We start from the raw sequence: 57671 nt of genomic DNA, 5'->3' as shown, positions 1-57671 counted from the left end.
TCCTTGCGACCTCGGCCGGGCTCTATGCCGGCTACGGGCTAAGACGCGTCTATTATTCGGCCTTCAGCCCCATCCCTGCCGCCAGCAGCATCCTTCCGGTCAAGCCGCCCCCCTTGATGCGCGAGCATCGGCTCTACCAGGCCGACTGGCTGATCCGCTTTTATGGCTTCGCACATGAGGAGGTGACCAAGGCTGCTCCCGGCGGCATGCTCGATCTGGAGATCGATCCCAAGCTTGCCTGGGCGCTGGCACATCGCGAGCAGTTTCCGGTCGACATCAACCGCGCGGCCAAGGAGATGCTTTTGCGCGTGCCGGGCCTGGGCACCCGCGCAGTCGCCGCCGTCCTGCGCTCGCGCCGCCATCGCCGCTTGCGGCTGGAGGATCTCGCAAGGCTGACCGTCTCGGTCAAGAAGCTCCTGCCTTTCGTCAGCCTGCCGGACCACCGACCGCTCCTTCTGGACCGCCAGGACCTGCGCCAGCATTTCGTCCCCCCTCCCCGCCAATTGCCGCTCTTTGGCTGAGCCATGGCGCGCTGGCACCTGGCCCTGGCGGATGACGGCGACCTCGCTTCGTTCCAGGACGCCGCGCGGCGGCTGACGGCGATCGACGCCTCGCCCGACGACGTCACTTTCGGCGGGCCGGAAGAGGGCGTCTTGTTCGGCCAGTCACCGCCACCGGCCGATGCGCCCCTTGGCGTACCGCGCGCCTTCGTGTCGTTGGCCAGCCTCGTTGTCGCGCATGCCGATCCCCTGCGTTTTGCCCTCCTCTATCGCTTGCTCTGGCGACTCCTGCACGGCGAGCGCCACCTTCTTCAGGTCAGCGCCGACCCCTTGGTGCATCGCCTGGAGATGATGGCCAGGGCGGTGCGACGCGACATGCACAAGATGACGGCTTTCGTTCGCTTCCGCCGCGTGATTGTCGATGGTGGGCCCGACGACGGGCGCGGTGATGGACCGGGCGGCGGGCACGAGCATTATGTCGCCTGGTTCGAGCCCGAGCATCTGATCTTAAGGCGCATGCAGGATTTCTTTTGCGACCGCTTTGCCAGCATGCGCTGGTCGATCCTCACCCCGCGCGGCTGCATGCATTGGGACAAGGCGACGATCCGCTTCACACCCGGCGTGACGCGCAGCGAGGCCCCGCCGGCAGATGGGCTCGAGGCCTGGTGGCAGGCTTATTACCGCGCCATGTTCAATCCAGCACGGATCAATCCCGAGGCTATGCGCGCCGAGATGCCGCGCAAATACTGGCATAATCTGCCCGAGGCCGCGCTTATCCCGGAATTGCTGCAACAGGCACCGGCCAGAACGGAAGCCATGCTGGAGGCCGCCCCCGTGACGGCACGAAAATCAATTCCCGCCCCGAGGCATACGCCGGCTCCGGAGGGCGACACGCTGGCCGCCCTCCGCCATGCCTCGACGAGTTGCGCGCGCTGCTCCCTGCATGCGCCTGCCACCCAGACCGTCTTTGGCGAAGGACCGCCGGACGCGCCCGTCATCTTCATAGGCGAGCAGCCTGGCGACCAGGAAGATCTGGCAGGGCGCCCCTTCGTCGGTCCTGCCGGCCAACTCTTCGATCGCGCGCTGGCCGAGGCTGGTCTCGACCGCCGGCTGATCTACGTCACCAATGCAGTCAAACATTTCAAGTTCGTCCTGCGCGGCAAGCGCCGCATTCATCAAAAGCCAGACGCTGGTGAGATCGAAGCCTGCCATTGGTGGCTGGCCGAGGAGCTTCGCCTCATCCGCCCGCGCCTGGCCGTGGCGATGGGGGCCACGGCCGCCCGTGCCTTGACCGGCAGAGCAGTGACCATCGGTCGCGAGCGTGGACGGATCACCAGCATGGCCCATTTCCACGGACTGATCACGGTGCATCCTTCTTTTTTGCTGCGCCTGCCCGACAAGGCGGCGCAAAAGGCTGAATATCGGCGCTTCGTCGAGGATCTGGCCATCGTCGGCAATGAAGTGAGCGACGTGCGCCTCGTGGCCTGAAGCATCACGTCGCGCCGGCTCTTCCTCGCGATCGCATCGACGTCGAACCGGACGGCCCATGATGCGCCGCTCGGTGCCCCGAATGCCGAAGAAGGGGCGATCAATCGGGTCGCATGAGCTCGGCATAGCGGCGCACGCAGCGCCGAATCGCGGTCTTTCGTACCCGCGGAAAAGCCGCGATCTTGTCTCGCGCAACGCTCTGCCAGAGCCGGAGGTCCAGTCGGGATCGCTCGCGCAGCAGCTGCCTTGCAGCCGGCGTCAATTCGCTGTGGAGCGGGCTGCGATAGGCTGGGGGGATCGCGCTGGTCTCATTGAGATTGGCACGCGTCAGGGGACGTTGCAGCCAGGTTTCGATGCGTCCCCAGAGGTCGGGATTCTCGACGCAATCGAGGAAGTCGAAGATCATCAGCCTTCGCGTAGCCTCGGCCAGCAGGACGCGATCATCGGCAGGGCGGATGAAATCGCCGCGAGGAATGAGCGGATGGGGCCAGAGCAACATGCGCAGGGTCAGATTATCTGTCTGACAAGCCAGGATCGGGTTCGAAATGAAGCTCTCCAGCGGCTGACGCGCCAGGCTGACACGCTCGGACCAGGGCCACCAGACGGCAAGGTCACCATCCGTGAGCTGCCGCCAGAACATCCAATGCGAGAGCAGCCGGCAGATCGGCTCCCGCAGGATCGTCATGAATCGTGCCTCGGGATATGTCTGGCGCAGCGTCGAGAGGGCCATATGCCCGGCAATGACGGCAGCACCTCGCGGGACGACGCCCGACGAGGCATAAATGAACGGTGCCACCTGCTCGGAGAGCTCGTCGAAATCCTCAAACGTACCAAACAGCGAATGATCGAAGCCGCCCACCATCGCCGTCGGTTCGTGGCCTGCGGCCAAGGCCGCCATGATGGACGTGCCGGAGGTCTTGGGCACGTGCATGAATGCAAGGGGCTGAGTGTTCGTCAAATTAGAAATCAACCGTTCCAGGCCTGTGCTGATTTATGCCGTGTCTTATAGCGAGAAGAAGGCCATGGTGCGCCGCCGGCAAATGACGCGTCTCCGGCGGCACGGCTCGAATGCCGCTTGGTCAGGCGAGGGTCTCCAGCACGCACGACCGCCGGCACGCAAAGCCGGCACCTCCATGCACGAAGCAGCGAAACTGGATGCCGAACTCAAGCTGGCTAAGCTCGAACTCGAGCTGGAAGGTCGATCGCCCCGGCTGGACCTGAATTTTGGTGCTTGCCAGCGTGACGGCCGGTTCCCGCATCACGACATCGAGCGTGACCGCCGCGGGCATTTCATCGCTCTCCTTGTTCAGCTCAAAGGTTACCCGATACCGGCCGGCCTTGAGCGGCATATAGGGCCCATAGATGAGGGCACCCTTGTCGCCGTCCTTGGCCACCGCCCAGGGCTCGCCATTCTCCAGGCGCAGCTCGCCGACGCCCATGATGGAGCGCGTCAGCCGCTCGGGCCAGGCGGCGGCGAAGATGCCGCTCATGCGTCGTTCAAGTGCCTCGGCCTCCACAGCCTTCTCATTGCGTCGCGCCTCGATCCACCAGATGAACGAATTCTCTGGATCGTTCACGGCCATGACGTTGCGCTCGACGATCGATATGGAATCGCCCTGGCCCGGCACGAAGGGCAGGGTCTGGCCGGTTGCCGGATCGCGGCAGAGCCAGATGCCCTTGACGGCGGTGATGTCGAACCCTGAGAGCTGGGTGAGCTCGATCGCCTCGTCCACCGTTAGCTCGACCGTATGTTCGGGATGGCTCCAATTCAGGTCCGTCGTGATGGCACGGTTCGGGCTGTCGATGACGAGCAGGCCGCCAGGCTTGAGAATGCGCGCGGCTTCCTTGTAGAAGCCACAGACCTCCTCGGGCCAGAGATGCTCCATATTCTCGCCGGAGAAGACGAGATCGGCTTCCTTGTCGCGCACGGCCGACATGTCGGAGCAGGTATTCTCGATCCAGACGACATTGTCCGGCAGCCCCTCGGGCTTGGGCGAGTAATATTCAACACCCAGATGGCGACCGATATCGCCATAGCATTCCTGGACCCATTCGAAATACCAAAGGCCGGCGCAGCCGGCGCTGACGAAGACCTCGCAATTCTTGGGCAGTTGCCGGAGATATGCACTGCGGGCCTGGTGCAGCTGCATGTTGATATCGACCGCAACCGGAGGGGTCCCCGTCCTCTCGCCGCCGGCGACAGGATTGGCCGGCAAGCCGTCCAGCCGTTCGTTGAGCTTGTGGATATCCTTGCGTAGGGGCTCGAGCATAAACGCCCTCAGCCTTTTGGCCGGCGACCTGGTCTTCGTGTCCATAGCCCGCATGGAACGCTTCCTCTCTTTATTCGCACATGCCGGATACGCGGCGGCGACGGATGATCAGGATGCTTGCCTACAAAGCACGTCGTCGAACAGCGTCTGGGCATCCTCATCAGGATGGCGGATCCTGATCCGTGGCGGACTTGCCCGACCGACCTCGGCCTTCTTCGACCATTGTTCGGCCACAAGCGCCTGGCGCTCGGAGGCCACGATCAGGAGCGAGGCCGCATGCGGGCTGAAACCCACACCCACCGCCTCTGCCCCGTCAGGGTCGGCAAGCTTCATAACGCTTTCAGGATCGTGCCAGAACAGGGCGATCGCGATTCCGCGATTGGCTGCCCGGGCCAGGAATTCGGGCGCGGCCTCAAGGGGATGACTTGGACTCGCCAGGACCAGGAGGTGGTCGCCCCGCCGCAAGCTCGCGACCTCGTCGAAAGGGGCCTCGCCCGGAATGCCCAGGAGCCCGCAGGCAAAGCCATGGGCGTGCCGATAGTCCAAGATCGCCGTATCGAAATAGACAGGCCGGACACGCCACCCTTCCCGCGCATCAAGGAGCATGGCTCGCAAGAGGGACCTCAGGCCATCCATGCCCCTTCCCTGCGCATCGGCCAGCAGCGCCGTGACGTCGACGAAGATGAGGGGGGCCCCCACGCGCGGGGGGAGGCCATGACTCAACGTCTCGGCCATCGATGCCAGCGCCTCGACACTGGGCGGCTGCTCCTCAGCCTGGTCACGGATTGCCATGGCGAGCCGGCGATGCCGCGCCCTGGGCGAGGTCGCGAACCGCTCTAGCGCCTCCCGATAGCGATGGCGGACGTTCGCCGCGCCATGATGGGCCAGAATATAGGCGCGACCGGCCTCGCCCAGACGGCGTCGCTCCCCGGGATCGCGATGAAGAGTCTCCAGCGCGCCCGCCAACTCCCCGGACGTAAACGTGTCGGGGATTCGCAACACAGTCGCGGGATCGAGCTCGGCCATTGTCCCGTGGGCGTTGACGATGGTCGGGATTGCATAGGTGAAGCAATCGAGCACGGATATCGAGGTCTCGCCGCGCGAAAGCGCGCGGAGCTGCACGGCCAGATCGCTCGCCGCCAGATAGGTCTCGTACTCCTCGGGCGAGACATAGCCGGTGACAGTGACGTTCCGGGCGCCGGACTCCGACTTGATCCGCTGGACCACTGCCTGGGCATAGGGACCATCAGCAGTGCCGACGAACAAAAGCCGGCAATCCGCGTCGCCTGCCAGAGTGGAGGCGAGCCAACCCTCCAAAAGGCCGTCGGCCCGCTTGGATTCGCCCATGACCCCGAACGAGCAGACGAGGAAGGTCTGATCATTCAGGCCAAGCCGAGCGCGCGCTTCCTCCCGCGTCGTGGCGCGGGTCGTGCGGCGGAACAACGGGATCACCTCCCATGGCGGCATCCCGTCGCCATAATAGGTGGCGAACAGTTCCTTGGGCGCTGCTGAATGCGTGATCACGCCGTCGGCCCAATCCAGCATCTCGAGATTACTCGGATAGAGCCAGGTCGCGTCATGCGGGTCGCGCGTCTTCGCCGCCAGGGCGGCGTAGCCATGCGCGTGCAAGAGCCGCTTCGTCCAGAATTGTGGCAGCTGGCCGACATACTCGCCATCGCACATCATGCCACTCATGAAGAAGTCGTGCATGACGACAACTCCGCCGAATTCCTCGAGCATGGGCAGCATGTGCTGGTGGAAGCGACTATTGCCAAAGTGAAAGACGAGGTGATCGTAATGTCGCCAGGGATCGCTCAGCGCTTTGTAGGACATGACCCGATGATTGGCGATCAGCCACTCATCGCTTATCTCGTCCTGGGCAACGACCAGATCGATATCGAAATCCTTGGCCAGCGCGTTGACGAGCGCTGCCGAATGATCGGCAATGCCTGAAGCCAGCGGCGGCAGCGGCGAGATGAAGGCCAGCCGCTTGCGGCGTCGGCCCGCCACCGGCGCCGCACGGCCCCGGTCGGCAAGAATACGCTCCATCCCATCAAGCGAGACCCTGGCGCAGTTCAACCAGGAGAAATCCTGTGCCCGGGCCAGGCTATAGGCCCGCAACTCCTCCAGCCTGCCCGGCGTATCGATGCAGTCCTTAATCGTCCGCGCGATCGCCGAAGGCGAGCTGGCATCGAACGAGGCGCCCTTCAGCTGATTGATCTCGACGAGGCTGCTATTGTCGCCCGATGCCGTCGGTGCGCCGCAGGACATGGCCTCCAGTACGGGTAGCCCGAAGCCTTCGTAGAGCGAGGGGAATATGAAGAGCGCGCAGAGATTATAGAACTCGACCAAGTCCTGATCGGGCACGAAGCCTGTGATCACGATCTCGCCCTGACCGATGCCATGGCGCGCGGCAAGGTCCTCCAGACGCTTTCTGGCATCCTTGTCGGCCTTGCAGACAATGGCCAAGGGATGCGCCTGGCGGAACGCCTGCGGCAGCTGGGAGAAACCCTCGATCAGGCCATCGGTATTCTTGCGAAAGTCGATCCCGCCCGTATACATGATGAAATCGGACTTAAGGCCGTAGCGGGACAGTAATCGCGCGGCATCCTCGGACGAAATGTCGATTCGGCGAAATATATCGTCGACAGCGCCGGAAATATTGACCACCCGCTCGGGATCGACACCCAGTCGGGCTATGGCATCGCTGCGACTGGCGGCCGATATCGCCAAGAGCAGATCCGCCTGCTGCATTTGCCCAAGGCGTCGATAGAAGAATTGCCGCGTCTCAACATGCGGAAGATAGATGTCCTTGTAGATCACGGGTATCAGATCATAAAGGATCACCGCCGACAAAGCTCGCCCCGCCCGCGGGGCGCCCGAGACGACGACCGGGTCGCCAAAGCCTTCGCATAGGCTGGTCGTCAAGATGAAGTCCGGGTCCAGTCGTTGCAGATAATGGTCGCGGAGCCGCTCGCCCGCGCGCGAGATCCATTTGGTGGTTTCGTTCTGATAGCCGGCCTTCACCGGCCCGTCCCAGACGACGAACTGCTCCTTCGAAACGAGCGGCAGGAACGCTGCCTTCAAAGGCTCGATCGCCAAGGGAAAAGCGTTGTTGCAGGCGACGAAGACCTCATGCCCCCGCTCGCGTGCCACCTGAATGAGGGCCTTACTGATCGCGATGCTGTAACGACCGATGCCGCGATTGCGGCTGCCCGTGCTTTGCGCGCCCTGCAGGTCGATGACGATTTTCATGGTGGCGCTCAGTCGTTTCTGGACGAACGTGGGGCGATGAGGCCGAAGGTTCGCCGGGCCTCGGGCGAGAGCGATGCTGGCGGCTCGATCGTCGCCAGCGGCGTCGTGGCGGGCGCGGTGACCACGCCTTGCATCAGGCCGGCTGCCTGCAGCTTGCCTTTCTTCTTGCCCTTCCAGCGCTTTTTCATTTTCTTGCGCATCTTGGTCACGCGTCTGGCCACGCCATCCACGATCCGCGCCATCCGCGGCTTCTTGCTACGCGGACGCCCTGGCAGGCGCATCGGGGCGAACAGTCCGAACGACCAGAGGAGACGAACGCCTGTGTGACGCTCGATGCGCTTCAGCTCCGCCAGGGCGGCATTCGCGAGCTCGGTCGTATGCGCGATCCGGTATTGATCCTGGACGACCTGCTGCTCGATCGCGCGCATAGCGGCCTCGACCCGCTCATGGTCCGAGCGCGCCGCGTGCAACCGTGCGTCGAGATCGCGGTGCAGAGCACTCGCGGCATCGAGCCGCTGGAGCAATCGCTTCTCGTTCTCGAGCAGAGCCGTTTCGTTCTCGAGAAGCGCCTTCTCGCGCGCGTCCAGCGCGTCGATGCGCTCGATCAGCTGGCGTGTCGCCCTGGTCTGAAAACGGTCGAAGACGTTGGGCTGGATCGCCAGCCGATCGATCAGCTCGGCGTGCTCCTCGGCGACGAAATAGCTGTTGATACCATCGAAATAGGCAAAGCCGTAGCGATGCTCCAGCGGATGGTTGGGATAGGTTTCCTTGATCCGGTCATTGGTGCCGGGCCTCGTTGCCTCCAGAACGATGATCCAGGGACGGATGAGCTCGAGATCGAGCCCTTCCAGCACCGCACGCTCGGCACCCTCCACGTCGATCTTGAGGAAATGGATCGGTTCGTCGCCGCGCCTCGCGCAAATATCCTGGAGGCGAAGCATGGGAATGGTCGTCTCGACGATAGCCCATCCCGCCTTGCGATGCTCGTCGGCCACCTCCTTGAGCGTCGTCGACAGACCCGTATCCGGAATTTCGTAGAACGTAATGGTGCCGCCGCTGGCCCCGCAGCCTACGAACAGATTGACGTCCTCGGGCCGCGCCGCGCAGAGCCTGTCATACCATTGGCGGACCGGCTCGACATTGATGCCGCGCCAACCCCGCTCGTAGAAGGCACGCGTGACCGAGTCTTCCTCCGGATCGTTGGCGCCAACATCGACGTAGAAGCCGTCCGCCACGTCCTTGAGTGCCCGCCACAAGATGACATCCTCACCGTTTTGCGCGTAAGAGACGAATGTCATTGCGGGAGGTATCTCCAGATGCGGCTTGCCGAGACGGTAGGGCCATCTAGAGATATCCTCGAGTATCGTCCACTATCAGTTAAAGCGCGAGGCGGGATAAACATGGCCAAACGAGCTCTGATCACCGGCGTGACGGGGCAGGACGGCGCCTATCTAACCCAGTTGCTCTGCGACAAGGGTTATGAGGTCTTCGGCATCCTCAGGCGGTCCGCCTCTTCCGACGTCATCGGCGAACGGCTCCGCTGGCTGGGCGTGCTCGATCGCATCAACCTGATCGACGCCGATCTTCTGGACCTGGGCTCGCTGATCCGGGCCTTCGAGCAGGTGCACCCGGACGAAGTCTACAATCTTGCGGCGCAAAGCTTCGTCAAGAGTTCCTGGAACCAGCCCATCCTGACCGGTCAGGCGACCGGCATGGGTGCTGTCAACGTTCTGGAATCGCTGCGCATCGTCCATCCCAAGGCGCGTTTTTATCAAGCCAGCAGTTCGGAGATGTTCGGCCTCATCCAGGAGCCTGTGCAGAACGAGAAGACACCCTTTTATCCGCGCAGCCCCTATGCCATCGCCAAGCTGTATGCGCACTGGATGACGGTCAATTACCGCGAGAGCTTTGGCATCCATGCCTCGAACGGCATTCTCTTCAACCATGAGAGCCCGCTGCGCGGCATTGAGTTCGTCACCCGCCGGGTTACCGACGCCGTGGCCCGCATCTCGCTTGGCCTCTCGCGCTCGCTGGCACTGGGCAACGTCGATGCCAGTCGCGACTGGGGCCATGCGCGCGACTATGTGAAGGCCATGTGGCTGATGCTGCAGCAGGACGAGCCCGACGATTATGTCGTGGCCACCGGCCGCACCGTGACCGTCCGCGAGATGTGCCGCATCGCCTTTGCCCATGTAGGGCTGAACTGGGAAGACCATGTCGAGATCAACCAGGATCTCATGCGGCCAGCCGAGGTCGACGTGCTCCTGGGCGATCCGAGCAAGGCCAAGGCCAAGCTCGGCTGGGAACCCGAAGCCTCGCTCGAAGACCTGATCGCCGAAATGGTCGATGCCGACATCGCACGGCACAAGGGCAGGCTTGCTTGAGCGCAGCCATGTCGGCCCTGCGCCCGATCCTCGTGACCGGCGCTGACGGGTTTGTCGGCCAGCGCCTGACGGCGGCCCTGCGCGCCGAATTTCCGGCGACCCCGGTCATCGGGACCAGCCATACGGACAGAGAAGGTCTCCATACGCTCGAGATCCGCGCGCCTGAGAAGGTGCGCGACCTCATCGCGGCCGTCCGACCCCGCGCCTGCATCCATCTGGCGGCGCTCTCCTCGGTCGACGAGGCGTTCGCCGACCCGATCGCTACCTACGAGACCAATCTCTTCGGCACGCTTCACCTGGCGCACGCATTGCGCGATCTTTGTCCCGAGGCGCTCTTGATCTATGCCTCAACGGGCGAGGTCTATGGCACGTCCTTCGTCACCCGCACGCCGCTTTCCGAGACCAGTCTCCTGGCGCCGGCCAATCCCTATGCGGCCGCCAAGGCCGCAGCCGATCTCGCGCTCGGCCAGATGGCGCTCTCGGGCCTGCGCGCCCTAACGCTGCGCCTCTTCAATCACACCGGTCCCGGCCAGTCCTCCCGCTTCGTCCTGCCGCGCATGGCCGAGCAGATGGCGGCGATCAAGGCCGGCCACAAGCCGCCGCGCCTCGAGACGGGCTCGCTCGATCGCTGGCGCGATTTCCTTGACGTGAGCGACGTCGTCCAGGCCTATATCGCCATCCTACGTCACGAGGACCCGCCAAACGGGCAGGCCTTCAACATCGCGTCCGGTACGCCGCGCCATCTGCGCAAGGTCGCGCGCGAACTGGCAGCGCTCAGCGGCGTCGAGGTGGAGTTCGTCGAACACGCGACGACGCCACGCCCCTTCGACAGCATCTACTCCTCGGGCGACCCCAGCCGCTTTGCCGACACGTTCGACTGGCGACCCGCTGTCCCCTGGAAGGGCCTCCTGACCTCGCTCCTCGACTATTGGGCGGGCCAGGAAGCGCGAATGAGAAGCTAGCCGGCGAATGTCGCGATCAGCCGGACGCCCCCCGGGCCGCCAGATCGTAGAGCGGGTTGCGAAAGAGGCTGGTCGAATAGCGATTATGGCTGAGCTGCAAGGGTCGCCAGGTTCGCGGCAAGGGCGCAAAGGTCGCTACGATCAGGCCGTCGCCGCTGAAGCTCTCATGAACATCATGTTCGGCAACGATGGTGGCCCCGGCATTGAGCAGGAGTGCCAGACAGCGCTGGTGGGTCAATGGATCGCCGCTGATGTGATGGACATGGGTCGAGACAAACACCCAGTCGATCCGACGGGCAGCAAAGAGCGCCTCGCAGCCTAGGAGCGTATCGAACTCCGCACCCTGCGTATCACAATGCAAAAGCGTCAGACGTTCGATCCGTCGGCTGGCCAAGAGGTCTGGAACGCTATAGCGCGGCACCTGACAGATGCCGGAATCCTCGGTCTCGAAAGCTTGCGGCGCCAACGAGGTCGCACCGACGAAGCCCTGCACGAAGTCAGGCGCCAGGTCGTTGAGCCGTGCGTTCGCCCGGCCGACCTCGATATGTGCCGGGTCCGGCTCCAGTACGATCGCCCGGCGCTTGCGGTGGCCCTGCAAGAACCAGAGGGAATAATAGCTCCAAAAGCCGCCGAGCTCGATCATCCATCCCTTCTCGGGCAGGATCCCCATGACGGCGTGGAAGGCTCTCTCCTCCTGCGGCTCGTGATGGCCGCGGCAAAGCTCGATCAGGTGCTGCATCCAAAGGCCGTGATAGCCACCAGCCTTGACGCGCAGGCCGTTGTGCATGATCTGCACCGGCCCGCCATCCGCCAGTTCCACCACCTTGCCGGCGTTCTTCACCTTCGGCACGTCGTCCGCGTCGCGACAACGCACCGCCATGGCGATCCTGGCCTCGGTCGAGATGCCGATCGGCGTCTGGCTCTCTAGGGCGCGTGGGTCCAGACCCGGACGAAGAGGGACCTCGAGGGGCGACGTCTTGCGGCGTTGCCGCCAGTTTTTCCACATCGTCATCGAAGACCCGTCCGACATCGCAGGAGACCGCAAGGTCACTGCGTAGCGGCATAAGCGGCCAGCCTCAACCATACGTCCGGGGAAATCGCGGCGGCGGCGCGCCTGCCCCCTCCTAACCGGCCCGCTTGGCCTTCAGCTCACGCCGGCGGGCGTGCAGGACCGGCTCGGTATAGCCGTTGGGCTGCGACCTGCCCTTGAAGATCAAGTCGGCAGCGGCCTGGAAGGCCACGCTGCCGTCCAAATCCTTGGCCATCGGGTGATAGTCCGGATCGCCTTCGTTCTGCTTGTCGACCACCGCCGCCATGCGCGCCAGGGTCTCCTTGACCTGCGTTTCGGTAACGATACCGTGGCGCAGCCAGTTGGCGATATGCTGGCTAGAGATGCGCAAGGTGGCCCGGTCTTCCATCAACCCGACATTGTTGATGTCGGGCACCTTGGAGCAGCCGACCCCCTGATCCACCCAGCGGACGACATAGCCCAGGATGCCCTGCACGTTGTTGTCGAGCTCGGCCTGGACCTCCTGGGGCGGCCAGTTCGTGTTCTTGGCCAGCGGGATGGTCAAAAGGGCCGCGCGATAGTCGCCCTTGCGGCTCTTCAGCTTCTCTTGCACCGAGGCCACGTTCACTTGGTGATAATGCGTGGCGTGCAGCGTTGCCGCCGTCGGCGAGGGGACCCAGGCCGTGTTGGCGCCGGCCTCGGGGTGCCCGATCTTGGCCTTGAGCATGTCGGCCATCCGATCGGGCATCGCCCACATGCCCTTGCCGATCTGCGCCTTGCCCTGCAGGCCCGAGGCCAGCCCCACATCGACGTTATTGTCCTCATAGGCCTTGATCCAGGCCTCGCCCTTCATGTCGTTCTTACGCACGACTGGCCCGGCTTCCATTGAGGTATGGATCTCGTCGCCCGTACGGTCGAGAAAGCCAGTGTTGATGAAGACCAGGCGGTGACGCGCCGCGGCGATGCAGGCGGTAAGGTTGAGGCTGGTGCGCCGCTCCTCGTCCATGATGCCCATCTTGAGCGTGTTGGCAGGAAGGCCCAGAACCTTCTCGACGCGGGCAAAGAGCAGATCGGCGAAGGCCACTTCCTCCGGGCCGTGCATCTTGGGCTTGACGATATAGACCGAACCCGCCCGGCTGTTCTTCGGTCGGTTCTGGGCCTTCAGGTCATGGATGGCGATCAGGCTGGTAAAGAGCCCGTCCAGGATACCCTCGGGCACTTCCTCGCCATCGAGGAGCACGGCATCGCTCGTCATGAGGTGGCCCACATTGCGGATCAGCATCAAGCTGCGGCCGGTCAATGTGAGTTCGCCGCCGCCGGGCTTCTTATAGACATGGTCCGGCTCGAGCTTGCGGGTCAGCGTCTTGCCGCCCTTTTGGAACTGCGCCTCTAGATCGCCCCGCATGAGGCCCAGCCAGTTGCGATAGACAAGGACCTTGTCAGCCGCATCAACGGCGGCCACGGAATCCTCGCAATCTTGAATGGTGGTCAGCGCCGCCTCAATGACGACGTCGCTGATGCCGGCCTTGTCGTCCTTGCCGATGAAATGCGTACGGTCGACCTTCACCTCGATATGCAGGCCGTTATGGACGAAAAGGAGGGCTGAGGGTGCGGTGGGCTCGCCCAGATAGCCGCACAATTGTGCCTCGTCCGCCAGGCCCGTCGCACTGCCATCTTCAAGGCCGACGACGAGCCGACCCTCCGCCAGCCCGTAGCTGCGGGCCGCGCTATGCGAGCCGCTTTTCAAAGGCACGGCCATGTCGAGAAAGTCCCGCGCCCAGGCGATGACCTTGGCGGCCCTCGCCGGATCGAAGCCGCGCTTGGCTTCGCCTTCCAGCGGGATGGCGTCGGTCCCGTAGAGCGCGTCATAGAGACTGCCCCAGCGGGCATTGGCGGCATTCAACGCGTAGCGGGCGTTGGTGACCGGCACGACGAGCTGCGGGCCGGCGACGCTGGCGATCTCGGGATCGACATTGGTCGTCTCGACGGCGACCGGCGCGGCCTCCGGGAGGAGGTAGCCGATCTCGCTCAAAAAGGCGCTGTAGGCTGGGCTGCCGGCCTCGCCTGGATGATCGACGTGCCAGGCATCGATCTTGGCCTGCAATTCGTCACGCCGCGCGAGCAATGCCTTGTTGCGCGGAGCAAGCTCGACCAGGATCGATTCGAGTCCGGCCCAAAGCGCCGTCGCCTCGACACCCGTCCCCGGCAGCGCCTCTTGCTCGATGAAATCCTTCAGCACGGGCGCAATCGCCAGACGGCCGGTCTTGACGCGCTCAACCATGGGACTCTCCTTCCTCGACAGACAACGGCACCGCCCTCGGAGAAACATCCGCGGAATGGCGATGCCTGCTCCTTCCAGAGCGACGTTTCGCCGCTATCTAAGCTCTCCCGCCGCCAGATCGAGGGCTCTTTTCTTGCCCTTTCCACCAGACGGAAAAACCGAGGCAGTGGTCTACAACTCTTTCCGCCTGATGGAATGGGCGGCTTTCGCGAGAAAATCTTGACGGCCCGGGGCCGGGCTCCCATCTGCAGGAGGTCGGGCGCTTCGGGCCCGACATCGTTGAAGACTGCATGCAAGGCCTGGCATCGGGCGATCCGTCGGCGTCGGGCTCGTCGCTTCAAGGGAAGGACAGCAAAATCATGCGCGAATTCGATCTTAGCCCCCTTTTTCGATCCTCCGTCGGCTTCGACCGCCTGGACAAGCTCTTCGAGACGGCGATGCGGGATGCCGGACGGGACAGTTCCTATCCGCCCTACAACATCGTCAAGACCGGTGAGCAGACCTACCGCATCACCATGGCGCTGGCGGGGTTCGGCGAGGAGGACCTGGATCTCCAGGTCGAGAATAATGTGTTGACCGTGCGCGGCCAGATTCGCGAGGTCGAGAAGGATCTCGAATATCTCCATCGCGGTATCGCGCAACGCGCCTTCGAGCACCGTTTCCAGTTGGCCGACCATGTGCGCATCGTCGACGCAGGCCTGGACAAAGGCCTCTTGAACATCCGCCTCGAGCGGGTCATCCCGGATGCGATGAAGCCTCGCAAGATCGAGCTCGGCGGCAGTACCAAGGCAAAGACGATCTCAGGGGCAGCGCAGGCGGCGTGACCAGCCCATTCGGGCACCCTACCCCACTATCAGACGGGTAAACGGCTCCAAAATTGGATTCGGGGCCGTGACGGGCGATGTGCTGATGGGTCGCCAACAGGCAAGCGCGTTTCGCGCACCCTAGGCTCGAGCCGGTGCCGAGCGGTTAGCTTTGGTTGAGCGTGCCTGGGCAGCTCTGAATCAGCTTGAGGAGCGAGGCGACGGATCGATTAGCGAGGTGAAGTTGCATGGTACTGATGGTTGCGGAACTGTCATAGTTCGTCCCGCAAACGAGGCTCTGTGAATTGCGCGTTGAACTAGCACCCTTTCGACGAAGCGCCGGCCTGCCGGTCAGCGCCTAGCCGCCGTCTGGGGTATCCATTTCCCAGAGGCTGACCCAACGGGCCGTCTCGAAGAGTGGTCCCTCCTTGCTCGCTGGGTAGCGGCCGTTCCAGAGCGTCGCGTACCCCGATCCCAAGGTGAAGGGCAGCTCGAAGAGCATGAGCCCCGCCATGCCGGCGAAAGCCTCCGGAGCTCCGCCTTTGATCGCCAGATCGGCTTCACCCCAATATTCACGCAGATAGTCGAAAAGATCGCGGATGAGCGCGATCAACGCGCCGCCGTCGCCCCCCCTGATCGTTTTTCTCGGCATGAAGGGGACGGACATGCCGGCGTGATTGAAGACATAGCTGGCCTTCAGCGCAGAGAGATTCGAAATCCGCCCGGCGCGGATCGCCAGAGCGGCTTCGCCCCCCAATATTGCAGCCGCGTGCTCGGGCGTACCATCGCCGTGCACCGCCTCAAACGCACGCCAGCTCGCTTCCAGTCCCGGCCGCATGGCCCTCCCCTTTTTCTTCTGCTTCCTGCCGGTCCGGCAGGGTTGGGAAGGTAGGGCGAAGGGAGCTTTGGCACCAACGCGACATGACGCCTCCTGGTGCCGTCTGAAACTCAAGGCTTGAATGCCTCGATCAGCCTCACTTATAAGTCTGGCTCATGCCTGAAGCAGTTCCACGACCGTTCGTCGGCATTACCGCCTGTCTGAAGCCACGCGATGGCGGCTTTTTCTTCCATAGTGTCTCGCGACGCTATGTGGACGCCGTTGTGAGTGCCGTGGATGCGGTCCCGGTCCTTTTGCCCGCCATCGGCGATGCACAGGACATCCCGAGCCTGCTGTCGCGCATGGACGGGCTCGTCCTCACGGGCAGCCCATCCAACGTCGATCCCGCCCATTATAACGGCCCGGCCGCCCGTCCGGACAACGAGGCAGATCCTGCAAGGGACGCCACGACCTTGCCGCTCATCCGCGCGGCCATCCAGATCGGGCTGCCGGTCCTGGCGATCTGCCGCGGCATTCAGGAATTGAACGTCGCCCTGGGCGGGTCCTTGCACCAGCATGTGCAGGAACTGCCTGGCCGCTTCGACCATCGCTCCGACAAGAGCAAGCCGATCATTGAGCGGTTCCTGCCCTGCCACGCGATCCGGGTGCGACCGGACGGCGTGCTGGCCCCGATCCTGGTGCCCGGCGAAGGTGGCCTCATGATGGTCAACTCCCTGCACGGCCAAGGACTTGATCGGGTCGCACCCTCTCTCGTCGTCGAAGCGGAAGCCGAGGACGGCACGATCGAAGCCGTGAGCATGCCCGAAGCCAAGGGCTTCGTCATCGGCGTGCAATGGCATCCGGAATACGCTCCGGAGGAAGACCCTCATTCCAAGCGTCTTTTCAAGGCGTTCGGCGATGCGGTTCGAGCATTCGCCAACAACAGAGCCGGACATGTCGGATTTCAAAGAGTGGCTTAGAGCCCATAGCGTCACCGAGGTCGAGTGCATCGTCGCCGACATCAACGGCATCGCGCGTGGCAAGATTCTTCCGGGTGACAAGTTCCTCCGCTCCATCGACGAGGACTCGCTCCGTCTGCCTGAGAGCATCTTCATCCAGACGGTGACCGGCGATTATCCCGACGAGGACGTGATCGACCCGATCGACCGCGATATCCGGCTGCGGCCCGATTTCAAGTCGATCCGGCTGGTGCCCTGGTACGAGGAGCCGACCGCCCAGGTCCTGGCCGACTGCGTTTATCATGACGGCTCGCCGGTGGACATTTCGGCCCGCTACGTCCTGCAGCGGGTCTTGAAGCTCTATGCGGACAAAGGCTGGAAGCCCGTCGTGGCTCCCGAGGTCGAGTTCTTCTTAACGAAGATCAACGAGGACCCGGACTATCCGCTGGTCCCGCCGATTGGCCGCTCCAAGCGCCAGGAAACCGGCCGCCAGTCCTTCGGCATCGAGGCCGTCAACGAGTTCGACCCGATCTTCGAGGACGTCTATGACTGGTGCGACAAGCAAAATCTCGACGTCGACACGCTGACGCACGAGGCCGGTGCCGCGCAGATGGAGATCAACTTCAATCACGGCGACGCGCTGGCCCTAGCCGACCAGACTTTCCTCTTCAAGCGCACCTTGCGCAACGCCGCCTTGAAGCACGGCATCTACGCGACCTTCATGGCTAAACCGATGGCGGGCGAGCCTGGCTCATCCATGCATATCCATCAATCCGTGGTGGACGCGGAGACCGGCAAGAACCTGTTTGGCGATGCCGAGGGCCGCAATACCGAACTCTTCCTCTGGCATATTGGCGGGCTGCAGAAATTCATGGCGGCGGCGATGCCCCTTTTTGCCCCCAACATCAATTCCTATCGCCGTCTGCGACGCCACTCCACCGCGCCGATCAACGTCCATTGGGGCGTCGAGAACCGGACGGTAGGCCTGCGCGTGCCGGCCTCCGGCCCTGAAGGCCGGCGGGTCGAGAACCGCATCGCCGGTGCCGACGCCAACCCTTATCTGGTCATGGCTGCCTCGCTGGCCTGCGGCTATATCGGCATGGTGGAGCAGATCGAGCCCACCGATCCGATCAAGGGCAGCGCCTACCGTCTGGCCCAGACCCTGCCCCAGCAGATGCCCGAGGCGCTGCGCAAGCTCCAGGGCAGCGGACCCTTAAAGGAGACACTGGGCGAGGCCTTCGTCGACGTGCTCCTGGCGGTCAAGCAGAGCGAACACGACGCTTATCAGCGCGTCATCAGCTCATGGGAGCGCGAGCACCTGCTCTTGAATGTCTAGCCTTAAGCCCGGCTGGGACGCACGGCCGCACGACGGCCGGAAGCTCCAAGGACCCTAGACGATCGGCGGACCGGCCGCCTTGGCATGCGTTCCGACGCGATCGATCATCATGGCGCTTGCCTCGTTCAGGCCCTCGAGTCTGAACTCGACACCGCGCCGCTTTAGCTTCTCGGCGATCCGGTCCAAGGCGCCAATCGCCGATATGTCCCAGAAATGCGCCCGGCTGACATCGATCACGACCGACTTCAGCACCTCGTCGGTATCGATCGCCTCGGCGAAGGCGTCGGCCGAAGCAAAAAAGATCTGGCCGCTCACGCGATAGGTTCGCCTGCTCGTCGCCGGATCGAACGCGGAGGTGATCTTGAAGAGCCTTGCTACCTTGAAGGCAAAGAAGACGCCCGAGAGCAGGACGCCGACGATAACGCCCTGCGAGAGATCATCGGTCAGCACCGTGACCAGCACGGTTGCCAGCATGACGACACTCGATACGCGCGGATGCGTGCGCAGGGCCTTGAAGGACCCCCAGTCGAAGGTGCTGATCGAGACCATGATCATGACGGCCACAAGCGCCACCATGGGGATGCGGCGCGCATAGTCCTGGAAGACAACGACGAGGAGGAGGAGAAAGACACCGGCCATAAGACAGGACAGCCGGCCACGACCGCCCGACTTCACGTTGACCACAGTCTGGCCGATCATGGCGCAGCCGGCCATGCCGCCAAAACAGCCAGCGACGATGTTGGCGATGCCCAACCCCCAGCATTCGCGATTCTTTTGCCCCCGCGTCTCCGTCATCTCGTCGACGACGTTTTGCGTCAGCATCGATTCCAGGAGCCCGACCATCGCCATCGGCACCGCATAAGGGGCGATGATCTTCAGCGTCTCGAAAGTGAAGGGCACATCCGGGAGGACGAAGTAAGGCAATTCGCTCGGCATCTGCCCCATATCGCCGATCGTCTTCAGGTCCATGCCGGTCGAAAGCGCGATGGCCGTCAGCACGACGATGCAGATGAGGGACGAGGGCACGGCCTTGGTCAGGCGTGGCAGGAGATAGATGATGGCCAGGCCCAGTGCCGTCATCAGGTAGCCCTCAATGCCCCCGCCCAGGAGCTGCGGCACCTGGGCTGAGAAGATGAGGATCGCCAGGGCGTTGACGAAGCCCGTCATGACGGAGCGGGAGACGAAGCGCACGAGCACGCCCATGCGCAGGCATCCGGCTGCTATCTGGATGATGCCGGCCAGGAGCGAGGCGGCGATGACGTACTGCGCGCCATGCGCGTGCACAAGTCCGGGTGTCAGAAGAGCCACGGAGCCGGCCGCAGCCGAGATCATGCCGGGTCGACCACCGGTAATCGCGATCGTCACGGCGATGCAAAAGGAGGCGTAGAGCCCTACTTTTGGATCGACGCCGGCCGCGATCGAAAAGCCTATGACCTCGGGAATGAGGGCAAAGGATACCACGAGACCGGCCAGCACGTCGTTCTTAACGTTACCGAACCACTCTGCGCGCATACGCGCCAGCGGAGAGGACATGGCTGCGCAGCATCCATCTGCTTGACGCCCCGCCCACCGGCATCACCCACCGCCCTCGAGGCAAGCGGACTCCTGATGATCGGCGCAGGCAAGTGGCGCGGCGCTCCAGGCGCCGCGTGGTTCTCGCGAAGCGTTCTTAACGAAGCGCCGAGCCCCGATCAACCGCGCGTCGGCGACGGCCCAGGCGCAAGATCATGCCGACCAGAAGCCTGAGATGCATGCAAATCAAGAGGAGATTGTCGCGACCGTATCTGAAGTGCGAGATCCCTCCTTCCTCGCGAGTGAGATAGCGCACCGGCGCCGGCAGGTTGACGGCCGGCACGCCGGCCCAGGCCAGCCTGACGACAGCCTCCGTATCGAAGTCGAACCGCCGCATCCAGCGGGTCTCCGCCATGATCGCCAGGAGCGGGCGCAATGGATAGACGCGAAAGCCGAAGAGTACATCGTCGATACCGGCATCGCCCGTCTCCAGCCGCACCCACCAGTTCGAGATCTTACGGCCGCCGACCCGAATTGCCGGGGCGCTCGCATCGAAGACCGGTCGCCCGAGCACCATGGCGTGCGGCGCGGCCACCGACCGGGCGATGAAGCTGCCGATCAGATCGGCTGGATGCTGACCATCGGCATCCATGGTGAGCACATGGGTGAAGCCCGCCTCCGCCGCCGCCTGCATGCCGTGATGAAGGGCAGCACCCTTTCCCTGGTTCTCGGGCAGGACGAAGACCCGGATCTCCGGATCCATGGCCGCCAACTCCAGGACGGCACGCTCGCTGCCATCCGTGCTGCCGTCGATGACGACCCAGATCGGCCGCCAATACCTTCGAGCCGCCCGAACGGTGTCTAAAAGCTGATGGCCGCTGTTGAAGCTCGGGATCAGGACCAGATGGCGAGCACGGCTCAAGGCTGGAGCTCGGCCAGGAAATAGGCTTCGAGCTCGGCTGTAAGCGCCTTGATATCGTGCTCGGGAGGAAAGCGGCGACCGAGCCTGATCCGATAGACGAGCGGCAAGGGAGGCAGGACAAAAAGGGGCCGACCCTTGGCGAGAAAATCACAGCTCGTCTCGATGAAAATCGTCTGCACCGGTACGGCTGCCTGCCTTGCCATGAGCGCCAGACCCGGTTTCAGGGGTCCCACGGGCTGCCGCATCGTGCGCGTGCCCTCGGGGAAGACGAGAAGCTGCTTGCCGTCCCGAAGGCGCGCTCTGGCTTCCTTGACCGTGCGCAAGGGCGGATCGTTACGCACATAGCCCGCAAGCCGCATGCCGCAACCAAAAAAGACATTGTCGAAGACACCGGCCTTGGTGATGCACACGACGTCGGGCAGGCGCGAGACGATGAGCACCGCGTCGATGAGCGAGGGATGATTGGGTGCGATGATGAGCGGCCCCGCCTCACGCAACTCGTCCAGTGCCTTGAGATCGAAGTGCACCCGTCCGGTCGCCCACATGCCGAGGAGAAAGGTACGGGCGGACAACATCACGAGCGGTGTGCCGATCCGATCGCGCCAGGCGGCAGGCAGGACGAGTCGTGCCGCCAGGGCCAGGACGGTCCAGACCAGCGTCACGGCGGCAAACCAGGCAAAGACCAGATAAAGCAGAATAGTGTCGACGAGCCGGCGGGGCCGTCTGGCCCAACCCGCAGTTCCACGATCCTCTCTCGCCCCGATCTCCATACGCAAGCTCTAGACGCAGCTCCCCGCATCAATCAATCGGCAGTCGCGCCATTAGCACACGATACAATGACGACTGTTCATGCGGCCGATGAAGCGCCCCCCTTGCCAAGCTGCCTCTCGACCGTCCATGTCCGTACGCTGAGGGCGTTCCCCAGGCGTCGCCCCCCTGGACCGGCGAAACGGATCAACCATGCCGACGATGTTGCGCAGCAACTGGGCCCTTCTCCTGGGCATCCTGCTCTTGATGCTGGGCTCGGGGCTGCAAAGCTCGCTCTTGCCGATCCGCGCTTCGCTGGCCGGCTTTCCAACCTCGACGACGGGCCTCGTCCTTTCGGCCTACTATGCCGGCTACCTCCTGGGCTGGGCCCTGGTCCCGGGCCTGATCGCCAAGGTCGGCCATGTGCGCGTCTTCGCGGCCATGGGCTCGCTCGTCTCGATCTCGGTCCTGATGCATGCCGTCATCGTATCGGCGCCCGTCTGGTTCCTCGCCCGCATGCTGACCGGCGCCAGCCTCTGCGGCATCTTCATGACGACCGAGAGCTGGCTCAACAGCAATGCCACCAACGCCATTCGCGGCCAGTTGCTCGCAACCTACATGGTCATCCTGCTGGCCGGCCTCTCGGTCGGCCCCTTCCTCTTGAACCTGGCCTCGCCCAGCAGCGCATCGCTCTTCATCCTGGTCGCCATGCTGGTCTCGCTGGCCATCATACCGATGCTGCTGAGTGCCTCGCCGGCCCCGGCTCTCGCTCCGTCGATGCGACTAGGCCTGAAAGCACTCTTCGCGCTCTCGCCGCTGGGCACGGTCGCGATCTTCTGTGTGGGCGTGGCGCAAAGCGGCATCTATGGCGGTGTCGGGACGATCTACGGCCGGGCGATCGGCCTCTCCATCCCCGGCGTCTCGCTCTTCATGTCGCTCACGATCCTGGGGGGCATGCTGTTCCAATGGCCGGTCGGCTGGCTCTCGGACCGCTTCGACCGACGCAAGATCCTGACGCTGGTGGCCTTCCTGACAGCGGTCTGCGCCTTGCTCGCCATCCCGGCGCAAAGCAACACCCGGCTGGTCTTCATTCTCTTCTTCCTGACGGGTGGCTTCGCCCTGCCGCTCTATTCGCTCTGCGTGGCACACGCCAACGACTACATGACCAAGGAGCAGATGGTGGGCGCCAGCGGCGCGCTGCTCCTCGTCAACGGCGTCGGCTCGGTGCTGGGGCCGGGCCTCTCAGCCTTCTTCATCGGCAGGATCGGTGCCTACGGATTTCCGCTCTTCATCGGCTGTGTGCACGCCTTCATCGGCATCTTCGCCCTCTGGCGCATGACGCGGCGTTCGGCACCCTCTATGGCCGCACAAGGCCCGACGATACCCCTGGCCACACCCACCCCCATGGTAACGACAATCGGCCAGGACCATGCCGTCGAGCAAAGCGTCGACGATCACGTCGTGCTGGCAGAACAGGACGAACGGCGCGCTTAAACCATGTCGAGCGGCCCGGCGTCGCGCCGAATTTCCTTCAGCACCACGCCGTTCGCCTGCCGCTTGAACACGACAGCGGCGCCGGCGGAAAACAAAAGCTGGTCCTAGTCTCTTGAAGACTATGTTCCAGCGCGCGTTTTTTGCCCTCGCGCGACCTAGACGAACTCGATATAGTCGCTTTTTGAAGGTTCAACCGTCGAAGGATTCGCGGCGCCATCGTTATCGTAAGCTCGCTCGTCGCCGATGCCTCCAACGGGGGTCGGCATCAAGGCGCCGGAAAGCGGTATTGCACGTCCCCGAAGACTCAGGTTCGGTGCGTCATGCTCTGCGCTAGCCCGGGTTGGAGTGTCATCCGGCATTCCCGTTTGATTGAGCAGCGCCCTGCGATAGTGAGCAAGCCACGCCTCCTTGATGCGCATCTTCCTTGCTCTGTCTTCGTACCCGGATAGATCTTATGTCGCGTAAGCTTTTTGTCGCCAACTTCCCGTTCACCACGACGGTCGAGCAGCTCCAGGACATCTTCGGTGCCCACGGCGAGGTCGTGTATGCCAAGATCGCCACGGATCGTGAAACCGGCCGTTCGCGGGGCTTCGGTTTCATCGAGATGGCGTCGCCCGAGGAAGCCCAGACGGCTATCCGCGAGCTCGACGGCTACCAGATGGCGGGCCGGCCCCTGGCGGTGCGCATCGCTGAAGATCGTGGTGGCCCTGGCGGTCCTGGCGGCGCGCCGCGTGGTGGCCCACGTGGCCCCCGTCCTGACCGTGGTCCTGGCGGCGGCGGCGATCGCGGCGGCTTCGGCGGCCCGCGCGGCGGCGGCGGTGGCGATCGCGGCGGCTTCGGCGGCCCGCGTGGCGGCGGTGGCGGCTTCGGCGGCCCGCGCGGCGGTGGCGGCTTCGGCGGCGGCCGCGGCGACTACTGATCATCCGAGACGAGGGGCGGGCATCATTGTCCGCCCTCTTTCTTTTCGCGGCGGCAGGCACAGAATCTGGCGCCTGCCTATCTTTGCGAGCTGATCGGCGGACGACGGATATCGGCCCGTCCGCGCGTGCATCTCTGGCCACTCTGACCACGCCAACGGTTGACGATTGCCGCGGGATCGCCACATACGGCCTTGACTCCCTGATCCTCTACCCGTTTGCCTTTAGGTTGCCGTCGGCCGCGCCCATGATCTGCGTTTCCACATGATCGTCGAGCTTAATGCACGCTCGCGCGATGTCTTTCGCAGCATCGTCGATTCCTACGTGGCCACGGGCGAGCCTGTCGGCTCACGCACATTGTCGCGTCGGCTGACCGAGCAACTCTCGCCGGCGACGATCCGCAACATCATGGCCGACCTCGAGGAGCAGGGTCTTCTGTTCTCCCCGCACACCTCGGCTGGCCGATTGCCGACGGATGCCGGTCTTCGCCTTTATGTTGATGGTCTCCTTGAGGTCGGATCGGTCACCGCCGACGAGCGGCGCTCGATCGAGAGCCGGGTCGCCGGCACCGGTCGCAGCGTCGAGACGACGCTGACCGATGCGACCAACGCGCTCTCAGGCCTTTCCCGCTATGCGGGACTGGTCATGGCGCCGGTCAGCGAGCGCCCCTTCCGACATGTCGAGTTCGTGCCGCTCTCGCCCGGCCGGGCGCTGGTCGTCCTGGTCATGGACAATGGCATGGTCGAGAACCGCGTGGTCGACGTGCCGCTCGGCATGTCGCCCTCGGTCCTGGCCGAGGCCGGCAACTACCTCACGCGACGCCTGGCCAACCGCAATTTCGAGGAAGCCTACCAGGCCATCCTGCGCGAGATCGCCGAGAACACCTCGCAGCTCGACGAGATCGCCAAAGCGCTGGTGGAGACGGGTCTTGCGACCTGGGCCGGCGATCGCGAGCGCGATGGCGGCTTTCTCCTGGTCAAGGGCCAGGCCCACCTCCTCGAGGATGTGACCAACATCGTCCAGCTCGAGCGTGTGCGCGCCCTCTTCGAGACGATCGAATCGAAGAAGTCGCTCCTCAAGCTCCTCGAACTGGCCCAGGACGCCAAGGGCGTCCAGATCTTCATCGGCAGCGAGAATGAGCTTTTCGGCATGTCCGGCTGCTCGATGATCGTTGCCCCCTATCGCTCGGGTGCTGCCGGCGCCGATGGTCCCGACGTCGTCGGCGCCATTGGCGTGATCGGCCCCACCCGCATGAATTATGCGCGCATCATCCCGATCGTGGATTATACGGCGCGCGTGGTCAGCCGGCTGCTCGGCAGCCGGCATGGCAGCCTTGACGACGAGGTTTGAGATGAGTGACGAGAACGAGAAGACGATGAACGCCGAGACCACAGCCGAGAACCCGACTTTGTCCGAGGCCATGGGCGAGGATCAGACGGCGAGCGCGGCCGAACGGGTCGAGGCGGAGCTCGCCGAGACCAAGGACCGCCTATTGCGCTTGGCGGCGGAGATGGAGAATCTCAGGAGGCGGACCCAGCGCGAGGTCGAGGAAGGTCGCAAATATGCCACGACCAATTTCGCCCGCGGTCTGTTGGACGTAGCCGACAATCTGGCACGGGCCCTTGCCAGCGTTCCGCCTGAGGAACGCGAGCGCAACGAGTTCATCAAGAATCTTGTCCTTGGCGTGGAGATGACCGAACGGACGCTGCAAGGCCTGTTTGAGAAGAACGAGATCGCCAAGGTCGTGCCGGAAAAGGGCGAGAAATTCGATCATAACGTGCACCAGGCGATGTTCGAGGTGCCCAGTGCCGATCGGCCCTCCGGCACGATTGCCGAGGTCCTGCAGCCGGGCTATGTGATCGCCGGCCGCCTGTTGCGGCCGGCCCTGGTTGGGGTGACAAAGTCAGCTCCCCGGCCGACACAGCCCGAGTCCAACGTCGACCAGCAGGCCTGATCGCCAGGACGGGCCGGTGCTGAGGAGCGGGGCCTTTGCGGGCGGGTCTCCGTCATTTCGAAGAAGTGGATTAGCTGCGATGCGGGATGGGGTGAAGAAAGTTGTCCTCGCCTATTCGGGCGGGCTCGACACCTCGGTCATCCTACGCTGGCTGCAGGATAATTATGGCTGCGAGGTGGTGACCTTCACCGCCGATCTCGGCCAGGGCGAGGAGCTCGAGCCGGCGCGCGCCAAGGCAGAGATGCTGGGTGTGAAAGAGATCTTCATCGAAGATCTCCAGGAGTCATTCGTCAAGGACTTCGTCTTCCCGATGTTCCGCGCCAACGCGCTCTACGAGGGCTGCTATCTGCTCGGCACCTCGATCGCGAGGCCGCTGATCGCCAAGCGTCTGATCGAGATCGCCGAGGCCACCGGCGCCGACGCCGTGGCGCACGGCGCCACCGGCAAGGGCAATGACCAGGTGCGCTTCGAGCTCACCGCCTATGCCCTGAACCCGGCCATCAAGGTGATCGCCCCCTGGCGCGAATGGGACCTGAACAGCCGGGAGAAGTTGATCGAGTACGCCGAGAACCGGCAGATCCCGATCGCGCGCGGCAAGCGCGGCGAGGCGCCCTATTCGACGGACGCCAATCTTCTCCACATCTCCTACGAGGGCCGTGCGCTTGAGGACCCTTGGGAGGAGCCGAGCGAGGAGATGTTCACCCGCTCGGTGGCGCCTGAATTGGCACCCGACAAGCCCACTTATGTGGAAGTCGGCTTCGAGGCCGGCGACGCGGTCTCGGTCGACGGCGAGGCCCTCTCGCCGGCCAGCCTTCTGCGCCGCCTGAACGACCTGGCCGGCGCCAACGGCATCGGTCGGCTCGACCTCGTTGAGAACCGCTATGTGGGCATGAAGTCGCGCGGCGTCTACGAGACGCCCGGCGGCACCGTGCTTCTCGCCGCCCATCGGGGCATCGAGAGCATCACCCTGGACAGAGGTGCGGCTCATCTCAAGGACGAGATCATGCCGCGCTATGCCGAGCTCATCTATAACGGCTACTGGTATGCGCCCGAGCGGCTGATGCTCCAGGCCTTGATCGACAAGAGCCAGGAGAAGGTTACCGGTACCGTACGGCTCAAGCTCTTCAAGGGCAGCGTCCAGGTCGTGGGACGCAAAAGCCCCTATAGCCTCTACCGTCAGGAATTCGCCACCTTCGAGGCCGACACGGTCTACGACCAGCATGACGCCGCCGGCTTCATCAAGCTCAACGCACTGCGCCTCAAGATCCTGGGCCTGCGCGACCGCCAGGCATGAGGCCGCTCATGGCCGGTCACGATCGCTACGACTACAGCGCCATCGTCGACCGGCCGGCCTTCAACTGGCCGGATGGTAAACGGCTGGCGGTCTATATCGGCCTCAATCTCGAGACCTTCAGTTTCGGTGACGGCCTGGGGGCCGAACTGGCGCCTGGCGGGCCCCAGCCGGACGTCTTGAACTATGCCTGGCGGGATTACGGCAACCGCGTCGGCGTCTGGCGCATGGGCGAGCTGTTGGCCAGCCTGGACCTGCCGGTGTCGCTCCTGCTGAACAGCGACATTTATCGCCATTGTCCCGAGGTCATCGTCCCCTTCCGGCAGCGGGGCGACGAGATCGTCGCGCATGGCCGGACGAACGCCGAGCGTCAAAGCATCATGAGCGAGACGGCCGAGGCCGCGATGATCGACGACGTTACGGACACGATCCGGGCACACGAAGCCCGGGCGCCGGCCGGCTGGCTCAGCCCCTGGATTGCCGAGAGCCACGTCACGCCCGACCTCCTGGCGGAAGCCGGCTATCGCTATACCCTCAACTGGTGCCACGACGACCAGCCGACGCGCCTGCGCACCCGCAACGGCCAAGGCCTCCTGGCCGTCCCCTATCCGCAGGAAATCAACGATATCCCCGCGATCATCGCCCGTCGCCTGGAGGCCAGGGCCTTCGCCGACATGATCGTCGACCAGTTCGACGAGATGCGCCGGCAGGCCGAGGACCAGCCCCTCGTCATGGGCATCGCGCTCCATGCCTACATCATGGGCCAGCCGCATCGTCTCTTGCATCTTCGCCGCGCGCTCAGCCATGTGGCAAAGCGTGATCCGAATGTCTGGCTCTGCACCTCCGGTGCCATTGCCGACCACATGCTCGCCGAATCGCCCCCCTGAACCCGCCCGCGCGGCGCTACTTGGCCGCGGGGCGGGCGCTCGCCACCCGGGCACGGTCCTGGACCCATCGCCAGGCAAAATCGGCCCAGTCCGGCGGCATCTCGTGGCCGCCTTTATGCAGCACCATGTCCAGTCGCGTGCCGCTCTGGCACCGCGTCCAGCTCCGCACGACCCAGTCGCCGACCGTGGCGAACGTGTCGGGCGCGGGCTTGCAACCATTGGCATCGGTGATGATGGCAAAGCTCCTGAAGAGGCCCTCGATCATCTCGTCCTTGTTGTAGCGCTGCCCTTCGAGCGGCACGACATTGTCGCTCAGCCCGTGAAAATGCAGAAGATCGAAGGGTGCTGCCGGGCAATAAGGCGGCAGCGGATCCCAAAACGGTCCTGAGAGGGCCACGTAGGCCTTAAAGAGCCTGGCACGGCAGGCGAGATCCCAGACCATCGAGCCGCCATCGCTGAAACCGGCGGCGAAAAGATGCGCCTCGTCGACGGGAAACCGCGCGCGCACGTCGGCTAGAACCGCCTGCGTGTAGGCGAAATCGTCTCGCCGGAACTGCCGCCCCTGGTGGCCCCAGGCCTTGCCGTCGGCCTGCGGCAGCACGAGAAGGATGCCCAGCCTGTCGAAGGCCTGACGCAGCGAACGGTTTTTCAGCATCTGCGCTGCGGTATTGCCATAGCCGTGATAGAAGACGACCGTTGGCAGCGGGTCGCGGCCATTCCAGCCGCTGGGCGGGCTGGCGAGATAGATCCCGCCCTCGACCGTACAGGGCTCCTCGGCGCCGCAAACCACCCCGGCCACGGCTCGGCCCATCTGAGCCATCAGAAACAAGAGGGAGAGGAGGCGCATGGCCGGATCATCCAAAGGGCAAATTTCGCCGCAAAACTTAGCTTTGTGGAAGGATCCGGGGCAAGCCATGGATGACCCGGTATGAGCAACGGCGAGACAATTGGCTTTCGCATGGTGCTCCACCCGGGCCAGGCGACGGAATATCGCCGCCGCCACGCGGCCCTCTGGCCGGAACTGCGCGACCTCCTCAAGGCGGCCGGCATCAGCGACTACCGGATCTTCCTGGACCCCGCGACACACCACCTCTTCGCGATCCTGACACGCGCCCCCGACCACCGGATGGCGGACCTCGCGGACGAACCCGTCATGCGGCGCTGGTGGGCTCATATGGCCGACATCATGGAGACGGATTCATCGGGCGCGCCCAAGGTGACGCCGCTCGATCCCATGTTCCACCTGCCCTGAAGCGGGAACGGCCGCGCCGGGCGTGCCCGGCTCGCGCACAGGCTCATTCGGCCGGGATGGCGACCTCAACGTCCCGCCGCCTGCCGCCCTGGCCGATCATGAGCGAGAGAATGGCGGCCACGAGGCAAAGGGCACCGGCCAGGATGAAGGCCTGGAGATAGGAGCCGAAGGTCAGGCGCAGATAGCCGGCCAGGAAGGCGACGCTGGCCGCTCCCAATTGATGCGCGGCCGAGATCCAGCCGAACATCAGCCCCACCCGCTCCTTGCCGAAGACATTGGTGGCAAGGCGTACCGTGGGCGGCACGGTGGCGATCCAGTCCAGGCCGTAGAAGACCGAGAAAAGACCCAGCGTATAGACCGACATGTCGGGGGCGATGACGAAGGCGAAGGGCAGGTAGATCAGCGACAGGCCGCGCAGACCGTAATACCAGGCCAGAAGATGCCGGTTGCTCCAGCGATCGCTGAGCCAGCCCGAGAGCGTGGTGCCGAAAAAATCGAACAGGCCCATGGCCGCCAGCAGGCCGGCACTGCCAAGCTCGGGAATGCCGTGGTCCAGGCACGCGGCGATAAAATGCGTGCCGATCAGACCGTTCGTCGAGGCGCCGCAGATAAAGAAGGTCGCGGCCAGGATGAGGAAATCGCGCGATCGCAGCCCGTCGCGCAATGCCACGAAGGCGAGCTTTACGGGCGAGCCACGCCGCTCTTCCTTGAGATTGGCTGCATCGGTCTCGCCATAGGGCAAGAGTCCCTTATCGGCTGGCCGATTGCGCATGAAGCAGACGACCAGCAGCGCAGCCGCCAGCGCCCCGGCCGCCACCAGGTAGACGGCACCGCGCCAGCCTTGCGTACTGGCGGTCCAGGCGATCAGTGGCAGGAAGAGAAGCTGGCCCGAGGCCGTGCTGGCGCTGAGCATGCCCATGACCAAACCACGTTGGCTGGAAAACCATCTTGCCGTGACGATGGCGGCCAGGACCAGGGCCACCATCCCGGTGCCAAGGCCGATAATGAGGCCCCAGATGAGGACAAGTTGCCAGGGCCTGTCGATGAAGGTCACGGCCACCATCGCCAACGCCAGGACGAAGAGAGCCGATGCCACCGAGCGGCGGAGCCCGAAGCGTTCGACGATCGCCGCCGCGAACGGCCCCATCAGGCCATAGAGAGCGATATTGATCGAGACGGCCATGGAGGTCGTGGCCCGCGTCCAGCCGAACTCCTGTTCGATCGGGACGAGCAGCACGCCTGGCGTGGCCCGCACACCAGCACTCACAAGAAGGACAAAGAACGTTATACCCGCAATGATCCAGGCATAGTGCAGCGATTTGGGCAAAGGGCGCATCGAGACGTCTTTCGGGCGGCGTGAGCGCCTCTTCTACAAGGCACTCAAGGCCCTTGCCATGCCCGATGCGACCCCGCTTGGTGGGGCGCTAGTGCGGCCGATGTGCCCGGTCGCCCCCCAGATCGGCGCGTAGGCCCTCACGCTCATTGCCGCCCTTCGCCAGGTTGGCACAGACGCCAAGGCCGACGAGAAAGGCCGCCAGCACGCCCAGCGTGACGACAAAGCCCAGGATGAAATTAAGCATAGTCGCAGGCCTCCCAGCCTTTCATGCCCGGACGCTGCGCCGCTGGTCATGTCGGCAAGGAGAGGTCACACTCTGTTGCCGGCCCCGCGCCGTCTTGTCGCCGGGTCTTCTCTATATGGGGATCAAGGATAGCCCCCGCACCGGCCCAGGCAAGCGAAATCGCCCTTTACGCTAGCGTGACGTCGAGAGCAGTGGTTGCCGCGACGGCACGCCTGGCCTATGCGCGCTAGAGTGCGCGTGCAATGAGATGGACCCAGAAGCTTGCAGAGCATGGCGGGCATCGAGCCCTTGATCGACCTCTACGATGCCTTCCTCCTCGACCAATTCGGCGTCCTGCATGACGGCGAGCAGGCGCTGCCGGGCGCCATCGACGCCTTGTCCCTGCTGGCGGCCGCCGGGCGCACCGTCATTCTGCTCTCCAACTCCGGCAAGCGCAGCGCGCCCAATCGCGAACGCCTGGCCCGCTTCGGCATTGGCCCGGACCTCTACGCCGACATGGTGACCTCGGGGGACGTCGCCTTTGAAGCCCTGCGCCGGCGCCACGACCCGCTCGTGGCCGGCCTTGGCGACCGCTGCCTCTATATCGGCCGGGGCCAGGATGTCTCGGCCGTGGCCGGTCTCAAGCTCGAACTCGTCGGCGAGCCAAGTGCCGCCGACTTCGTTCTTCTGGGCGGCCTGGATGCCAATGACGAATCGCCGGCCCGCGCCCGGACGATCCTGGACGCGGCGCGCCGCCAGGGCCTGCCGATCCTTTGCACCAATCCCGATCTCGTCAGCCTGGATGGCGCCAAGCGCTTCCCCGGCCCTGGACAGCTGGCTGTGGAGGCGATGCAAGCCGGCGCCGACATCCGCTGGATCGGCAAGCCCTGGCCCCGGATCTACACAACCGCCCTGGCTCTCCTGCCCCCGGGCCGCCGCGTCATCGGCATCGGCGATTCGCCGACCCACGACATCGCCGGCGCCAACAATGCGGGCCTGCCAAGCTGCCTCGTCCTCTCAGGCGTGCACAAGGCGAATGTCACGGCCCCCCGACTGATCGAGGCCAGCCAGCTGCCGACCTACCAGCTACCCTCCTTTGCACCGACGGCCAGCGGTGATGCCCTGCGCCATTGAATCTCCGGCCGCCGCTTGCCAAGCTGCCGCGATGCATCAGATCGATGTCCGGCAGGGAGGCGGGACTGCCGCGGCCGAAGAGCTGGCCTTCATCGCCAGCCAGGGGCACCAGAGCGGGCCCGACCGCAGCACAGACTGGAACACGAGGGTAAGGTCATGACCGAGGTCGTCATCGTCTCAGCAGCGCGCACGCCGATCGGCGCCTTCAATGGCGGCCTTTCCACCGTTCCCGCACATTATCTGGGCCAGATCGCCATCAAGGCCGCCCTGGAGCGCGCGCGGGTCGATGCGAGCGAGGTCTCGGAGGTTATCCTAGGCCAGATCCTGACAGCCGCGCAGGGCCAGAATCCGGCACGGCAGGCCTCGATCAACGCCGGCGTGCCCCAGGAAGTGCCGGCCTACGGCGTCAACATTCTATGCGGCTCCGGTCTGAAGTCGGTGGCCCTCGGCTACCAGGCGATCATGAACGGCGACAGCGCAATCGTCGTCGCTGGCGGCCAGGAGAGCATGAGCCAGGCGCCGCACGCGGCCTATTTGCGCGCCGGGGCGAAGATGGGCGGCGTGGAATTTGTGGACACGATGATCAAGGACGGGCTCTGGGATGCCTTCAACGGCTACCACATGGGCACCACGGCCGAGAATATCGCCGAGCAGTACCAGATCACGCGCGAAGCCCAGGACACCTTCGCCGTCGCCTCCCAAAACAAGGCCGAGCAAGCCGTCACCTCGGGCCGCTTCAAGGACGAGATCGTACCGGTGACGATCAAGGGCCGGAAAGGCGACACGGTCGTCGATACGGACGAATATCCCCGCTTCGGGGCCAAGATCGAGCATATGAGCAAGTTGCGCCCGGCCTTCTCCAAGGAAGGCACGGTGACGGCCGGCAATGCCTCTGGAATCAATGACGGCGCCGCCGCGCTGATTCTCATGACCGCCAACGAGGCCGCCCGCCGGGGGCTCACCCCCTTAGCCCGCATCGCCTCTTGGGCCCAAGCCGGCGTCGACCCCAAGATCATGGGCACCGGCCCCATCCCCGCCTCCCGCAAGGCCGTGGCGAAAGCCGGCTGGGACATGGGCGAACTCGATCTCATCGAGGCCAACGAGGCCTTTGCCGCCCAGGCTTGCGCCGTTTCCAAGGAGCTTGGCTGGGATGGCAGCAAGGTCAACGTCAACGGCGGCGCCATCGCCCTTGGCCATCCGATCGGCGCATCGGGCGGGCGCATCTTGACCACTCTCCTCTACGAGATGCAAAGGCGCGATGCGAAGAAAGGCCTGGCCACGCTTTGCATAGGCGGCGGCATGGGCATTGCTATGTGCGTGGAGCGCTGACCATCATCTGACCCGGACGAAGGCGCGTCGCGCTCTACCTGGGGTGCCTTTGCTGCCAGGCCTTCATTTCCTTGATCTCGCTTGTCTGGGCGCTGATCACGTTTTCCGCCAACTTGCGCAAGATCGGATCATGGCCGTGGTCGAGCTCGACCTTGGCCATGTCGATCGCCCCCTCGTGATGGGCAATCATCATCGTGACGAAGTCCCGGTCGGGATCGCCCGACATCTTGACCGACATGCCTTGCATCATGTCGGCATTGGCCTTGGCATAGGCCCTGGAAGCCGACGTGTCGGGCGTGGCCTGCGTCATGCCCGGCATCGTCATACTCCCCATCGAAGCCGCTTTGTCCTGAGCGTCAGCCCGGCCGGTCACGAGGAGGCCCGTCAGCAACGCTGCCAGGGCCAAGCTCCATCTCCTCATCGTCCTCGATCTCCAAATTGAGAAGTAATCGTCGAGACCAGGCGTCTCCGATCGTCGCCTTCGTCCGCTGACTCGGCCAGATCATCCAGGATTGGACAGGCGGAGCGCCGATCGCCATGGCACTCATGGACCAGACGCCGCAAGGTGCGGCTCATCTCCAAGAGCTGCTCGGCCTTGCGGTCCAGAGCGGCGATGTGGCGTTCGGCCAGCCGCTTCACGTCGGCACTGGCACGCGAGCGATCGCGCCAGAGTGCCAGCAACTCGCCCATCTGCTCGACTGAGAAGCCGAGGTCCCGTGCGCGGCGGATAAAACGGAGCGTATGCAGGTCGTTCTCGCCATAGACGCGATAGCCGGCCGCCGTTCGCCCCGGGGCGGCGATCAAGCCGATGGTTTCATAGTAGCGGATCATCTTGGCCGAGACGCCGGAGGCCGCCGCCGCTTCGCCGATATTCATGCTTCCTCTTCCGGCAACCGGCCGGCCCTGTCATGCCTCAGATGAAGGTTCCCATAATGGAAAGGTCAAGAGGGACGGCAGCATGGGAGAGGCCGTAGCCGAGCACACCACCACAGCGCCCGGCTTGCCGACTTGAGAGCGTTATTGTCACGCCACCCGGGCGGGCGTAATTTTGCTCCGTGGGACTCGATGGACGAGGGGCCCGCTTCTCAACCCGTTGCTTGGACCCGGTAGCCTTGACCCTTCTTCGCTCGCTGGCATTTCTCCTTGCTGTCTGCCTGCTGGCCCTGCCCGCGGCGGCGGAGGAAGCCATGCCGAGCCCCCCGGATGTGAGCGCCAAGCTCATCGTCGGCGGGCGTGATCCTCATGATCCCAAGCGGGTCTGGGTGGGGCTCGATGTGACGCTGGGCGATGGCTGGAAGACGTATTGGCGCTCGGCCGGTGACGGTGGCCTGCCGCCCGAACTGGACTGGCAAGGGTCGACCAACCTTGCGGGGCAGCAGGTCTTCTGGCCCCTGCCGGAGCGCCTGTCTTTTCTCGGCATTGACAGCCTTGGCTACAAGCACCGGGTGCTTTTGCCGATCGCGGTCGAGCTAGCGACGCCCGAACAAAGCGCCAACCTCACCCTGAATGCCGCGCTTTACGTGTGCAGCACGCTTTGCGTCCGTGAGGAAAAACAGCTCCAGGCGACCATTCCGCCCGGCAACGGCAACCTCGTGGGCCAGGCACTGATCGACAACGCCTTGGCCACGGTGCCCGCAGCCGGCCCGTCACACAGTCTAAAGCTCCTCTCGGCAGGTATCGCGGACAGATCGCAGCTTATCGTCCAGGCCGAGGCGGAACGGGGCTTCGATCATCCCGATCTGCTGGTAGAGGCCGGCGATCAGGCAATCATGGGCAAGCCCGAGGTCATCCTCGACGATGGCGGCAAGAGCGCCCGCTTCGTCATTCCCTGGACGAAGCAGGCAGGTACCGGTGACGCGGGCAAATCCGTTCGGCTGACCCTCATCGACGGCTCGCGGGCAATCGAGCAGACCGAGACCCTGGGGATCGCCGCCCCAGTGTCTTCGGGCCAGGGATTGCCCATTCTCCTCGTGGCCTTCCTGGGCGGCCTCATCTTAAACCTGATGCCTTGCGTGCTTCCCGTCCTCTCCTTGAAGCTCATGAGCGTGGCGCGGGCCCGGACGCTGGAGCAGCGGGCCCTGCGGCTGGGCTTTGCCGCGACCGCGCTCGGCATCGTCGCCTCCTTCCTCCTCCTGGCCTTGGCGATGGCCGGCCTCAAGGCCAGCGGCGCCAGCGTCGGCTGGGGCATCCAGTTCCAGCAGCCCCTCTTCCTCACGCTGATGGCGCTGCTTCTCACCCTCTTCGCCGCCAATATGCTGGGGCTCTTCGAGATCCACCTGCCCGGCTGGGCTGCACCTTCCGGCGGTGGGGCGCGGCACCACCTCGTCGGCGATTTCGGCACCGGGCTCATCGCCACCCTTCTGGCCACGCCCTGCTCCGCGCCCTTCGTCGGCACGGCCGTCGGCTTTGCCTTCTCACGTGGGCCGCTGCAGATTGGCGGCATCTTCCTGGCGATGGGCCTGGGCATGGCGACGCCCTATCTGCTGGCAGCCACGTTGCCAGGCTTGGCGCGCTTCCTGCCGCGCCCCGGACGCTGGATGCTGCATCTAAGGCGCATTCTAGGCGTGCTTCTTCTGGTCACGGCAGCTTGGCTCGTCTCCTTGATCACCAGTATCGTCGGCGAGATCGTGGGCCTCGTCGCCCTAGCCTCACTCCTTGTGATCCTGGCGCTGCTCTTCGTCCGCGACCGCATGACGGGAAGCACAAGGCGGGCCCTGGGTGTGACCGCATTCGGTATCGGCATCATTCTCCTGGCGGCCCAGCCGGTTCTTGGATGGGTGCTAACACCCCCGCCCTCCGCGGCGACGGCGACGGCCTGGCGCAGCTTCGACACGCGCAACATCGACGATCTGGTCCGCGCGGGTCGCACCGTCCTAGTCGATGTCACCGCCGACTGGTGCATCACCTGCAAGGTCAATGAGAGGCTCGTCCTGGAGCAGGCAGCGATCGTGCGACGGTTCGATGACGAGGTGGTGCCCATGCGTGGCGATTGGACCCGGCCCGACCCACGCATTGCCGACTTCCTCAAGAGCCACGGACGCTATGGCATCCCGTTCAACGTCGTCTATGGTCCCCGCGCACCGACCGGCATCGTCCTGCCCGAGCTTTTGACCGTCCAGACGGTCCTGGACGCGATCGAGGCCGCCTCGGTTCCGGCACCCTCAATCGGCCTCGCCTCGGCAGCCTCCCCGCCCAGCGGCCATAACACGCGGTTACGGTAAGATCGGGGATGCGCCCATCCGCCCGGCCACGCCTGCTGCTGTTCTCGCTGCTTGCGCTGGCGGTTTTCTGCATCTTCGCTCCCACACTGCGAGCGGCCGGCCTGATCGCCGATCTCTCTCATCACCTGGTGGCCATCACCACGGCCTTTGCCGGCAGTGACGTCCTGGTCTTCGGCACGACGGGCGGTCCCGACCGCGACGTCGTCGTCACCGTGCAAGGCCCGGCCGGCGAGGCGATGGTGCAACAAAAGTCGCGGGTGGGCGGCCTCTGGCTCAGCACGGCGCGCGTGACCTTTAGCGACGTGCCGCTTTTCTACGCCGTGGCCTCGACGCGGCCGTTGGCACAATTGCAGGCACCAGACGAGCTCGCGCGCAATCAGATCGGCGTCGACATGCTGAAGCTCCAGCCCATCGTGGTCGAGGGCACGGGTGACCGACGCGTCGGCCAGTTTCGTGACGCCCTCATCCGCCGCAAGGAGCAGGCCGGCCTGTTCCAGGCCGAGGTCCGGCCGGTGACCTTCATCGGCGACCGGCTGTTTAGGACCACACTCAGCTTTCCGGCCAACGTGCCGCCAGGTGCTTATCAGGTCCGAACCTTCGAATTCGAGAACGGCCTGATCGTTTCCGCCCAGACGAATTCGCTCAGCGTCTCGAAGGTCGGGCTGGAGGCGGAACTCTTCAATCTGGCGCATCTGCAGAGCTGGCTCTACGGTCTGACCTCGGTGGCGCTGGCCGTGGCAGCCGGATGGGCCGCCAGCGCCCTGTTCCGCAAAGCTTGACGCACCGCTCGTCGCCCCCTACCTGCTGCCTCCCTTCGCAAGGCCGGATGACCAACGAATGATGAGCGAGGACGCATTCTCCGAAGTCACGCCCAAGAAGGTCAGGCAGCGGGTCTTCCTGGTGGTGGTCGACGATACCAAGGAGATGGGAAATGCCCTCCACTATGCGTGCCGCCGCGCGCAGCGCACAGGTGGCAGGCTGGCCCTCCTCTATGTGATCGAGCCCGTCGAGTTCGGCCATTGGCTGGGTGTCGGGCGAATCATGGAGGCCGATGCGCGCGCCACGGCCGAGCAACGCATGCAAAAGCTTGGAGCCGAGGTTTTCAAGCTGACGGGCTCGATGCCGATCATTCATATCCGCGAGGGCAAGCGATCCGACGAGGTCGTCCGGCTCGTGCAGGAGGACGATACGATCTCCACTCTCGTCCTTGCCACCGCGGCTGGCGGCGCGGATCCCGGTCCCCTTGTCACCCACGTGACCAACCAGCTCGGTCGCAAGCTCAAGATCCCACTGGTTCTCATTCCGGGTGAACTTTCCACAGACGAGATCGACGAGCTCACACACTGACGTCTCAGAACATCTGGTCGCGGCCATCCAGCGTCAAAAGCGAGAGATAGAGATCGGGGCGGCGATCGCGAAAGAGGCCGGATGAAGCGCGGGCCGCCGCCAGGGCGTCGAGATCGAAGCTATAAGTGAGGAGTTGGTCGCCCTCGCGCCCGGCGGAGGCTAGGATATTGCCTTTTTCATCAACGATGAGGGAGCCGCCTTGAAAGGCCAAGGCGTCTCGGTCGCCCATCTCCAGACCGTGGCGGTTGACCGATATGATCGGCATCAGGTTGGCGCTGGCATGTCCCTGGATGACCCGGTGCCAGTGCAAGACACTCTCGGGCCTGACTTCCTGTGGCCGACCACCCTGCACGGTCGGGAAGAGGAGAATCTCAGCTCCCATGACAGCCATCGACCGGGCGCATTCCGGATACCACTGATCCGTGCAGATGCCGACGCCGATGACGCCATGCCGGGTTCGCCAGATGCGAAAGCCCGTATCGCCCGGGGTAAAATAGAACTTTTCCTCGCAGCATGGGCCATCCGGAATATGGCTCTTGCGATAGATGCCCATGACCGTGCCGTCAGCGTCAATGATGGCGACCGTACTGAAGAAGGCGTTGTTGGCCCGCTCGAAGAAGCTGATTGGCAGCACCACGTCGAGTTCGGCCGCGAGCCTGCTCATCCGCGCGATCAGCGGATGGCCCTCGAAGGGTCGCGCCAGATTGAAATGCGCCGCCGACTGCTCCTGGCCAAAATAACGCATCTCGAACAGGGCCGGCAGCAGGACGAGGCCCGCACCCTCAGCGACAGCCTGACGCACGAGCGCCTCTGCCCGCGCGACATTCTGGTCGCGATCGTTGCCACAGGCCATCTGAACTGCGGCCACTTTCAGCTTGCGCATGCCGGTCACTCCACGCGAAGAAGGGCGCAGGGGCCGTTCCCGCGCTCGGCCTCGATATCGTCGACGATCGGACCCTTGCAAATCGCGTAGGGAGTGATGGGCCGCTTGTCTAGTCGCCAATCCCGGCCCGCCCGGTTCAAGAGGGGGGACAAACCTCGATCGCGGAAAGGCAACGCGACCTGACCAAGTGAGCCGTCCAGCCTCGCCGCCTGGCATTATCGCCAGCCCGCAAATGCCCTCCGACATCTTGCCCCGAGCCGATTGCAGCCCCGCCCGGGTCCAACCTTCCACCGTCTCGACGAAGAGCGCGGAGCCTGATGCGCCAGCGCCCAGGCCGTCGCCGTAGCGAAACAGGAAGACGCCCTGGCCGTCGCGCTCGAGCATGCCGCGGCCCTCTGTCGCGACCGGAACAGCGCCTGACCGAATCGGCCCCACCTTCAAGATCGGCGCATTCGTGAGCATGGCCGCACGGACAGCACTGGCTGGTGTCAGCTTCATGGGCAGCGGCGGTCTGCCCTCGACTGGCTTCAAGGTCAGGACCGACCAATCATGGTTGAGAGCCCTGATCTTGCCTTGTTCGTCGAAGAGGAAGACATGCGACAGGCGGATCTCGGTGATCTCATAGGCGGCATCTCAAGAGGAGGACGAGGCGGCCGGGATTGGCCGTCCATTGCCGCATGTTCGCGATACAATGGCCCACCGAGAGGGCGGTCAACGGAGCCACCAGGACGGCGCCACGATTGCACTTGCTGCAGTCGGTTGACGGCGCCAAGCGGCCTACGGTCGAACGTGGCGTCCTCCATACTTGCGGTGCTGGCAGACAGCGGCTGAGCCAGCAGGCCCCCAACGGCCACGCAGCGCCTCAGCACGCGCTCTCGAACCGCTCCATGACCGCGTGGAGGAAAGCCAAAGGCTCGCGCTCGCGCCAGAAGCGGCTGACGATCTCGACCTCGATCGGCCGGTCATAGCCATGGTCTGCCAGGAGCCGAAGCCAGGGTCGGAACTCGATCACGCCATCGCCCATTAGCATCCGCTCCGTGGGCATGCTGGAGGAGGCGACCGGCCAGTCGGCAAGTTGGCAAAGGGCGATGCGGCGGCCGGCGGGCTCGATCAGGTCGGGCAGCGCCGGATCCCACCAGGTGGAAAAGAGGTCGAGCGCCACGGCCACGCCACTGGTGCCCAGCCCGTCGCAGATGTCGAGCGCCTGGCGCAGCGTCGTGACGACATTTGCAGCCGCCAGCATCGGATGCGCAGGTTCGATCGCCAGCACCACACCGGCCGCCAGCGCGTCGTCCAGAATGCTGGCCAGCCCGTCCTCGACCATGTGGCGCGCGCCGGTCAGATCCTTAAAGCCCGGCAAAAGGCCGCCGCCGGCGACGGTCAGGCAAGGCGCGCCCATCTCCGCCGCCGCTTCGATGGCACGCCGATGCGCGTCCAGAAGGCGTCGGCGATCGCTGCCGCCTTCGGCGATGAAACCCGCGTCATCGGCTAGCGAGCTCGGCGCGATGCCGGCACCGCGCAGGCCACGGCTCACCTGGCGAGGCCCTTCCTCCTCCCACTGCCGACGCGTCGGCGCGGCATAACGGATGCCGTTCCTGGCCAAAAGATCGAGGGCCCCGTTCAGATCGAGCACGTCCTCGAAGGTAGCGAGATTGAGCGAGAGGCGGTCGAGCGAAGCCATCGGACGATCCTATTATCGAGAGACAAGAAACAAACCGCGGCTCAACCCTGCGCAGGCCCATCTTTTAAAGGCCAAGCCTCGGCCACGCGCGCCAGGGCGGCCAGGGTCTCGGCACTGACATGATGCTCGATACCCTCAGCATCGGTCGCCGCGACATCCTCGCTGACGCCGATGGCACGCAGAAAAGCCAGGACGATGCGGTGTCGCTCGCGGCAATGCCGGGCCAGCGCCCAGCCCTCCTCGGTCAGGAAAATGGCGCGATAGGGAGCCGATTGGACGAGCTTGTCCTTCTGCAGCCGACTCACGGTATTGGCGACGGTCGGGTTGGTTACCCCCAGCCGTTCGGCCAGATCGACCACCCGAGCCTCGCCCTTGGCCTCGATCAGGTCGGCGATCAGCTCGACATAGTCCTCAGCGACCTCGCTCTTATGATCGCTGCGCGTGCGGCCGAAGGTGGCGGCCTGCAACTCGGGCTCCTGCAATTGAACCTGCGCCTTCGACAATGGCGTTCTCCAAGCCGCTTCTACGATCGACAACAAGCCAGCGACCCTTACCTTAGCCGCAGCCTGGGCCCTGTGCCAGCGAACGGCTGGTTGGAGAATGGCCTAGCTCAGGCCCTCCGGGAGCCGGCCGCCTTCCTCCACCACCAATCCCATCTGGGCGCTAGATGTCCGATCGCCTGGCGGTCACCTCGATCTCGATCTTCATGGCCGGATCGAGAAGGCCGGCCACCAGCATCGTCGCCGCCGGGCGGGCCTCGCCGAACGCCTTGCGCAAGAGTGGCCAGCAAGGCTCGAAATCCGCACGATCGGGCAAATAGTAGGTGACGCGGACAACGTCCTTGAAGCTGGCACCGGCCTCGGCCAGGGCGGTCCCGATCTTGGCCAGCGTCAGCTCACACTGGGTGACGACGTCCGGAGCCAGGATGCCGGCCGCATCGGCGCCGGTCGTGCCGCTGACAAAGATCCAGGGGCCATCGACGACGGCACGGCCATAGCCGATCTTGTCCTCGAAGGGCGAGGCTGAACTGATGCGCCGCCTGGTCATGCGTGCTCTCCCGACAAACCATAACATCTCAGCATGAAAGCATAATGGAGGGCCAGTTCCGCCAGCGCGTCGTAGCGCCCCGAGCGGCCGAAATGCCCGCCTGCCATGATGGTCTTGAAGAGCAACGGCTGCTTGCCGGTCTGGGTCGCCCGCAGCCGCGCCACGAACTTGGCCGGCTCCCAATAGGTGACGCGCGGGTCGCTGATCCCGGCCGTGACCAGCATGGCCGGATAGTCCCTGGCGGCAATATTGTCATAGGGGCTGTAGGCAAGCATGCGCCGCAGGGCATCCACGTCCTCGATCGGGTTGCCCCATTCCGGCCACTCAATCGGCGTCAGCGGCAGACTCGGGTCCGACATGGTGTTGACGACATCGACAAAGGGTACCTCGGCGATCACGCACTTCCAAAGATCGGGCCGCATGTTGGCAACAGCGCCCATGAGCATGCCGCCCGCACTTCCGCCACGGATGGCGATCTCTCCCTTGGCGGCCCAGCCCTCGTTAATCAGATGCTCGGCTACGGCGATGAAGTCCTTAAAGCTGTTTTCCTTGGCCGCGAGCTTGCCAGTCTCGTACCAGCGCCAGCCCATCTCGTCGCCGCCGCGCACATGCGCGATGGCAAAGGCAAAGCCACGCTGCAGGAGGGTTAGCCGGTGAGGGCTGAAGGCGGGGTCCATGCCGTGGCCATAGGCGCCATAACCGTAAAGATGCAGCCGCCCTGTTCCATCGGTCGGATAGTCCACCGGGTGGACCAACGTGATCGGAACGAGCACGCCATCATGGCTGGGCGCCATCAGCCGCAGCGTCCGATAGGCTGTCTTGTCGTAACCCGACGGGATTTCCTGAACCTTGCGCGTCACGAGCCGCCTTGCCCGGACGTCATAGTCGTAGACGGTCGAAGGAGTGACCATCGAGGTGTAGCCAAGGCGGATCGTGCCGGTAGCGAAGACGCGGTTGTCCCCCAATGCCGGCGTTCCCACCGCTTCGGGAAGGGCGATCTGATGTTGATCGCCCTGATAGTCACGCACGCTCAGCGCCGAGAGCCCGTCTGCACGTCCAAGAAGAACCATGAAATCGGCAAAACAGGCGAGATCAAGGAAATAATAGCGATCGCTGCCGGCGATCACCTCTTCCCAGCGGGCCTCGTCCGGCTGGTCCGCAGGCGCACGCACGAGGCGGAAATTCTCATGCCGATCGTTCGTGCGTATCCAGAAGAAACCATGCGCGTGCTCGATCTCATACTGGTGGCCCTCACGGCGCAGGGCAACGCATCGGGCCGAGCCAGGCCGCCCGGTCGCCGGCAGCACGTGGCTTTCCGTCGTCACATGGGTCCCGGTACGTATGACGAAATAAGCCCGGTCCCGCGTCTTGCCGAGAGAAACGAAAAAGGCCGGATCTTCCTCCTCGAAGATGGTCCGGTCGTCGGCCGGCTCCTCGCCCAAGCGGTGCGCGCGGACACGATAGGGTCGCAGGCTCTCGTTCAGCTCGACATAGAGGATATATTCCCCATCCTCGCTCCAGGCGAGCGTACCGGAGAGATGCGCGACTCCTTCCTCCAGCACCTGGCCCGTGGCGATGTCGCGGATCGAGAGCTTGAAGCGCTCGGAGCCATCCTCGTCGGTGGCGATCGCGAGCAGCCGCCCGTCCGGGCTGACCGCCATGCCGCGCAGGGCGAAGAACGGCTTGCCCGCCGCCAGTTCGTTCTCGTCCAGAATGATGACGGCGGCGCCGTCCACCGCTTGGCGATGCCAGACCCGGTATTGACTGCCCGGCCGGTAGCTCCAGTGATAGAGAAAGTCGCGGTCCAGGACAGGAACGGAGCTATCGTCCTCTTTCAGCCTGGCTTTCAGCTCAGCCTGCAGCTGCTCGATCAACCGAGCCTGCGGCGCCATGACGGCGTCCACATAGGCGTTCTCGGCCCCAAGATAGGCCAGGATCTCCGCATCCTCGACCTTGGGATAGCCAGGATCGCGCAGCCAGGCCCAATCATCGCTCCAGGTGAGGCCAAAGCGCTCCAGGGTCTTGGGCTCGCGTCGCGCCATCGGCGGCTGCGGCAGATGCATCATTCCTCCTCGGACAGAGCCAGGAGGACCTTATGGCACCGCCCCGACGACCGCCACAATCCGGGGAATCAGTCCTCGCCGGCCATTACCGCCGATCCCGGGACCGTGGCCCCTCGCGATCGGCGCTGCAGCGCCGACTGGAACCCCTCGAGATAGAGATAGACCGTGGGCGTGATGTAGAGCGTGAGTAGCTGCGAGATGAGCAGGCCGCCGACGACGGCCACGCCCAACGGCTGGCGCAGTTCCGCGCCCGCGCCGATGCCGAGCGCTATCGGCAGGGTACCAAAGATGGCTGCCATCGTCGTCATCATGATCGGCCTGAAGCGGATCAGACAGGCCTCGCGGATGGCGCTCTCCGCCGCCATGCCCGCACGCTGTCGCGCGATCGCCACATCGATCATCATGATGGCGTTTTTCTTAACGATGCCGATCAGCATGATGATGCCGATCAGGGCGATCACCGAGAGATCCATATGGCAGACCATGAGGGCGACCAGCGCGCCGATGCCGGCCGAGGGCAGGCCTGAAAGTATCGTCAACGGGTGAATGAAGCTCTCATAGAGCATGCCAAGGACGATATAGATGGTCAGGATGGCCGCCAGAATGAGGAAGCCCTGGTTCGCCAGGCTCTGTTGGAAGACCTGAGCTGTGCCTGAGAAGCTGGCCTGAACGGTGGCCGGCAGCCCCACCTCGCGCTCTACGGCGTGGATCTGGTCGACAGCCTCGCCCAGCGGCTTGCCCGGCGCCAGGTTGAAGAAGATCGTGACCGCCGGCTGCTGGCCCTGGTGATTGACGCTGGTCGGCCCGACCGTGCGGCTCATCGTGGCGATCGACTGCAGCGGGACGAGGCTGCCATTGCTGCCCTTGACGTAGACCCGCGCCAGATCGGCCGTATCGACCTGATCGGCATCGCGCGCCTGCAAGATCACCTCATAGTAATTTACCGGCGTGAAGATCTGCGAGATGTCGTTCTCGCCGAAGAGGTCATAAAGTGCCGTTCTCACCCGCGCGTCCGAGATGCCGAGCCTGGCGGCCTTGTCGCGGTCGACATCGATACGCACCCGCTGATTGCCGAGCTGCAGATCGGTTGTCACGTCGACGAGGCCCGGCAACTGCGTCAGCCGCTTCTGCAGGAGGGGTTCCACCTTCCAGAGTGCCCGGGTGTCGGAGCTTTGCAGCGTGTACTGATAGAGCGCCTTGCCGGTACGGCCGCCGATCTGCAGACTCTGGGCCGGCTGGAAATAGGCGTTGATCCCGGGCACCTGTGCAACGAGCTTACGCAGCCTCTGCGCCACCTCCTGCACCGGTGCGCGTATCGCGCGATCCTTAAGCGCGATGAAGAGCCGGCCCTGGCTGACGCTGTTGTCGACCGCGCCGCCGCCCACCGTCGAGTTCACGTAGTCGACATCCGGATCCTGGCGGATAAGGGCCGAGAGAGCCTGCTGGCGGGCGGTGAAGGCCGGAAACGAGGCATCCTGCTCGCCCTCCGTCACGACCGATATGAAGCCGGTATCCTCGGTCGGAAAGAACCCCTTGGGGACGATGGTATAAAGGTAGACGGTCGCGCCGAACGTCGCGAACGTGACGAGAAGCATCAAGGGGCGGTGGCGGAGAGACCAGGTCAGGGAGCGGCGATAGCCTCCCAGCAGGGCAGCAAAGACCGCGTCGGTCGCGCGGCCGACCCAGCCCGGCCTGGGCGCGTCATGCGCCTCGTCGTGCGAACGGTCGCCGACGCGAAGAAGCCGCGCACAGAGCATGGGCGAAAGCGTGATCGAGACAAAACCCGAAATGAGAATGGCCAGCGAGATGGTCATGGCGAACTCATGGAACAGCCTGCCGACGATGCCACCCATGAAGAGGACCGGTATGAAGACGGCTACCAGGGCCACGGTCATCGAGAGAATGGTAAAGCCGATCTCTCGGGCGCCAGCGATCGCCGCCTCGAAGGGTTTCCTCCCCATCTCCACATGCCGGACGATGTTCTCGAGCATGACGATGGCGTCGTCGACGACGAAGCCGACCGAGAGGGTCAGCGCCATCAAGGAGAGATTGTCCAGGCTGTAGTCCAGGAGATACATGAAGGCCAGCGTGCCGATGATCGAGACCGGCAGGACGAGCGTCGGCACGATGGTCGCCCGCAGCGACTTCAGAAAAATGAAGATCACAAGAGTGACGAGGGCCAGAGCCAAGCCCAGCGTGAATTTGACGTCGTCCACGGCCGCACGGATCGAGAGCGAGCGATCATTTGTCACGTGCAGATGGACAGAAGGCGGCAAGCCTGCTGCGACTTGCGGCACCAGTGCCTTGATCTCGTCGACGACATCGACCGTGTTGGCGTCTGGCTGGCGCTGGATCGCCAGCGTGATGGCACGCTCATCGTCCAGCCAGGAGGCCGTCTTGTCGACCTCGACGCTGTCGGTCACCGTCGCGATATCCTCGAGCCGCACGGGCGCCCCATGCCGCCAGGTGACGACGACAGGCCGAAAGGCTGCTGCCGTGCGCCCCAGGCTGGGTACGTCGATCGAGATCGCCTGCGAGGCCGTGTTGACCGTGCCGACCGGCGCGTCGGAGTTGGCCTCGTCGACGGCCTTGGTCACCTCGGACGAGGCGATGCCCAGGGACGCCATGCGCGCCGCGTTCAGCTTGATGCGCACCGCATATTTCTGTGCACCCCAGACGGAGACCTGGGCAACGCCAGGCAGAACCGACAGCTGCTCGCCGATATTGACCTCGGCCAGATCGTCCAGGGCCGAGAGCGGCTGCAGCCTGGAGGTGAGGGTCAAGAAGAGGATCGGCGCGTTGGCCGGATTCATCTTCCAGAAAGAGGGCGCATCCGTCATCTGATCGGGCAGATGCCGCTCTGCCACTGACAAGGCGGACTGCACGTCGAGGGCGGCTGCATCGATATCGCGCCCAAGCGTAAATTGCACCGTGATCCGCGTGTTGCCGGTGGTGCTGGTTGAGGTCATCGAATCGATACCAGCGATCCTCGCCAGTTGCTGCTCGATCGGCGAGGCCACGGAGGAGGCCATGGTGTCCGGATCAGCGCCCGCCAGCCTGGCGCTGATCTGGATCGTCGGCATGTCGACATTGGGCAGGGCTGCCACCGGCAGGAAGCGCAGGGCAGCAAGACCGGCCAGGACGATTGCCAGCATCAGAAGCGTCGTTGCCACCGGCCGGCGGATACAGGCTTCTGACAGACCCATGCCGGCTAGAGCGCCGCCTGGGCGTTGCCGCCCTTCATTACCCTGACGGGCGTACCGTCATCGAGGCGGAGCTGGCCCTCGATGATGACGAACTCGCCTTGCCGCACACCGCTCGAGAGGACGGCCATGCCATCCACCGTCCGGGCGAGATCGACCTTGCGGGCCTCGGCCCGCTGCGGCTTGTCACTGCCGGGGACGACGAAGACATAGGCGCCATCCTGACCGACCTGCACGGCTTCGGCAGGGACGACCAGCGCCTGCGGATCGGTCGACAATGTCAGGCGTACGCGCACGCTCTGGCCAGGCCAGAGGGCCTCGTCCTTGTTATCGAAGATCGCCTGGAGCGTGATGGTGCCGGTCGACTGGTCGACCGTGTTGTCGACGACGGCAACCTTGCCGTCGACCGCTCCCTGGGCTCCATCCGCCTTTACTTCCACAGCCTGCGGCGCATGGGCCGCGAGGATGCGCGGCAGGTACCGCTCGGGCACCGCGAAGGAGACATAGATCGGGCTGATCTGGTTGATGGTGACAAGCGGCTTCGTCGGGTCATTGGCCTTGACGGTCGTTCCCAGATGGGCCTCGACGATGCCGACCCGGCCGGCAACCGGCGCCGTGATCCGCGCCCAGCTCCGCTGCACCTGGAGCTGGCGCAAGGTGGCTGCGTCCGCTTCCAGGGTCGCCTGGCCGCTGGCCACCGCCGCCCTGACCTGATCCAGCTGATCCTGGCTCTGCCAATGCTTGGAGGCAAGCTCCGTGTAGCGTCTGAGCTGGGCCTGGTTATAGGCAAGTGTCGACTGGTCCTTGTCGATATCAGCCTGGCTTCTTTGGACCTGCGCATCGAGATCAGCTTTGTCCAGCTGGAAGAGAAGGTCGCCCTCCTTGACCATGGCGCCATCCTGGACGGCAACCATGGTCACTTGGCTGTTCAGGCGCGAGAGGATTTCAATCGAGGCAATGCTGCGCACCGTGCCGACCGCCTGGACGAGATCCGGCATGGCTTTTTGCTGGACGACGGCGACACTGACGGGCACGACCGCGACGACCTGGGGCTCGGCCGCCGGCGAGGGCGCCACGAAGCTGGCGAGCGGACCTTTGAGGGCATAGGCCCCACCCGCCACGAAAAGGAAGGAAAGCACGAAAAAGACGGGTTTGCGCATCGACATGAAGGCGAACGGGCTTTCCGCGCGAGCGACCAGCCCTCGCGCCATGGCGGCTTTAAACTTAGCCGGGCTCAGTTCCGAACGCCATTAAAACCGCTGCCATCTCACGGACTCATCCTACCGCCATGTCGGCCCAGCGAAACCTCAGTCGCTCGCCATAGACGTTGATGATGAGGGCCAAAAAAAGGATGAGCCTGCGGATCAGAACCTGAAGGAAGGTATCGATATCGACATGGTCGAGGCCGTCATTGAGGGCACCTCGGACACCGAGGCCGCCAAAGGTCACATCCCAGTCGGCCGGCTGATCATCCAGCACCTTGATGTCGGGATATTTCGCCAGCGCGGCCTCGAAGCCCCGAGCGCGACCCTGCGCCCCCGTATGGCCGAGCGCTCCCTGGATCATGATCATCGTCCTCTTGCCACCGATGGCGTCGCAAAGAGTCTGGGTCACCGACCCCCGGATGTCGACCAGTTGCCAAGGTGCGATGTGCGTATCCATGTCGATGACGGGGATGCCGGCGTCAATCATGAGCTTGACGGGATCGGTCAGCGTGCCGATGCCGAAGGCCTGCATCGCGACGAATCCCATTTCTGCGAGGTCATGTTGTCGGGGGATAAGGTGCCATTCCTTTCGCCAACGACATTTTTTTCACTTGGCATGGGGGTTGGAGAGCGCCGAGCGGCCGGGGTAGCTTGCGGCGGCCCGAGCAGCCAAGGGAGCGGCCTTGTTTCGCCAGATTGCCAATATCGGGGGTCTTACCCTGATAAGCCGTATCGTCGGCTTCGTTCGAGATGTCGCCACGGCGGCGATCCTTGGTGCCGGACCGGTGGCTGACGCATTTTTCGTCGCCTTCCGTCTTCCCAATCATTTCCGCTCGCTGTTTGCCGAAGGCGCATTCAACGCGGCCTTCGTTCCGGTCTTCTCGGGCGTACTCGTGCGCAAGGGTCAGACCGAGGCCAAGTCATTCGCGGAAATGCTCTTCACCTTGATGGTGGCGGTCCAACTGGGTCTCCTCCTTCTCTTCTGGGTCATCATGCCCTGGTTCATGCTGGTCTTCGCACCGGGCTTTGCCGCCGAACCCGCCAAGTTCGATCTGGCCATTGCCTTCACCCGCATCACGTTTCCCTATCTTCTCTGCATCACGCTGGTCTCTCTGATCGGTGGCGTCCTCAACAGCATGCAGCGCTTCACAGCCGCCGCAGCGGCGCCGATCCTGATGAACGTCGTGCTGCTGGCGGCCCTTTTCGGCTTGACGCCGTTCCTGCCAAATGCGGGCTACGCCCTGGCCGTGGGCGTCCTTCTCTCGGGCGTGGCCCAACTGGCCTACCTCTATTGGGACAGCCGCCGGGCCGGGATGGATCTGCATTTTCGCCGCCCCCGCGCCACGCCGGAGGTCAATCGCTTCCTGAGAGTGCTGGGCCCGGCGGCCCTCGGCCGCGGCCTTACCCAGATCAGCCTCTTCGTCGACACGTTGATCGCCTCGCTCCTGCCGACCGGTGCCGTCTCCTATCTCTATTATGCCGACCGGCTAAACCAGTTACCGCTGGGCGTAATCGGCATCGCCGTAGGCACGGCCCTCCTGCCGCAGCTCTCCCGCCAGCTCAAGGCCGGTCAGTTCGAAGCCGCTGCCGCCAGCCAGAACCGCGCCATCGAGATCTCGCTCGTCCTGACATTGCCAGCTGTGGCCGCCTTCATTGCCATCAGCTTTCCGTTGATGGACATGCTCTTTCGACGCGGCGCCTTCAGCGTCGCCGATGCGGCCGCCACGGCTTCCGTGCTGCAGGCCTACGGCATGGGACTGCCGGCCTTCGTCCTCGTTCCGGCCATGGTCTCGGGCTTCTACGCCCGCGAGGACAGCAAGACTCCGCTCTACGTTTCGCTGGTGGCCGTTGCCTTCAATGTCGGCTTGAAATTCGCCCTGATGGGTCCGTTCGGGCCAGTCGGTATTGCCGCCTCGACGACCGTGTCCTCCTGGATCAACGTCATCTTCCTTGGCATCGTCCTCCATCGCCGAGGCCACCTGGTACCCGATCCCGCCTTCAAGTCGCGGCTGCCGAAAGCGGTCGTCGCGGCTGGCCTTTTGACCATCGTGCTCCTCGGCGCCAATCACTGGCTGCTCGTCGATGCCGCCGGCGGCGACCGCCTACGCGAGGTAATGATCCTTGCGGGAATCGTCGCCGGGAGTGCCGTTCTCTATGCGGCTCTGGCTCTCGCATTGGGCCTGGTCTCGACCCGGGAATTGCGTCTCGCTATCGGCGCCCGAAACCGGAACGCTTGAAAAAGCGAAGCGAAGACGAAGACCTTAAGGCATAGTCTTTGCTCCAGACAAAACAGGTCATGATTGGAGAACGGCTGGATGCTTAAAGGTAGCCCCATTTCCAACCTCGACCAGGTGAACGCCAGGCGGGGGGCCGACCTCCTGCTCGAGGTCCTGAAGAACGAGGGTGTCCGCTATATCTTCGGCAATCCCGGCACGACCGAATTGCCCTTGATGGACGCACTCCTGAATTGCCGCGATATCGACTATATCTGGGCTCTCCAGGAAGCGTCGGTCGTGGCGATGGCGGATGGCTATGCCCAAACGGCCGGTCGCCCCGGTTTCATCAATCTGCATACCGCTGGCGGTCTAGGCCATGGCATGGGCAATCTCCTCAATGCCACCGTCGCCGGCACGCCTCTCGTCGTCACCGCTGGGCAGCAGGATTCCCGCCACACAATCACCGATCCGCTACTCTACGGCGACCTCGTGCGTCTCGCCACGCCGGCCGTCAAATGGGCACAGGAGGTGACGAGTGCCGACCAATTGCCGGTTCTGGTCCGCCGCGCCTTCCAGGATGCGGGCGCAGCACCGACGGGACCGGTCTTTCTCTCCTTGCCCATGGACGTGATGGAGGAAATGAGCACCGTTGGGGTTGCTCCCCAATCGACTATCGAACGCCGCGCTGTCGCGGGCTCTCTCGACCGGTTGGCCAAGGAGCTGGCTAGCGTCAAGCCTGGCCGGCTGGTCATCATCGCCGGGGACGAGATCCACGCGAGCGATGCCACCTCGGAGGTCGTGGCGCTGGCCGAGATGCTGGGCGCACCGGTCTACGGCTCGTCCTGGCCGGCCTTCATCCCTTTCCCCACCAGCCATCCCTTATGGCAGGGCAACATGCCGACCAAGGCCAGCGAGATTGCCGCCCGCCTTGGCGACTTCGACGCGCTTTTCGCCCTGGGCGGCAAGTCGCTGATCACGATTCTCTACACCGAGGGGCCGGCCGTGCCCGCCTCCTGCGAGGTCCTGCAAATGTCGGCCGACGTCCGCGACCTCGGCCGCACCTATGTAACGAAGCTCTCTGTCGTGGGCGACATCAAGGCATCGCTCATGGCACTCCTTCCGGAAGTGGAGCGTCTGACGGCTCCGCGCAGCACCGACTATCTGGCCCTGCGCGACAAGGCAGCCCTGGAGCGTGCGCGCCAGCGCGCGGTGCTGACGGCCAGAGCAGAGGAGGAATGGGACCGACCACTGACGACGCCTTTGGTCGCGGCCCGGGAAGTGGTGCGTGCCATCGGCCCGAAGATCGCCATTGTCGACGAGGCGATCGCCACATCGAGCCATGTCCGCGGCTTCCTTAACAGCGACTGGTCCAGGCAATACGCCTTCCTGCGCGGCGGGGGGCTTGGCTGGGGCATGCCAGCTGCCGTCGGCTGCTCGCTCGGCCTCGGCCGCGAGCCGGTGGTGGCCTTGGTCGGCGACGGTGCCGCCATGTACTCGCCGCAGGCGCTTTGGACCGCGGCCCACGAGAACCTGCCGGTTACCTTCGTCGTCATGAATAACCGCGAGTATAATATCCTCAAGAGCTTCATGAAATCGCAGGCGGGCTATTTCTCCGCCCAGCGTAATCACTTCATCGCCATGGATCTGGAAGATCCGGCAATCGACTTCCTGGCGCTTGCCGCCTCGATGGGGGTGCCGGCCCGTCGCGTCGAGCGGGCGGCCGACATCGCGCCCGCACTCGAGGCCGGGATCGCATCCGGCAGCGTCAACCTGATCGAGCTGCCGATCGCCATCGACTGACCTGGACGCTTCAGGCCGGCACGGGCGTACCTTCCCGCAATAGGCCGGCCGCACGCAGATCCGTCCAGAGGTCAGGCGGCAACGCGGCCGTCATAAGCTCGATATTCGCCTCCACCTCGGCCGGCCTGACCGCGCCTGGAATGATGGCGGCGATGCGGGGATGCCCCAGCGGAAAGCGAATTGCCGCCGCCGGCAGCCGTACGCCATGGCGCGCGCAGACCGCCTCGATCTCTCGGACGCGATCCAATATTTCGGGCGGCGCATCCTGGTAATTGTACTTTGCCCCCGGCACGGCGCCGGTGGCCAGAATACCGGAATTGAAGGGACCGGCCAGAAAGAAGCTGAAGCCCTTGGCCTCGGCGAGCGGAAACAGGTCGTCGAGACCACCTTGTTCCAAAAGCGTATAGCGGCCAGCCAGCATGAAGAGGTCGGGATCGGCGTCGCGCGCGAAACGCACGCAGGGCTCGATCTCGTTGACGCCCAGCCCCAACGCCTTGATGACGCCTTCCTCGCGCAGGCGGGCCAGCGCCTTGAAGGCACCTTCGACGGCCGTCTTGTAGTGGGTCTCGAAGACCTCGCGGCTACCGTGCGTCCAGATATCGAGATCGTGAATGAAGGCGATGTCGATGCGCTCGATGCCCAGGCGCTGCAGACTTTGGTCGATCGCGCGCATGGCGCCATCGTAACTATAGTCGACGCGCAGACGGAAATTCAGCGGGTTTTGCCACTGGCCTCGATCGAACGTGCCAGGCGCGGCGGGCTCCAGCCAGCGGCCGACCTTGGTCGAGAGGATATAGCTGTCACGCGGCTTGGTACGCAGGACGTGACCGAAGCGATGCTCCGAGAGACCATGGCCATAGAGCGGGGCTGTATCGAAGAGCCGGATACCGGCGGCATAGGCGTTCTCGATGGTGGCCAGGGCCTGATCTTCGGGCAGCTTGGCATAGATGTCGCCCAAGGGGGCACCCCCGAGCCCAAGTACCGGCACGTCAAGGCCCGTGCGCCCAACCGCCCGCGTCTCCAAGGACAATGCCATTGCCGCCTCCGCATTTTCTTATTGTCGAGGCCTCTAGAATGCTTTGCCGCTGTTCGAAACGCCAGAGCCCGTCGCATGCCGAGGATAGGGGCTACTCAGCCTGGCATGGTCGTTTTCAGCGAGTCCCCCTCGTCGGTCTCGAGCAGTGTCGCGTCCATCTTGTAGGCGGCAATCGCGTTCCGACCCCAAAAGGCACGCTTCTCGTTGTCGCTGAAAGCCGCCAGCGCCGCCTCAAGGATTTCAACCCAGGCGATCCAATCGACGGCCATAAGGCAGACCGGCCAGTCGCTGCCAAAGAGCAGCCGGGAGGCCCCGAAGCTCTCCCAGGCATGATCGATATAGGGCCGCAATTGCTCGGGGGTCCAATGGATCGGATCCGCCTCGGTCGCGACCCCGGAAAGCTTGCAGACGATATTGGGTCGCGCCGCCAGGTCGCGGAACTCGCGCCGCCATGGCTCGAGAGCGCCATCGCGGATCGCGGGCTTGGCGATATGATCGAGGACGAAGCGTGTCTTCGGACAGGCATCGACGAGCTTGATCAGGTCCTGCAACTGATGCTGGCGGATGCAGAGGTCGACGGTAAGATCGAAACGCCCGGCAAGCCGGACCCCTTCGATAAAGCCGGGTTGCAGGCAGAACCCTGGCGCTGGTTCATCCTGAAGAAGGCGGCGCAGTCCCTTCACCCGTCCCGTCGTCGCCCTGCTTGCCATTGTCTCTTCCAGTCTCTCGCCCTGCTCGAGCGGTAGATGGGCGACGATGGCGCCGATCCGACTGTCGTTCTCGGCTTGTTCGAGCAGATAGAGAATCTCTTTGTCCGCATCGTCGGCATCGGCTTCGACGGCAACGATGGCCGCCACTGCTCGGCCAGCCTGGGCCTGACCGTATTCGAGCAGCGCATGGCGCCGTCGGAGGACGGAATTGTTCTGCAGCCAGCGATAAGCCAGCCGCGACGGGTCAATCAGATGGATATGCGAATCGACGACGGGAAACGCAACCAAGGGCACCTCTCACGCGCTTAGTCACACGGAGCCACGAACCGGTAACTTTGCACAAGCGTGCATTGTCGCCGCCTTCGCAAGAGGGCAAGGATTCAGTCGAATTCAGAAGAACGAACGACCGAGAGAGCGAGTTCGCGCTGATGGTAGACGTGAATGCCATTGGCAAAGCGAAGGGCAATAAAGCCCGACACGTCCTCGCCGGCAGCGGTGATGTGATTCTGAACAGCCCAGCGTTCCAGGAGTGCCACGTCGGTAACGAGGGTCATCTCGGAAAATGACGAATCGTTAAACACGACGATTTCCTGATTCGCGTCGCCGATCAGATCTTCAAGACGGAGGCTCAGTTCGACCACCTGCTCGGCATCCCATGGCATGAGGTCCGCAGCGCCGAACTGGCCCGAGTCGGTGCCAGCCTCATCCATGACGTCGTTCGCATGAAGATGGGGGCCAGATACGACATAGTCCGACTTCGACGAACAGAACGAAAGCCAATCTTTCGTCGTCATTCAACCAATCCAAGTTCTAACGGTCGCTCACAGTTTCAAACTGCACTGAGGCCCCCCGGCTCCCCGCAGATCGAGCGATCGACACTTTTACTTGACATCTATTAGCAAGAGATAGTGGCGAAATCTCTTGCGACGCAAGCGATTCATCGTTGCATTTAACCCTGCGTGCGAGCGCAACACCTTTTGGGGTACCCCGCTGCAGCCCCGGTCTGGTTCACATCCTCGCGACGGCTGTCGTCCGCTCTCAACTCATCTTGAGAGCGGCAAGAAAAGCTTCCTGGGGAATTTCGATCTGCCCGACCTGGCGCATACGCTTCTTGCCCTCCTTTTGCTTGTCCAAGAGCTTGCGCTTGCGGCTGATATCGCCGCCATAGCATTTTGCCAGCACATCCTTACGGAAAGCTTTCACCGTCTCACGCGCGACGATCTTGCCCCCAATAGCTGCCTGGATGGCTACTTGGAACATCTGCCTAGGAATAAGCTGTTGCAATTTCTCGCAAGTGTTACGCCCGCGGAGTTCTGCCATGGATCGATGAACAATCATCGACAGACTATCGACCTTGTCACTGTTGATCAGGATATCGAGCTTGACGAGGTCGCTCTCGCCATAGCCATCCAGCTGATAGTCGAAACTCGCATAGCCTCGGCTGATCGATTTCAGCCGATCATAGAAATCAAACACGACCTCGTTCAACGGCAGGCGATAGACGACCATCGCCCGGTTGCCGACATAGGTCATGTCCTGCTGAACCCCGCGCTTTTCCTGGCATAGTGCCAGGACCGGCCCGAGGAATTCATCGGGCACCATGATCGAAGCCTTGATCCAGGGCTCCTCCACATGATCGATCTTGGTCACGTCGGGGTAATCGGCCGGGTTATGCAGCTCGTAGCTCGTTCCGTCCGTCATGTGCACGCGATAAACGACCGATGGTGCCGTGATCACAAGGTCGAGGTCGAATTCCCGCTCCAGCCGCTCCTGAATGATCTCAAGATGCAACAATCCCAGAAAGCCGCAACGGAAACCCAATCCCAAGGCGCCGGAACTCTCGGGCTCAAATTCGAAGCTCGCATCGTTCAGGCGCAACTTGCCCAGGCTGTCCCGCAGCGTTTCGTAGCTGTCGGCTTCGGCCGGATACATGCCGCAAAAGACGACCGGTTGGCTCGGTCGGAAGCCTTCGAGTGCCACCGTTGCGGGCTTGCGGTCGTCCGTGATGGTATCGCCCACCCGCGCGTCCGCGATGTCCTTGATGGCAGCTGTAAAAAAGCCCACGGACCCCGGCCCCAACGCGTCCATCAAGAGCGGCTTTGGCGTCATGACGCCAACGCGGTCCACCGGGTGTGCTGCACCCGTCCCCATGAATCGGATCTTCTGGCCTTTGCGGATCACACCGTTGCGGACCCGAAAGAGCGTTACGACACCGAGATAGGGATCGTACCAGGAATCGATGACCAGAGCCTGCAAGGGAGCATCCGCATCGCCCGTAGGCGGCGGCAGATATTTGACGATTGCCTCGAGGACGTCGGGGACGCCGAGCCCGGTTTTGGCCGAGATCTGCAGGGCGTCTGAGGCGTCGAGGCCGATAATGTCCTCGATCTGCTGCTTGATCCGCTCAGGCTCGGCGGCCGGCAGATCGACCTTGTTCAGGACTGGCAGCAATTCCAGATTGGCGTCGATTGCCTGATAGGCATTGGCCAGGGTCTGCGCCTCGACGCCCTGGGTCGCATCCACGAGCAACAGCGCGCCCTCGCAGGCACGCATTGACCGGCTAACTTCGTAGGCGAAGTCGACATGGCCCGGCGTGTCGATCAGATTGAACGTATAATCCTGGCCATCCTTGGCGCGATAGAGCAGCCGCACCGTCTGCGCCTTGATCGTAATGCCGCGCTCACGCTCGATATCCATGCTGTCCAGCACTTGGCTGGTCATCTCGCGGGCCGCCAAGCCGCCGCAGGTTTCGATCAGACGATCGGCCAGGGTCGATTTGCCATGATCGATATGGGCGACGATGGCAAAGTTACGGATGTGAGCGAGGTCGGTCATCAAATCGATCTCAAAAGAGGCTGCAAGAGAGCTATCTAGCGCAGATGCCCCCCGCCTGTCGCTGGGAGCGTCCCGTTGCAGCCCTCATGTATTATTGTCGGAGTGAGGCGCCATGCTTGGCCGCCGCCTCGACGATGCGGCGGGCGATGGCGTCGATCTCGGCCTCGGCCAGCGTCCGGTCCGCCGCCTGCAATCGCACAGCGACGCCAAAGCTCTTCTTGCCTTCGGGCAGGCCCTTGCCCTGATAGACATCGAATAGCCTCACCTCGCGGACAAGCTTGCGATCGACCAACCGCACCGACTTCAGGAGCGACTCCGCCTCGCGGTCGCCGTCCACGATGAAGGCGAAGTCGCGATCGACCGGTGGATAAGGCATCGTCTCGAGGGCAGCGCGGTTCTTGCCCCTGGCTTTGGGATGGGGCAGCGCGTCCAGATCCAGCTCGAAGGCAACCGTCTGGGCATCCAGATCGAATGCCTGCTGCACGCGCGGGTGGATCTGGCCGAAATAGGCAAGGACGTTCGGCCCCTGCTTCAGTGCTCCCGAACGACCTGGATGATACCAGACGGGGGCTTCGGCGCTCACCTGCACGGCATCGGCCCGAATGCCTGCCGCCTCGATCGCTGCCAGAGCATCGGCCTTGGCATCCAGAGCATCGACCAGCCTCGGCGCCTGGCTCCAGGTTCGCGGGCCGGCCGCGCCAAAGCGAAGGCCCGCCAGTCCCCACACCTGCTCGCCGGGCTGAGCGCCCTTGAAGCGCGGCCCCAACTCGAACAGACCTCCTTGAGGAATCGAGCGCGCGTAGTTGCGCGCAGCCGCGCTTAGAAGATTGGGCAAGAGCGAAGGCCGCATTGCCGAGAGCTCGGCGTTCAGCGGGTTCTGCTTCAGGATCGGCGAGGCAGCGCCAAACAGCACCGCCTGAGCTGGTGGAATAAACGACCAGGTGACCGCCTCGAACAAGCCGCTTTCGGCCATGACCCGACGTACCAGACTGCGCCGCCGCTGTTCGACGGTAAGGACCGGCCGTCCCACCGACGTCTCGCGATGCACCGACGTCTCGGGGATGTGCTCGTAACCGACCAGCCTGGCCAACTCCTCCACGATGCAGGCCTCGGTCGTAATGTCGCCCCGCCAGGACGGCGGCACCACGTCCAGATGGGGCTGGCCGCCTTGCGCGGACGCTTCGACCTCGAAACCCAGGGCCAGGAGCATCTCGCGTGCCCGACCGCTCTCAAGCTCGATGCCGGTCAGCCGCTGGAGCGCCGCCGGCCGGTAGCTCATCGGCCGCCGCCACGCAGGCATCTCGCCCGCCACACTCGAAGGACCGGCCTTGCCGCCGCAAATCTCAAGGATAAGACGCGTGG

Annotated in this window: 48 protein-coding genes and 2 pseudogenes (2 of these 50 cut by a window edge); 21 read left to right on the top strand and 29 right to left on the bottom strand. The window is 64.1% G+C overall.

Translation table 11 applies throughout. From position 1 onward, the window contains the following. Together CFB17_RS11655 and CFB17_RS11650 are read left to right on the top strand one after the other, a co-directional pair. Positions 1-521 carry the end of a putative DNA modification/repair radical SAM protein gene (locus CFB17_RS11655; protein ID WP_088561720.1) on the top strand. 730 nt of this gene lie to the left of the window's left edge, so only the last 521 of its 1251 coding nucleotides appear in the window; its start codon lies beyond the left edge, outside the window; its stop codon occupies positions 519-521. A gap of 3 nt (positions 522-524) precedes the next feature. After that, complete coding sequence (locus CFB17_RS11650; RefSeq protein ID WP_088561719.1) at positions 525-1988, top strand: UdgX family uracil-DNA binding protein; 1464 nt, start codon at positions 525-527, stop codon at positions 1986-1988. Between the two features lie 100 nt (positions 1989-2088). Here the strand turns inward: CFB17_RS11650 and CFB17_RS11645 are convergent, their stop codons facing one another. The 4 genes from CFB17_RS11645 to CFB17_RS11630 all read right to left on the bottom strand — a co-directional run bounded on the left by CFB17_RS11645 (position 2089) and on the right by CFB17_RS11630 (position 8811). Next, positions 2089-2913: a hypothetical protein gene (locus tag CFB17_RS11645; protein WP_133063895.1), complete on the bottom strand. Its 825-nt coding sequence runs from the start codon at positions 2911-2913 to the stop codon at positions 2089-2091. Positions 2914-3067: 154 nt separating this feature from the next. Next, on the bottom strand, positions 3068-4258 hold the full coding sequence (locus CFB17_RS11640) for a methyltransferase domain-containing protein (RefSeq protein ID WP_165769578.1): 1191 nt from the start codon (positions 4256-4258) through the stop codon (positions 3068-3070). Between the two features lie 108 nt (positions 4259-4366). Next, on the bottom strand, positions 4367-7513 hold the full coding sequence (locus CFB17_RS11635) for a glycosyltransferase (RefSeq protein WP_088561716.1): 3147 nt from the start codon (positions 7511-7513) through the stop codon (positions 4367-4369). Positions 7514-7521: 8 nt separating this feature from the next. Continuing rightward, positions 7522-8811: an FkbM family methyltransferase gene (locus tag CFB17_RS11630; protein ID WP_088561715.1), complete on the bottom strand. Its 1290-nt coding sequence runs from the start codon at positions 8809-8811 to the stop codon at positions 7522-7524. 102 nt (positions 8812-8913) lie between these two features. On the opposite strand from CFB17_RS11630, the gene gmd reads away from it, so the two are divergent. Both gmd and CFB17_RS11620 read left to right on the top strand, forming a co-directional pair. After that, a complete protein-coding gene (gene gmd, locus CFB17_RS11625; RefSeq protein WP_088561714.1) occupies positions 8914-9897 on the top strand; it encodes a GDP-mannose 4,6-dehydratase in 984 nt (327 codons plus the stop codon). An 8-nt stretch (positions 9898-9905) separates the two neighbouring features. Continuing rightward, positions 9906-10859 carry a GDP-mannose 4,6-dehydratase gene (locus CFB17_RS11620; RefSeq protein WP_088561713.1) on the top strand — a complete coding sequence of 318 codons (954 nt, stop codon included), beginning with the start codon at positions 9906-9908 and terminating at the stop codon, positions 10857-10859. Positions 10860-10875: 16 nt separating this feature from the next. Here CFB17_RS11620 and CFB17_RS11615 read toward each other — a convergent pair whose 3' ends face one another. Together CFB17_RS11615 and CFB17_RS11610 are read right to left on the bottom strand one after the other, a co-directional pair. Further along, positions 10876-11871 carry an FkbM family methyltransferase gene (locus CFB17_RS11615; protein WP_165769575.1) on the bottom strand — a complete coding sequence of 332 codons (996 nt, stop codon included), beginning with the start codon at positions 11869-11871 and terminating at the stop codon, positions 10876-10878. Positions 11872-11983: 112 nt separating this feature from the next. After that, on the bottom strand, positions 11984-14149 hold the full coding sequence (locus CFB17_RS11610; RefSeq protein ID WP_088561711.1) for a malate synthase G: 2166 nt from the start codon (positions 14147-14149) through the stop codon (positions 11984-11986). A gap of 359 nt (positions 14150-14508) precedes the next feature. Between CFB17_RS11610 and CFB17_RS11605 the strand changes: the two genes are divergently transcribed. After that, a complete protein-coding gene (locus CFB17_RS11605) occupies positions 14509-14973 on the top strand; it encodes an Hsp20 family protein (protein ID WP_243389857.1) in 465 nt (154 codons plus the stop codon). 337 nt (positions 14974-15310) lie between these two features. Here the strand turns inward: CFB17_RS11605 and CFB17_RS11600 are convergent, their stop codons facing one another. Continuing rightward, positions 15311-15790 carry a T6SS effector amidase Tae4 family protein gene (locus CFB17_RS11600; protein WP_088561710.1) on the bottom strand — a complete coding sequence of 160 codons (480 nt, stop codon included), beginning with the start codon at positions 15788-15790 and terminating at the stop codon, positions 15311-15313. A gap of 155 nt (positions 15791-15945) precedes the next feature. Here CFB17_RS11600 and CFB17_RS11595 point away from each other — a divergent pair, with 155 nt between their 5' ends. Then, entirely contained in the window at positions 15946-16749 is an 804-nt protein-coding gene (locus CFB17_RS11595; protein ID WP_088561709.1) for a gamma-glutamyl-gamma-aminobutyrate hydrolase family protein, read from the top strand. After that, complete coding sequence (locus tag CFB17_RS11590) at positions 16724-18064, top strand: glutamine synthetase family protein (protein WP_088561708.1); 1341 nt, start codon at positions 16724-16726, stop codon at positions 18062-18064. The genes CFB17_RS11595 and CFB17_RS11590 overlap by 26 nt, the downstream gene beginning before the upstream one ends. A 54-nt stretch (positions 18065-18118) precedes the next feature. On the opposite strand, the gene CFB17_RS11585 is transcribed toward CFB17_RS11590, so the two are convergent. From CFB17_RS11585 to CFB17_RS11575, 3 genes are all read right to left on the bottom strand, one after another. Beyond that, positions 18119-19597 (bottom strand): SulP family inorganic anion transporter, encoded by a 1479-nt coding sequence (locus CFB17_RS11585; protein WP_088561707.1) that lies wholly within the window; start codon positions 19595-19597, stop codon positions 18119-18121. A gap of 136 nt (positions 19598-19733) precedes the next feature. Further along, complete coding sequence (locus tag CFB17_RS11580; protein WP_088561706.1) at positions 19734-20498, bottom strand: glycosyltransferase family 2 protein; 765 nt, start codon at positions 20496-20498, stop codon at positions 19734-19736. Then, the gene (locus CFB17_RS11575) at positions 20495-21268 is read right to left on the bottom strand and encodes a lysophospholipid acyltransferase family protein (protein WP_088561705.1); all 774 of its coding nucleotides are present in this window, start codon (positions 21266-21268) and stop codon (positions 20495-20497) included. The genes CFB17_RS11580 and CFB17_RS11575 overlap by 4 nt, the downstream gene beginning before the upstream one ends. A 190-nt stretch (positions 21269-21458) precedes the next feature. Here CFB17_RS11575 and CFB17_RS11570 point away from each other — a divergent pair, with 190 nt between their 5' ends. Further along, on the top strand, positions 21459-22739 hold the full coding sequence (locus tag CFB17_RS11570) for an MFS transporter (protein ID WP_088561704.1): 1281 nt from the start codon (positions 21459-21461) through the stop codon (positions 22737-22739). Positions 22740-22894: 155 nt separating this feature from the next. Here the strand turns inward: CFB17_RS11570 and CFB17_RS11565 are convergent, their stop codons facing one another. Continuing rightward, the gene (locus CFB17_RS11565; protein ID WP_088561703.1) at positions 22895-23158 is read right to left on the bottom strand and encodes a hypothetical protein; all 264 of its coding nucleotides are present in this window, start codon (positions 23156-23158) and stop codon (positions 22895-22897) included. Positions 23159-23193: 35 nt separating this feature from the next. Between CFB17_RS11565 and CFB17_RS11560 the strand changes: the two genes are divergently transcribed. From CFB17_RS11560 to CFB17_RS11540, 5 genes are all read left to right on the top strand, one after another. After that, positions 23194-23658 (top strand): RNA recognition motif domain-containing protein, encoded by a 465-nt coding sequence (locus tag CFB17_RS11560; protein ID WP_088561702.1) that lies wholly within the window; start codon positions 23194-23196, stop codon positions 23656-23658. 262 nt (positions 23659-23920) lie between these two features. After that, the gene (hrcA, locus tag CFB17_RS11555; RefSeq protein ID WP_088561701.1) at positions 23921-25006 is read left to right on the top strand and encodes a heat-inducible transcriptional repressor HrcA; all 1086 of its coding nucleotides are present in this window, start codon (positions 23921-23923) and stop codon (positions 25004-25006) included. A gap of 1 nt (position 25007) precedes the next feature. Next, a complete protein-coding gene (gene grpE, locus CFB17_RS11550) occupies positions 25008-25610 on the top strand; it encodes a nucleotide exchange factor GrpE (RefSeq protein WP_165769574.1) in 603 nt (200 codons plus the stop codon). Positions 25611-25689: 79 nt separating this feature from the next. Continuing rightward, positions 25690-26904 carry an argininosuccinate synthase gene (locus CFB17_RS11545; RefSeq protein ID WP_088561699.1) on the top strand — a complete coding sequence of 405 codons (1215 nt, stop codon included), beginning with the start codon at positions 25690-25692 and terminating at the stop codon, positions 26902-26904. Positions 26905-26912: 8 nt separating this feature from the next. Continuing rightward, on the top strand, positions 26913-27788 hold the full coding sequence (locus CFB17_RS11540) for a polysaccharide deacetylase family protein (RefSeq protein WP_088561797.1): 876 nt from the start codon (positions 26913-26915) through the stop codon (positions 27786-27788). 16 nt (positions 27789-27804) lie between these two features. Here CFB17_RS11540 and CFB17_RS11535 read toward each other — a convergent pair whose 3' ends face one another. Further along, positions 27805-28635, bottom strand: a complete 831-nt coding sequence (locus CFB17_RS11535) for an alpha/beta hydrolase family esterase (protein WP_088561698.1) — start codon at positions 28633-28635, stop codon at positions 27805-27807. Positions 28636-28716: 81 nt separating this feature from the next. Between CFB17_RS11535 and CFB17_RS11530 the strand changes: the two genes are divergently transcribed. Further along, positions 28717-29040 carry an L-rhamnose mutarotase gene (locus CFB17_RS11530; RefSeq protein ID WP_088561697.1) on the top strand — a complete coding sequence of 108 codons (324 nt, stop codon included), beginning with the start codon at positions 28717-28719 and terminating at the stop codon, positions 29038-29040. Positions 29041-29083: 43 nt separating this feature from the next. On the opposite strand, the gene CFB17_RS11525 is transcribed toward CFB17_RS11530, so the two are convergent. Both CFB17_RS11525 and CFB17_RS19210 read right to left on the bottom strand, forming a co-directional pair. Continuing rightward, a complete protein-coding gene (locus CFB17_RS11525) occupies positions 29084-30376 on the bottom strand; it encodes an MFS transporter (protein ID WP_088561696.1) in 1293 nt (430 codons plus the stop codon). An 88-nt stretch (positions 30377-30464) separates the two neighbouring features. Next, complete coding sequence (locus tag CFB17_RS19210) at positions 30465-30620, bottom strand: hypothetical protein (RefSeq protein ID WP_165769573.1); 156 nt, start codon at positions 30618-30620, stop codon at positions 30465-30467. Between the two features lie 270 nt (positions 30621-30890). Here CFB17_RS19210 and CFB17_RS11520 point away from each other — a divergent pair, with 270 nt between their 5' ends. Next, entirely contained in the window at positions 30891-31733 is an 843-nt protein-coding gene (locus CFB17_RS11520) for a TIGR01459 family HAD-type hydrolase (RefSeq protein ID WP_243389861.1), read from the top strand. A gap of 156 nt (positions 31734-31889) precedes the next feature. Beyond that, positions 31890-33062, top strand: coding sequence for an acetyl-CoA C-acetyltransferase (locus tag CFB17_RS11515; RefSeq protein ID WP_088561694.1), 1173 nt, complete (start codon positions 31890-31892; stop codon positions 33060-33062). Positions 33063-33096: 34 nt separating this feature from the next. On the opposite strand, the gene copM is transcribed toward CFB17_RS11515, so the two are convergent. Both copM and cueR read right to left on the bottom strand, forming a co-directional pair. Beyond that, complete coding sequence (gene copM / locus CFB17_RS11510; RefSeq protein WP_088561693.1) at positions 33097-33483, bottom strand: CopM family metallochaperone; 387 nt, start codon at positions 33481-33483, stop codon at positions 33097-33099. Positions 33484-33551: 68 nt separating this feature from the next. Continuing rightward, positions 33552-33938, bottom strand: a pseudogene (gene cueR, locus CFB17_RS11505) (Cu(I)-responsive transcriptional regulator); the annotation flags it as partial. 236 nt (positions 33939-34174) lie between these two features. Here cueR and CFB17_RS11500 point away from each other — a divergent pair. The 3 genes from CFB17_RS11500 to CFB17_RS11490 all read left to right on the top strand — a co-directional run bounded on the left by CFB17_RS11500 (position 34175) and on the right by CFB17_RS11490 (position 37630). Further along, positions 34175-36283, top strand: a complete 2109-nt coding sequence (locus tag CFB17_RS11500; protein ID WP_133063894.1) for a protein-disulfide reductase DsbD family protein — start codon at positions 34175-34177, stop codon at positions 36281-36283. 8 nt (positions 36284-36291) lie between these two features. After that, the gene (locus CFB17_RS11495) at positions 36292-37062 is read left to right on the top strand and encodes a TIGR02186 family protein (protein ID WP_088561690.1); all 771 of its coding nucleotides are present in this window, start codon (positions 36292-36294) and stop codon (positions 37060-37062) included. 61 nt (positions 37063-37123) lie between these two features. Next, complete coding sequence (locus tag CFB17_RS11490) at positions 37124-37630, top strand: universal stress protein (RefSeq protein ID WP_243389856.1); 507 nt, start codon at positions 37124-37126, stop codon at positions 37628-37630. Positions 37631-37634: 4 nt separating this feature from the next. Here CFB17_RS11490 and CFB17_RS11485 read toward each other — a convergent pair whose 3' ends face one another. From CFB17_RS11485 to CFB17_RS19940, 8 genes and pseudogenes are all read right to left on the bottom strand, one after another. Next, on the bottom strand, positions 37635-38513 hold the full coding sequence (locus CFB17_RS11485; RefSeq protein WP_088561688.1) for a nitrilase-related carbon-nitrogen hydrolase: 879 nt from the start codon (positions 38511-38513) through the stop codon (positions 37635-37637). A gap of 862 nt (positions 38514-39375) precedes the next feature. Beyond that, entirely contained in the window at positions 39376-40194 is an 819-nt protein-coding gene (locus CFB17_RS11475; protein ID WP_088561686.1) for a sugar phosphate isomerase/epimerase family protein, read from the bottom strand. Positions 40195-40235: 41 nt separating this feature from the next. Next, entirely contained in the window at positions 40236-40697 is a 462-nt protein-coding gene (mntR, locus tag CFB17_RS11470) for a manganese-binding transcriptional regulator MntR (RefSeq protein WP_088561685.1), read from the bottom strand. A gap of 160 nt (positions 40698-40857) precedes the next feature. Beyond that, positions 40858-41241, bottom strand: coding sequence for a RidA family protein (locus tag CFB17_RS11465; RefSeq protein WP_088561684.1), 384 nt, complete (start codon positions 41239-41241; stop codon positions 40858-40860). Continuing rightward, positions 41238-43304, bottom strand: a complete 2067-nt coding sequence (locus CFB17_RS11460; RefSeq protein WP_207762032.1) for a S9 family peptidase — start codon at positions 43302-43304, stop codon at positions 41238-41240. Before CFB17_RS11460 ends, CFB17_RS11465 begins: the two co-directional genes overlap by 4 nt. A gap of 68 nt (positions 43305-43372) precedes the next feature. Then, a complete protein-coding gene (locus CFB17_RS11455; protein WP_088561682.1) occupies positions 43373-46510 on the bottom strand; it encodes an efflux RND transporter permease subunit in 3138 nt (1045 codons plus the stop codon). Between the two features lie 5 nt (positions 46511-46515). Further along, positions 46516-47718 (bottom strand): efflux RND transporter periplasmic adaptor subunit, encoded by a 1203-nt coding sequence (locus CFB17_RS11450; RefSeq protein WP_088561681.1) that lies wholly within the window; start codon positions 47716-47718, stop codon positions 46516-46518. A 64-nt stretch (positions 47719-47782) separates the two neighbouring features. Beyond that, positions 47783-48279: pseudogene (locus CFB17_RS19940) on the bottom strand (hypothetical protein); the annotation flags it as partial. A gap of 116 nt (positions 48280-48395) precedes the next feature. On the opposite strand from CFB17_RS19940, the gene murJ reads away from it, so the two are divergent. Together murJ and CFB17_RS11435 are read left to right on the top strand one after the other, a co-directional pair. Next, positions 48396-49949 (top strand): murein biosynthesis integral membrane protein MurJ, encoded by a 1554-nt coding sequence (gene murJ / locus CFB17_RS11440; protein ID WP_088561679.1) that lies wholly within the window; start codon positions 48396-48398, stop codon positions 49947-49949. Positions 49950-50027: 78 nt separating this feature from the next. Further along, positions 50028-51728 (top strand): thiamine pyrophosphate-binding protein, encoded by a 1701-nt coding sequence (locus tag CFB17_RS11435; protein ID WP_088561796.1) that lies wholly within the window; start codon positions 50028-50030, stop codon positions 51726-51728. 10 nt (positions 51729-51738) lie between these two features. On the opposite strand, the gene CFB17_RS11430 is transcribed toward CFB17_RS11435, so the two are convergent. The 5 genes from CFB17_RS11430 to pheT form a co-directional block, all read right to left on the bottom strand. Continuing rightward, on the bottom strand, positions 51739-52764 hold the full coding sequence (locus tag CFB17_RS11430; protein ID WP_088561678.1) for an aldo/keto reductase: 1026 nt from the start codon (positions 52762-52764) through the stop codon (positions 51739-51741). Between the two features lie 95 nt (positions 52765-52859). Next, positions 52860-53762 (bottom strand): amidohydrolase family protein, encoded by a 903-nt coding sequence (locus CFB17_RS11425; protein WP_165769572.1) that lies wholly within the window; start codon positions 53760-53762, stop codon positions 52860-52862. Between the two features lie 92 nt (positions 53763-53854). Beyond that, complete coding sequence (locus CFB17_RS11420; protein ID WP_088561676.1) at positions 53855-54268, bottom strand: hypothetical protein; 414 nt, start codon at positions 54266-54268, stop codon at positions 53855-53857. A gap of 244 nt (positions 54269-54512) precedes the next feature. Next, positions 54513-56309: a translation elongation factor 4 gene (gene lepA / locus CFB17_RS11415; protein ID WP_088561675.1), complete on the bottom strand. Its 1797-nt coding sequence runs from the start codon at positions 56307-56309 to the stop codon at positions 54513-54515. Between the two features lie 91 nt (positions 56310-56400). Beyond that, positions 56401-57671: the 3' portion of a phenylalanine--tRNA ligase subunit beta gene (pheT, locus tag CFB17_RS11410; RefSeq protein WP_088561674.1), read on the bottom strand. The gene runs 1138 nt beyond the window's last position; 1271 of the gene's 2409 nt are visible here — the last part of the coding sequence; the start codon falls outside the window, past its right edge — the gene reads right to left on this strand; its stop codon occupies positions 56401-56403.

This window comes from Arboricoccus pini, assembly GCF_900187945.1.
Taxonomy (GTDB): domain Bacteria; phylum Pseudomonadota; class Alphaproteobacteria; order Geminicoccales; family Geminicoccaceae; genus Arboricoccus; species Arboricoccus pini.
Note: the sequence above shows the minus strand (reverse complement) of the source record. Positions and strands in the feature narration are given on the sequence as shown.

Coding starts and splice junctions, on each gene's coding strand:
- CFB17_RS11650 (WP_088561719.1), top strand. CDS start 525: ATGGCGCGCTGGCACCTGGCCCTGGCGGATGACGGCGACCTCGCTTCG.
- CFB17_RS11640 (WP_165769578.1), bottom strand. CDS start 4,258: ATGCTCGAGCCCCTACGCAAGGATATCCACAAGCTCAACGAACGGCTG.
- CFB17_RS11635 (WP_088561716.1), bottom strand. CDS start 7,513: ATGAAAATCGTCATCGACCTGCAGGGCGCGCAAAGCACGGGCAGCCGC.
- CFB17_RS11630 (WP_088561715.1), bottom strand. CDS start 8,811: ATGACATTCGTCTCTTACGCGCAAAACGGTGAGGATGTCATCTTGTGG.
- gmd (WP_088561714.1), top strand. CDS start 8,914: ATGGCCAAACGAGCTCTGATCACCGGCGTGACGGGGCAGGACGGCGCC.
- CFB17_RS11620 (WP_088561713.1), top strand. CDS start 9,906: ATGTCGGCCCTGCGCCCGATCCTCGTGACCGGCGCTGACGGGTTTGTC.
- CFB17_RS11615 (WP_165769575.1), bottom strand. CDS start 11,871: ATGACGATGTGGAAAAACTGGCGGCAACGCCGCAAGACGTCGCCCCTC.
- CFB17_RS11610 (WP_088561711.1), bottom strand. CDS start 14,149: ATGGTTGAGCGCGTCAAGACCGGCCGTCTGGCGATTGCGCCCGTGCTG.
- CFB17_RS11605 (WP_243389857.1), top strand. CDS start 14,509: ATGCGCGAATTCGATCTTAGCCCCCTTTTTCGATCCTCCGTCGGCTTC.
- CFB17_RS11600 (WP_088561710.1), bottom strand. CDS start 15,790: ATGCGGCCGGGACTGGAAGCGAGCTGGCGTGCGTTTGAGGCGGTGCAC.
- CFB17_RS11595 (WP_088561709.1), top strand. CDS start 15,946: ATGCCTGAAGCAGTTCCACGACCGTTCGTCGGCATTACCGCCTGTCTG.
- CFB17_RS11590 (WP_088561708.1), top strand. CDS start 16,724: ATGTCGGATTTCAAAGAGTGGCTTAGAGCCCATAGCGTCACCGAGGTC.
- CFB17_RS11585 (WP_088561707.1), bottom strand. CDS start 19,597: ATGTCCTCTCCGCTGGCGCGTATGCGCGCAGAGTGGTTCGGTAACGTT.
- CFB17_RS11575 (WP_088561705.1), bottom strand. CDS start 21,268: ATGGAGATCGGGGCGAGAGAGGATCGTGGAACTGCGGGTTGGGCCAGA.
- CFB17_RS11570 (WP_088561704.1), top strand. CDS start 21,459: ATGCCGACGATGTTGCGCAGCAACTGGGCCCTTCTCCTGGGCATCCTG.
- CFB17_RS11565 (WP_088561703.1), bottom strand. CDS start 23,158: ATGCGCATCAAGGAGGCGTGGCTTGCTCACTATCGCAGGGCGCTGCTC.
- CFB17_RS11560 (WP_088561702.1), top strand. CDS start 23,194: ATGTCGCGTAAGCTTTTTGTCGCCAACTTCCCGTTCACCACGACGGTC.
- hrcA (WP_088561701.1), top strand. CDS start 23,921: ATGATCGTCGAGCTTAATGCACGCTCGCGCGATGTCTTTCGCAGCATC.
- grpE (WP_165769574.1), top strand. CDS start 25,008: ATGAGTGACGAGAACGAGAAGACGATGAACGCCGAGACCACAGCCGAG.
- CFB17_RS11545 (WP_088561699.1), top strand. CDS start 25,690: ATGCGGGATGGGGTGAAGAAAGTTGTCCTCGCCTATTCGGGCGGGCTC.
- CFB17_RS11540 (WP_088561797.1), top strand. CDS start 26,913: ATGGCCGGTCACGATCGCTACGACTACAGCGCCATCGTCGACCGGCCG.
- CFB17_RS11535 (WP_088561698.1), bottom strand. CDS start 28,635: ATGCGCCTCCTCTCCCTCTTGTTTCTGATGGCTCAGATGGGCCGAGCC.
- CFB17_RS11530 (WP_088561697.1), top strand. CDS start 28,717: ATGAGCAACGGCGAGACAATTGGCTTTCGCATGGTGCTCCACCCGGGC.
- CFB17_RS11525 (WP_088561696.1), bottom strand. CDS start 30,376: ATGCGCCCTTTGCCCAAATCGCTGCACTATGCCTGGATCATTGCGGGT.
- CFB17_RS19210 (WP_165769573.1), bottom strand. CDS start 30,620: ATGCTTAATTTCATCCTGGGCTTTGTCGTCACGCTGGGCGTGCTGGCG.
- CFB17_RS11520 (WP_243389861.1), top strand. CDS start 30,891: ATGGCGGGCATCGAGCCCTTGATCGACCTCTACGATGCCTTCCTCCTC.
- CFB17_RS11515 (WP_088561694.1), top strand. CDS start 31,890: ATGACCGAGGTCGTCATCGTCTCAGCAGCGCGCACGCCGATCGGCGCC.
- copM (WP_088561693.1), bottom strand. CDS start 33,483: ATGAGGAGATGGAGCTTGGCCCTGGCAGCGTTGCTGACGGGCCTCCTC.
- CFB17_RS11495 (WP_088561690.1), top strand. CDS start 36,292: ATGCGCCCATCCGCCCGGCCACGCCTGCTGCTGTTCTCGCTGCTTGCG.
- CFB17_RS11490 (WP_243389856.1), top strand. CDS start 37,124: ATGAGCGAGGACGCATTCTCCGAAGTCACGCCCAAGAAGGTCAGGCAG.
- CFB17_RS11485 (WP_088561688.1), bottom strand. CDS start 38,513: ATGCGCAAGCTGAAAGTGGCCGCAGTTCAGATGGCCTGTGGCAACGAT.
- CFB17_RS11475 (WP_088561686.1), bottom strand. CDS start 40,194: ATGGCTTCGCTCGACCGCCTCTCGCTCAATCTCGCTACCTTCGAGGAC.
- CFB17_RS11465 (WP_088561684.1), bottom strand. CDS start 41,241: ATGACCAGGCGGCGCATCAGTTCAGCCTCGCCCTTCGAGGACAAGATC.
- CFB17_RS11460 (WP_207762032.1), bottom strand. CDS start 43,304: ATGCATCTGCCGCAGCCGCCGATGGCGCGACGCGAGCCCAAGACCCTG.
- CFB17_RS11455 (WP_088561682.1), bottom strand. CDS start 46,510: ATGGGTCTGTCAGAAGCCTGTATCCGCCGGCCGGTGGCAACGACGCTT.
- CFB17_RS11450 (WP_088561681.1), bottom strand. CDS start 47,718: ATGGCGCGAGGGCTGGTCGCTCGCGCGGAAAGCCCGTTCGCCTTCATG.
- CFB17_RS11435 (WP_088561796.1), top strand. CDS start 50,028: ATGCTTAAAGGTAGCCCCATTTCCAACCTCGACCAGGTGAACGCCAGG.
- CFB17_RS11430 (WP_088561678.1), bottom strand. CDS start 52,764: ATGGCATTGTCCTTGGAGACGCGGGCGGTTGGGCGCACGGGCCTTGAC.
- CFB17_RS11420 (WP_088561676.1), bottom strand. CDS start 54,268: ATGACGACGAAAGATTGGCTTTCGTTCTGTTCGTCGAAGTCGGACTAT.
- lepA (WP_088561675.1), bottom strand. CDS start 56,309: ATGACCGACCTCGCTCACATCCGTAACTTTGCCATCGTCGCCCATATC.